52 protein-coding genes, 1 pseudogene and 1 other annotated feature (2 of these 54 only partly in view) are annotated in these 57,671 nt (G+C 39.7%); of the genes and pseudogenes, 26 read left to right on the top strand and 27 right to left on the bottom strand.

The features are described 5' to 3' along the window. A protein-coding gene (gene rhtA / locus ACU696_RS17290; protein ID WP_109910981.1) for a threonine/homoserine exporter RhtA crosses the window boundary here: on the bottom strand, positions 1-306 show its 5' portion. Its footprint begins 582 nt before the window's first position; the window shows 306 of its 888 coding nt (coding positions 1-306); the start codon lies at positions 304-306; its stop codon lies beyond the left edge, outside the window. A gap of 319 nt (positions 307-625) precedes the next feature. Between rhtA and ACU696_RS17285 the strand changes: the two genes are divergently transcribed. From ACU696_RS17285 to ACU696_RS17275, 3 genes are all read left to right on the top strand, one after another. Next, on the top strand, positions 626-1,201 hold the full coding sequence (locus ACU696_RS17285) for an LOG family protein (RefSeq protein ID WP_109910982.1): 576 nt from the start codon (positions 626-628) through the stop codon (positions 1,199-1,201). Between the two features lie 30 nt (positions 1,202-1,231). Continuing rightward, positions 1,232-1,690, top strand: a complete 459-nt coding sequence (locus ACU696_RS17280) for a GNAT family N-acetyltransferase (RefSeq protein WP_004909204.1) — start codon at positions 1,232-1,234, stop codon at positions 1,688-1,690. Positions 1,691-1,925: 235 nt separating this feature from the next. Continuing rightward, complete coding sequence (locus tag ACU696_RS17275; RefSeq protein WP_115167701.1) at positions 1,926-3,524, top strand: ABC-F family ATPase; 1,599 nt, start codon at positions 1,926-1,928, stop codon at positions 3,522-3,524. A gap of 69 nt (positions 3,525-3,593) precedes the next feature. Here the strand turns inward: ACU696_RS17275 and ACU696_RS17270 are convergent, their stop codons facing one another. The 3 genes from ACU696_RS17270 to moeA all read right to left on the bottom strand — a co-directional run bounded on the left by ACU696_RS17270 (position 3,594) and on the right by moeA (position 6,138). After that, complete coding sequence (locus ACU696_RS17270; RefSeq protein ID WP_004909208.1) at positions 3,594-3,929, bottom strand: zinc ribbon domain-containing protein YjdM; 336 nt, start codon at positions 3,927-3,929, stop codon at positions 3,594-3,596. Positions 3,930-4,138: 209 nt separating this feature from the next. Further along, entirely contained in the window at positions 4,139-4,891 is a 753-nt protein-coding gene (moeB, locus tag ACU696_RS17265; RefSeq protein WP_181937022.1) for a molybdopterin-synthase adenylyltransferase MoeB, read from the bottom strand. A 5-nt stretch (positions 4,892-4,896) separates the two neighbouring features. Beyond that, positions 4,897-6,138 carry a molybdopterin molybdotransferase MoeA gene (moeA, locus tag ACU696_RS17260; protein ID WP_110731801.1) on the bottom strand — a complete coding sequence of 414 codons (1,242 nt, stop codon included), beginning with the start codon at positions 6,136-6,138 and terminating at the stop codon, positions 4,897-4,899. Between the two features lie 447 nt (positions 6,139-6,585). Between moeA and folE the strand changes: the two genes are divergently transcribed. Together folE and yeiB are read left to right on the top strand one after the other, a co-directional pair. Beyond that, complete coding sequence (folE, locus tag ACU696_RS17255; protein WP_209101203.1) at positions 6,586-7,245, top strand: GTP cyclohydrolase I FolE; 660 nt, start codon at positions 6,586-6,588, stop codon at positions 7,243-7,245. 3 nt (positions 7,246-7,248) lie between these two features. Further along, on the top strand, positions 7,249-8,394 hold the full coding sequence (gene yeiB, locus ACU696_RS17250) for a DUF418 domain-containing protein YeiB (protein ID WP_109910984.1): 1,146 nt from the start codon (positions 7,249-7,251) through the stop codon (positions 8,392-8,394). A 20-nt stretch (positions 8,395-8,414) separates the two neighbouring features. Here yeiB and sanA read toward each other — a convergent pair whose 3' ends face one another. After that, the gene (gene sanA, locus ACU696_RS17245) at positions 8,415-9,119 is read right to left on the bottom strand and encodes an outer membrane permeability protein SanA (protein WP_109910985.1); all 705 of its coding nucleotides are present in this window, start codon (positions 9,117-9,119) and stop codon (positions 8,415-8,417) included. A gap of 368 nt (positions 9,120-9,487) precedes the next feature. Between sanA and ACU696_RS17240 the strand changes: the two genes are divergently transcribed. The 5 genes from ACU696_RS17240 to ACU696_RS17220 all read left to right on the top strand — a co-directional run bounded on the left by ACU696_RS17240 (position 9,488) and on the right by ACU696_RS17220 (position 14,333). Then, positions 9,488-10,183 carry a sugar-binding protein gene (locus tag ACU696_RS17240; RefSeq protein WP_109910986.1) on the top strand — a complete coding sequence of 232 codons (696 nt, stop codon included), beginning with the start codon at positions 9,488-9,490 and terminating at the stop codon, positions 10,181-10,183. A 168-nt stretch (positions 10,184-10,351) separates the two neighbouring features. After that, positions 10,352-11,272 carry an N-acetylmuramic acid 6-phosphate etherase gene (murQ, locus tag ACU696_RS17235; RefSeq protein ID WP_447343206.1) on the top strand — a complete coding sequence of 307 codons (921 nt, stop codon included), beginning with the start codon at positions 10,352-10,354 and terminating at the stop codon, positions 11,270-11,272. A 56-nt stretch (positions 11,273-11,328) separates the two neighbouring features. Next, the gene (locus ACU696_RS17230; protein ID WP_004909226.1) at positions 11,329-12,690 is read left to right on the top strand and encodes a PTS transporter subunit EIIC; all 1,362 of its coding nucleotides are present in this window, start codon (positions 11,329-11,331) and stop codon (positions 12,688-12,690) included. 15 nt (positions 12,691-12,705) lie between these two features. Beyond that, positions 12,706-13,551 carry a MurR/RpiR family transcriptional regulator gene (locus ACU696_RS17225; RefSeq protein WP_004909230.1) on the top strand — a complete coding sequence of 282 codons (846 nt, stop codon included), beginning with the start codon at positions 12,706-12,708 and terminating at the stop codon, positions 13,549-13,551. Beyond that, a complete protein-coding gene (locus ACU696_RS17220; protein WP_004909234.1) occupies positions 13,551-14,333 on the top strand; it encodes a sulfite exporter TauE/SafE family protein in 783 nt (260 codons plus the stop codon). The genes ACU696_RS17225 and ACU696_RS17220 overlap by 1 nt, the downstream gene beginning before the upstream one ends. Before the next feature lie 64 nt (positions 14,334-14,397). Here ACU696_RS17220 and ACU696_RS17215 read toward each other — a convergent pair whose 3' ends face one another. Then, positions 14,398-15,279 carry a rhomboid family intramembrane serine protease gene (locus tag ACU696_RS17215; RefSeq protein WP_110731802.1) on the bottom strand — a complete coding sequence of 294 codons (882 nt, stop codon included), beginning with the start codon at positions 15,277-15,279 and terminating at the stop codon, positions 14,398-14,400. 282 nt (positions 15,280-15,561) lie between these two features. Next, on the bottom strand, positions 15,562-17,259 hold the full coding sequence (locus ACU696_RS17210) for an NAD-dependent malic enzyme (RefSeq protein WP_109910989.1): 1,698 nt from the start codon (positions 17,257-17,259) through the stop codon (positions 15,562-15,564). 425 nt (positions 17,260-17,684) lie between these two features. Here ACU696_RS17210 and ACU696_RS17205 point away from each other — a divergent pair, with 425 nt between their 5' ends. The 5 genes from ACU696_RS17205 (at position 17,685) to ACU696_RS17185 (ending at position 21,918) form a co-directional block, all read left to right on the top strand. Continuing rightward, positions 17,685-18,308, top strand: a complete 624-nt coding sequence (locus ACU696_RS17205; protein ID WP_004909242.1) for a hypothetical protein — start codon at positions 17,685-17,687, stop codon at positions 18,306-18,308. Between the two features lie 59 nt (positions 18,309-18,367). Next, complete coding sequence (locus ACU696_RS17200; protein ID WP_196723760.1) at positions 18,368-19,066, top strand: hypothetical protein; 699 nt, start codon at positions 18,368-18,370, stop codon at positions 19,064-19,066. Positions 19,067-19,074: 8 nt separating this feature from the next. Next, positions 19,075-20,460 (top strand): serine protease, encoded by a 1,386-nt coding sequence (locus tag ACU696_RS17195; protein WP_109910991.1) that lies wholly within the window; start codon positions 19,075-19,077, stop codon positions 20,458-20,460. A gap of 155 nt (positions 20,461-20,615) precedes the next feature. Beyond that, positions 20,616-21,284, top strand: a complete 669-nt coding sequence (locus ACU696_RS17190) for a hypothetical protein (RefSeq protein WP_109910992.1) — start codon at positions 20,616-20,618, stop codon at positions 21,282-21,284. After that, positions 21,271-21,918, top strand: a complete 648-nt coding sequence (locus ACU696_RS17185; RefSeq protein WP_196723759.1) for a hypothetical protein — start codon at positions 21,271-21,273, stop codon at positions 21,916-21,918. The genes ACU696_RS17190 and ACU696_RS17185 overlap by 14 nt, the downstream gene beginning before the upstream one ends. Before the next feature lie 157 nt (positions 21,919-22,075). Here the strand turns inward: ACU696_RS17185 and cdd are convergent, their stop codons facing one another. The 4 genes from cdd to metG all read right to left on the bottom strand — a co-directional run bounded on the left by cdd (position 22,076) and on the right by metG (position 26,501). Continuing rightward, a complete protein-coding gene (cdd, locus tag ACU696_RS17180) occupies positions 22,076-22,963 on the bottom strand; it encodes a cytidine deaminase (protein WP_110731803.1) in 888 nt (295 codons plus the stop codon). Positions 22,964-23,167: 204 nt separating this feature from the next. Beyond that, the gene (locus ACU696_RS17175) at positions 23,168-23,863 is read right to left on the bottom strand and encodes a CidB/LrgB family autolysis modulator (protein WP_004256514.1); all 696 of its coding nucleotides are present in this window, start codon (positions 23,861-23,863) and stop codon (positions 23,168-23,170) included. Continuing rightward, positions 23,863-24,330 (bottom strand): CidA/LrgA family protein, encoded by a 468-nt coding sequence (locus ACU696_RS17170; RefSeq protein ID WP_198635345.1) that lies wholly within the window; start codon positions 24,328-24,330, stop codon positions 23,863-23,865. Before ACU696_RS17170 ends, ACU696_RS17175 begins: the two co-directional genes overlap by 1 nt. A 143-nt stretch (positions 24,331-24,473) precedes the next feature. Then, positions 24,474-26,501 carry a methionine--tRNA ligase gene (gene metG / locus ACU696_RS17165; protein WP_447343205.1) on the bottom strand — a complete coding sequence of 676 codons (2,028 nt, stop codon included), beginning with the start codon at positions 26,499-26,501 and terminating at the stop codon, positions 24,474-24,476. 262 nt (positions 26,502-26,763) lie between these two features. Here metG and apbC point away from each other — a divergent pair, with 262 nt between their 5' ends. The 6 genes from apbC (at position 26,764) to asmA (ending at position 33,096) form a co-directional block, all read left to right on the top strand. Then, positions 26,764-27,876 carry an iron-sulfur cluster carrier protein ApbC gene (apbC, locus tag ACU696_RS17160; protein WP_004256506.1) on the top strand — a complete coding sequence of 371 codons (1,113 nt, stop codon included), beginning with the start codon at positions 26,764-26,766 and terminating at the stop codon, positions 27,874-27,876. A gap of 207 nt (positions 27,877-28,083) precedes the next feature. Beyond that, positions 28,084-28,644 carry a LemA family protein gene (locus ACU696_RS17155; protein ID WP_004909264.1) on the top strand — a complete coding sequence of 187 codons (561 nt, stop codon included), beginning with the start codon at positions 28,084-28,086 and terminating at the stop codon, positions 28,642-28,644. Positions 28,645-28,730: 86 nt separating this feature from the next. Further along, positions 28,731-29,687: a zinc metalloprotease HtpX gene (gene htpX / locus ACU696_RS17150; RefSeq protein WP_117162169.1), complete on the top strand. Its 957-nt coding sequence runs from the start codon at positions 28,731-28,733 to the stop codon at positions 29,685-29,687. A gap of 178 nt (positions 29,688-29,865) precedes the next feature. Next, positions 29,866-30,510: a uridine kinase gene (gene udk, locus ACU696_RS17145; RefSeq protein ID WP_004256495.1), complete on the top strand. Its 645-nt coding sequence runs from the start codon at positions 29,866-29,868 to the stop codon at positions 30,508-30,510. 38 nt (positions 30,511-30,548) lie between these two features. Beyond that, entirely contained in the window at positions 30,549-31,130 is a 582-nt protein-coding gene (dcd, locus tag ACU696_RS17140) for a dCTP deaminase (RefSeq protein WP_004909269.1), read from the top strand. 127 nt (positions 31,131-31,257) lie between these two features. Then, a complete protein-coding gene (gene asmA, locus ACU696_RS17135) occupies positions 31,258-33,096 on the top strand; it encodes an outer membrane assembly protein AsmA (RefSeq protein ID WP_123382134.1) in 1,839 nt (612 codons plus the stop codon). A gap of 199 nt (positions 33,097-33,295) precedes the next feature. Here the strand turns inward: asmA and ACU696_RS17130 are convergent, their stop codons facing one another. Both ACU696_RS17130 and ACU696_RS17125 read right to left on the bottom strand, forming a co-directional pair. Next, complete coding sequence (locus ACU696_RS17130; RefSeq protein WP_123382133.1) at positions 33,296-33,676, bottom strand: hypothetical protein; 381 nt, start codon at positions 33,674-33,676, stop codon at positions 33,296-33,298. A gap of 182 nt (positions 33,677-33,858) precedes the next feature. Further along, positions 33,859-35,442, bottom strand: a complete 1,584-nt coding sequence (locus tag ACU696_RS17125) for a TerC family protein (protein ID WP_004909274.1) — start codon at positions 35,440-35,442, stop codon at positions 33,859-33,861. A gap of 242 nt (positions 35,443-35,684) precedes the next feature. On the opposite strand from ACU696_RS17125, the gene gndA reads away from it, so the two are divergent. Together gndA and ACU696_RS17115 are read left to right on the top strand one after the other, a co-directional pair. Then, complete coding sequence (gene gndA / locus ACU696_RS17120; protein WP_004909277.1) at positions 35,685-37,091, top strand: NADP-dependent phosphogluconate dehydrogenase; 1,407 nt, start codon at positions 35,685-35,687, stop codon at positions 37,089-37,091. A 136-nt stretch (positions 37,092-37,227) separates the two neighbouring features. Further along, positions 37,228-38,424, top strand: a complete 1,197-nt coding sequence (locus tag ACU696_RS17115; RefSeq protein ID WP_164529063.1) for a multidrug effflux MFS transporter — start codon at positions 37,228-37,230, stop codon at positions 38,422-38,424. 69 nt (positions 38,425-38,493) lie between these two features. Here ACU696_RS17115 and ACU696_RS17110 read toward each other — a convergent pair whose 3' ends face one another. Further along, positions 38,494-41,727, bottom strand: coding sequence for a M66 family metalloprotease (locus ACU696_RS17110; RefSeq protein ID WP_209101206.1), 3,234 nt, complete (start codon positions 41,725-41,727; stop codon positions 38,494-38,496). A gap of 333 nt (positions 41,728-42,060) precedes the next feature. Here ACU696_RS17110 and ACU696_RS17105 point away from each other — a divergent pair, with 333 nt between their 5' ends. After that, on the top strand, positions 42,061-42,702 hold the full coding sequence (locus tag ACU696_RS17105; protein WP_109911002.1) for a CatB-related O-acetyltransferase: 642 nt from the start codon (positions 42,061-42,063) through the stop codon (positions 42,700-42,702). Positions 42,703-42,756: 54 nt separating this feature from the next. Here ACU696_RS17105 and ACU696_RS17100 read toward each other — a convergent pair whose 3' ends face one another. The 9 genes from ACU696_RS17100 to hisG all read right to left on the bottom strand — a co-directional run bounded on the left by ACU696_RS17100 (position 42,757) and on the right by hisG (position 50,570). Beyond that, positions 42,757-43,233 (bottom strand): YbaK/prolyl-tRNA synthetase associated domain-containing protein, encoded by a 477-nt coding sequence (locus ACU696_RS17100; RefSeq protein WP_109911324.1) that lies wholly within the window; start codon positions 43,231-43,233, stop codon positions 42,757-42,759. Positions 43,234-43,493: 260 nt separating this feature from the next. Then, on the bottom strand, positions 43,494-44,105 hold the full coding sequence (gene hisIE / locus ACU696_RS17095; RefSeq protein WP_004909325.1) for a bifunctional phosphoribosyl-AMP cyclohydrolase/phosphoribosyl-ATP diphosphatase HisIE: 612 nt from the start codon (positions 44,103-44,105) through the stop codon (positions 43,494-43,496). Beyond that, positions 44,099-44,875, bottom strand: a complete 777-nt coding sequence (gene hisF / locus ACU696_RS17090; RefSeq protein WP_004909328.1) for an imidazole glycerol phosphate synthase subunit HisF — start codon at positions 44,873-44,875, stop codon at positions 44,099-44,101. The genes hisIE and hisF overlap by 7 nt, the downstream gene beginning before the upstream one ends. Then, positions 44,857-45,594, bottom strand: a complete 738-nt coding sequence (gene hisA, locus ACU696_RS17085; RefSeq protein WP_109911003.1) for a 1-(5-phosphoribosyl)-5-[(5-phosphoribosylamino)methylideneamino]imidazole-4-carboxamide isomerase — start codon at positions 45,592-45,594, stop codon at positions 44,857-44,859. The genes hisF and hisA overlap by 19 nt, the downstream gene beginning before the upstream one ends. Before the next feature lie 5 nt (positions 45,595-45,599). Then, positions 45,600-46,193: an imidazole glycerol phosphate synthase subunit HisH gene (gene hisH, locus ACU696_RS17080; RefSeq protein WP_123382128.1), complete on the bottom strand. Its 594-nt coding sequence runs from the start codon at positions 46,191-46,193 to the stop codon at positions 45,600-45,602. Next, positions 46,193-47,260, bottom strand: coding sequence for a bifunctional histidinol-phosphatase/imidazoleglycerol-phosphate dehydratase HisB (gene hisB, locus ACU696_RS17075; protein WP_004909334.1), 1,068 nt, complete (start codon positions 47,258-47,260; stop codon positions 46,193-46,195). The genes hisH and hisB overlap by 1 nt, the downstream gene beginning before the upstream one ends. 13 nt (positions 47,261-47,273) lie before the next feature. After that, positions 47,274-48,344, bottom strand: coding sequence for a histidinol-phosphate transaminase (hisC, locus tag ACU696_RS17070; protein WP_004909336.1), 1,071 nt, complete (start codon positions 48,342-48,344; stop codon positions 47,274-47,276). A gap of 3 nt (positions 48,345-48,347) precedes the next feature. Beyond that, the gene (gene hisD / locus ACU696_RS17065) at positions 48,348-49,664 is read right to left on the bottom strand and encodes a histidinol dehydrogenase (protein ID WP_109911004.1); all 1,317 of its coding nucleotides are present in this window, start codon (positions 49,662-49,664) and stop codon (positions 48,348-48,350) included. Positions 49,665-49,670: 6 nt separating this feature from the next. After that, entirely contained in the window at positions 49,671-50,570 is a 900-nt protein-coding gene (hisG, locus tag ACU696_RS17060) for an ATP phosphoribosyltransferase (RefSeq protein ID WP_109911005.1), read from the bottom strand. A 53-nt stretch (positions 50,571-50,623) separates the two neighbouring features. Continuing rightward, positions 50,624-50,751 (bottom strand) — a sequence feature (His leader region). A 268-nt stretch (positions 50,752-51,019) separates the two neighbouring features. On the opposite strand from hisG, the gene ACU696_RS17055 reads away from it, so the two are divergent. After that, complete coding sequence (locus tag ACU696_RS17055; protein ID WP_196723750.1) at positions 51,020-51,847, top strand: SDR family oxidoreductase; 828 nt, start codon at positions 51,020-51,022, stop codon at positions 51,845-51,847. On the opposite strand, the gene ACU696_RS17050 is transcribed toward ACU696_RS17055, so the two are convergent. Continuing rightward, positions 51,848-52,471, bottom strand: coding sequence for a glutathione S-transferase family protein (locus tag ACU696_RS17050; protein WP_109911007.1), 624 nt, complete (start codon positions 52,469-52,471; stop codon positions 51,848-51,850). It abuts the gene before it with no gap. 217 nt (positions 52,472-52,688) lie between these two features. Between ACU696_RS17050 and ACU696_RS17045 the strand changes: the two genes are divergently transcribed. Then, positions 52,689-53,894 carry a serine hydrolase gene (locus tag ACU696_RS17045; protein ID WP_109911008.1) on the top strand — a complete coding sequence of 402 codons (1,206 nt, stop codon included), beginning with the start codon at positions 52,689-52,691 and terminating at the stop codon, positions 53,892-53,894. Positions 53,895-53,974: 80 nt separating this feature from the next. Here ACU696_RS17045 and ACU696_RS17040 read toward each other — a convergent pair whose 3' ends face one another. The 3 genes and pseudogenes from ACU696_RS17040 to ybjG all read right to left on the bottom strand — a co-directional run. After that, positions 53,975-55,342, bottom strand: a complete 1,368-nt coding sequence (locus tag ACU696_RS17040) for an L-serine ammonia-lyase (RefSeq protein WP_109911009.1) — start codon at positions 55,340-55,342, stop codon at positions 53,975-53,977. Positions 55,343-55,417: 75 nt separating this feature from the next. After that, positions 55,418-56,733 (bottom strand): annotated as a pseudogene (locus tag ACU696_RS17035) (serine/threonine transporter). Between the two features lie 851 nt (positions 56,734-57,584). After that, positions 57,585-57,671, bottom strand: the final stretch of a protein-coding gene (ybjG, locus tag ACU696_RS17030; protein ID WP_109911010.1) for an undecaprenyl-diphosphate phosphatase. It continues 522 nt past the right edge of the window; only the last 87 of its 609 coding nucleotides appear in the window; the start codon falls outside the window, past its right edge; the stop codon is at positions 57,585-57,587.

The raw sequence follows: 57,671 nt of genomic DNA, 5'->3' as shown, positions 1-57,671 counted from the left end.
AACGGCTATCCCTAATGGAATACGCTCAAGAGAAAGGTAAAATAAATAATTCATGGTTCCTAAGGACAAGCCATAAGTTAACAATGGAACCAGTGAATTTCTTCTGAATTTTAAACGCCAAGGCTTAAAAATAACAAATAATATAATCGTAGCAAGCAATAAACGTAAACCAGTAACACCGGGAGCGCCGATAACGGGAAATAAAGTTTTAGCTAAAGAAGCCCCGCTTTGAATAGAGGTCATTGCAAGCAGTAATAACCCTATAGGTAATAGCGGAAATGCGCTCTTTTTAGTGTCGGCAGACATAAATAAGTAAACCTCGGAAAACGTAACTTAATTGATAATAAATATTTAGAAAATAAGTATTTAGTGATGAAAAATAATTTCTTAAAGATTATCTCATAAAACGGCACGGCTTTATATTTCTTTGTGGTTTAGCTATCGCTCATAAGGGGGGAAATGTGCTCTATTGGCTGTCAATATGTTGGTTTAGGTGAATTGTAGTGCTATAAACATGAATTAGTCTCATTTTATTATGACAGAGGGCGAAGCTTGAGCTTCTGCATTAGGCTCGTATAATTCAATTCTCTAAAAAGTCACAATAAAAATGGAAAATGAGGAACAGATGGGAAAGATTAAAAGTATTGCAGTGTATTGTGGTTCCAGTATGGGAAATAATGAGGTCTATCAGCAAAAAGCCATTGAATTTGCTAAAGAAATGGTTAAGCGTGATATTACATTAGTTTATGGCGGTGCTAGTGTGGGAATTATGGGGACAATTGCTGATACCGTTTTGTCATTAGGGGGAAAAGCGATTGGAGTTATCCCATCATTGCTAGAAGAACGCGAAATTTCTCATAAAAATTTAACCGAGCTATATAAAGTTGAAACGATGCATCAGCGTAAAAGTAAAATGATCGAACTTGCTGATGCCTTTGTCGCTTTACCTGGCGGTTATGGCACACTTGAAGAGTACGCAGAAGTATTTACTTGGAGCCAAATTGGTTTACATGCTAAGCCGTGTGCCTTGTTTAATATTAATAATTATTGGCAGCCATTGATTGATATGACAAATAAAATGGCAGATGAAGGTTTCCTGCATGAAAAATATCGTCATATGGCGATTGTGAATGATTCACCTGCTGAATTATTAGAAAGTTTTGAATCTTATATTGCCCCATCAATTAAAACCTACGACTAGCATCAATACTGAAATAACAGAGAGGAATGCATGATAAGGGAAGCTATCAAAAATGATGTGGACTCTATTCTTTCACTTTACCAAATTTTGTTTTCGGAGATGGCATTACTTGACCCTGAGCGCTTACAACCCGCTGAACAGGCTAAGGAATTTATTGAAAATGCAATTATTGACGATAAATTTTATGTGTTAGTTGCTGAATTCAACGGTGAGATTAAAGGGTTTTGTATTGCACAACAGCAAATCGCTGACCCTTATAGCTGCATTGTTCCTCGAAATTTTGGTTATATTTTTGACCTAGTGGTTGATCCTAATTTCCGTGGTGAAAAAGCAGGGCAAAAATTACTAACTGCGATGAAAGCGTGGGCGAAAAGTCGACAACTGAGCCACTTGGAGCTGTCAGTATTAGCGCAAAATCATAAAGCGATTAAGTTTTATGAACGAGAAGGGCTTACTGAAATCAGTCGTACTATGGGGATCACACTATAGTTTGGCAATATAATCGGTCTTTCCTTTCGTGTTAATCAATTTGCTGAAAACAGCACAAGATCTAAGCGGCGTAATATGGCATAATGCGCCGCTATTTATACCTGCCGTACTCTAATGACCATGCATGGAATGCATTTTACTGCTCAAATGATTATTTTGGGTTATTTTGCACGCCGTAGTCATGGGCCTCTAATCATCGCAGGCTATTTTACACCGTTTAATTTAAGGCATAGCAGTGTTAACAACGAACAATATCACTATGCAGTTTGGCAGTAAGCCACTGTTTGAAAACATTTCAGTTAAATTTGGCACAGGCAACCGTTATGGTTTGATCGGCGCAAATGGCGCGGGTAAATCCACATTTATGAAGATCTTAGGGGGAGATTTAACCCCTACAGCTGGAAATGTGAGCACGACTGATCCAAATGAGCGTATTGGTAAACTTCGCCAAGATCAGTTCGCATTTGAAGAATTTACCGTACTTGATACCGTGATTATGGGTCATAGCGAGCTGTGGGACGTCAAACAAGAGCGCGATAGAATCTACGCCTTACCTGAAATGAGCGAAGAAGACGGCTACCGCGTGGCTGATCTAGAGGTCGCTTATGGTGAAATGGACGGTTATAGCGCGGAAGCTCGTGCCGGTGAATTATTGTTGGGTGTAGGTATTCCTGTTGAACAACACTATGGGCCAATGAGTGAAGTTGCACCAGGCTGGAAACTGCGTGTGCTGTTGGCACAAGCCCTATTTTCTGACCCAGACATCTTATTACTCGATGAGCCGACGAATAACTTGGATATCGATACTATTCGTTGGTTAGAGCAAGTGCTGAACGATCGTAACTGCACGATGATCATTATTTCCCATGATAGGCACTTTTTGAATACCGTATGTACGCACATGGCTGACCTAGATTACGGTGAATTGCGTTTATTCACAGGTAACTATGATGAATATATGATTGCGGCAACCCAAGCGCGTGAGCGCCTATTATCGGATAACGCGAAGAAAAAAGCGCAAATTGCTGAGTTACAGTCTTTCGTTAGCCGCTTTAGCGCGAATGCCTCTAAGTCGAAACAAGCGACTTCTCGTGCACGTCAAATTGATAAAATTCAATTGGATGAGGTGAAAGCGTCTAGCCGTCAAAACCCATTCATTCGTTTTGAACAAGAGAAAAAATTGTTCCGAAATGCACTTGAATTAGAAGCAGTGACCAATGGTTATGATCAAGGGCCATTATTCAAAAACATCAATTTATTACTGGAAGTTGGCGAAAAAATGGCGGTTATTGGTGCTAATGGTATCGGTAAAACGACATTCTTAAAAACGTTGGTGGGCGAGCAGCCTGCAACTAGCGGAATGGTTAAATGGTCAGAAAACAGTAACATTGGTTACTATGCCCAAGACCACGCAGAAGATTTTGAAACAGATTTAACCGTGTTTGACTGGATGAGTCAGTGGAAAAATGAAGGGGATGACGAGCAAGCGGTGCGCAGTATTTTAGGCCGTTTACTGTTTTCTCAAGATGACATTAAAAAGAAAGTTAAAGTGTTATCCGGTGGTGAACAAGGGCGTATGTTATTTGGCAAGTTAATGATGCAACAGCCAAATATTTTGATTATGGATGAACCAACCAACCACTTGGATATGGAATCCATCGAGTCATTAAACTTAGCCCTCGAATTATACAAAGGAACGTTAATTTTCGTTTCCCATGACCGTGAGTTTGTTAGCTCGTTAGCGAGCCGTATTTTAGAAATCAAAGAAGATAAAGTAATTGATTTCAAAGGTAGTTATGATGAATACCTGACAAGCCAAGGTGTAGTGCTTTAAATATCGTTTTGGATTAGAAACAAAAAGCCCTCAGTTTTGATTGAGGGCTTTTTAATGGGCGAAGTAAACTTAGTTTTTCTTCACAAACTCAGATTTCAATTTCATTTGACCGAAACCATCAATCTTACAGTCGATATTGTGGTCGCCCTCGACCAAACGGATACCTTTAACGCGGGTACCGATTTTTAGCATTGAAGAGCTGCCTTTGACTTTGAGATCTTTAATCACGGTGATGGTATCGCCATCAGCTAGCAGGTTGCCATTGGCATCTTTTACAATTAATTCATCAATATCAGCTACAGGCTCGGCATCATTCCATTCATGCGCGCACTCAGGGCAGATATACATATCGTTATCAGTATAGGTGTATTCAGACTGGCATTTCGGGCAAGGAGGGAATTGCATATTCATACTCTCAGTAACTTTATCAAAAGAATAAACAGTGGTGATATTTAAACCATCAAGCACCACAAAAGAGGGATAGTATAAGGTGAAAGGACAATTAAATTATTTTTTCGGATTATTCTTAATTTTAGTGTGATTGAAATAGGAAAAAGGCGAGAAAAGCCTCGCCTGAATGATGAAAAAAGTCAACTTGCTCGAAAATTTAGCCGTTAGCCTTTAGCACAGACTTCACAATGCGGGTCTTTGCTAAGTCTAAATTGGCGGAAATCCATTGTCATTGCATCAAATAGCAATACTTTTCCTGAATTAACCTTCCCATAATTAGCTAATAATTTAATTGCTTCCATCGCCTCTAGCGTACCAATGGTCCCGACTAAAGGGGACATGACCCCAGCTTCAACGCAAGTTAAGTTATTGTCACCAAATAAACGGCTTAAACAGTGATAGCAAGGAGTACTTTCTTCATAAGTGAAAACAGATAATTGTCCTTCCATGCGGATAGCTGCACCTGAAACCAATGGTTTTTTATGCGGTAAACACAACCGGTTGAGCTGTTCACGAATGGCGACGTTATCAGTGCAATCTAAGATCACATCATGATGTGTGATTAATTCATCAAGTTGTGCATCATCTAGCTGTGCATTGACGGTATCAATTTGGATATGTGGGTTAATGGCTGCAAGCTGTGTTTTTGCAGAATCAACTTTTGGCATATCAATGGTCGCATCACGATGCAACACTTGCCGTTGTAAGTTAGATAATGACACGGTGTCGAAATCCACCAATGTCAGGTGACCAACACCTGCTGCGGCAAGGTATTGAGTTGCAGCGCAGCCTAAACCACCAAGGCCAATAACCAGCACTTTGCCAGCTTTAAGTTTTTCCTGCCCATCGAAATCAAACCCACGGAGGATAATTTGGCGGTTGTACCGCAACATTTCCGGATCGCTAAGCTCTTGCACTGTTATTATTCACTTTTTAATAAATAGTTAAACATTTCGACTTCAACCATTTCACCCGCTTCAACACGGCCACGTTCTCTTTCAAGGACAATAAAGCAGTTAGCTAAACTAAATGAACTAAACACGTGTGAGCCTTGGTGACCCGTCGTGGCGACTTGCAATTGTCCTTGTTCATTAGCGCTTAGAATTCCTCGTTGAAAATCTAAACGACCAGGGCTTTTCTTCAACGCGGTGGTAACCGGAACTTTGAAGCGTAGCGGGGCACGCCATTGGCTGTGTCCTGAAAGGCGTGCAATCAGTGGTTGAACCAATTGGTAGAAGGTGAGTGCGGCAGAAACAGGGTTCCCCGGTAGCCCACAAAACCAAGCGTCACTTAACTTACCAAATGCAAAGGGTTTTCCTGGTTTAATGGCTAACTTCCAAAAACCAATCGTGCCTAATTCATCCAAAATTTGTTTGGTATAGTCAGCTTCACCCACGGAAACGCCGCCACTACTGATGACCAAATCAGCGTGTTGGTTAGCTTCGATAAAGGTTTGTTTGAGTTTTTCTGGCGAGTCCGGTATCACACCTAGATCAAGTACTTCGCAGTTAAGTTTTTCAAGCATCAGGCGAACGGTGAAACGGTTAGTATCATAAATTTGCCCATCTGCTAAAGGAAGGCCAACGGCTTGTAGCTCATCGCCCGTTGAAAAAACGGCAACTTTAAGGCGACGATATACGGTGACATCTGCAATCCCCAGTGAAGCAATTAACGGCAGTTGGGCTGTTGTGAGTAACGTTCCTGCTGGGAACACTGCACTGCCTTGGGCAATATCTTCCCCTGCTTTACGAACGTTACTACCTTGTTTAATAGGTTGGGTAAATACAATGCCTTCGTCCGTTTGCTCTGTAGACTCTTGCATCACAACCGTATCCACACCTTGTGGGATTGGGGCGCCCGTCATAATACGCACGCAGCAACCTGCTTTTAATTCGCCTTCCATTGGGTTGCCGGCAAATGATTTACCTGCCACTGGCATTGGTGTTTTCCCATCCCAATCGGCAAAACGTAAGCCATAGCCATCCATAGCAGAATTATCAAATGGTGGGACATTGATAGGGGAAATCAGGTCTGTCGCAATGATGCGCTGTGCAGAGGAGGTCAGTGGAATGATTTCGGTATCTGTGACGGTTTTTGTTTGAGATAGTAATTTTTCCAATGCAACATCTAGAGAAATCAAATCGTTAGTATGACACTGATCCATAAATAATGACCCTCATTATTGTTATCTGCCTTGAGGCTTAAAATGTGTTCGTAATGCATATTATGGCAGAAATCCATTAGTGGGTGAATGAATAGAAATTGATTACAGATAGCTTTTAGTGAGATTTAGTCAATCAGCTGGTATTAGCACAGAGAAAATTATGCACAAAATAACAAAACTGTTGCTGCTATAATCATGTTAAATATTCTAGGCACTTTATATTTATCTTTTAAAATTAATGTATCAATAAAAAATGTGCTATTAATCACCGTATATAAGGTGTAAAACCTTTTAAAGAATAGATTGACAGGGTGAATGAATTGCATGAATAAATGCAAATATTTCACGGTAATTATCCATGTTGTACTGGATTATCTGTACCTGCTGTTTTAGAGTACCGCACACCTGCATTTTATAAAAATAGTTATACCATTTGTGGAGGATCACATGTCATCTCTGAGTAAAGAGGCCGAATTAGTTCATGCCGCACTGGAGGCAAGAGGCTTAGAAACGCCTTTGCGTATCCAGCCAAAATCAGGCTACGAACGCAAGAAACTGATTGAAGGGCACATGACAGAGATCATGACGCTGCTGAATTTGGATTTAACCGATGACAGTTTAGCTGATACCCCTCGTCGCATCGCAAAAATGTATGTTGATGAAATTTTTTCAGGGCTAGATTACGCGAACTTTCCAAAAATCACTCTGATTGAAAATAAAATGAAAGTGGATGAAATGGTCACCGTGCGTGATATTACGCTTACAAGCACCTGTGAACACCACTTTGTTACGATCGATGGAAAAGCAACGGTTGCCTATATTCCAAAAGATAAAGTTATTGGTTTATCGAAAATTAACCGGATTGTGCAATTTTTTTCACAACGCCCACAAGTGCAAGAGCGTTTAACACAGCAAATTTTGGTTGCTTTGCAAACATTACTGGGAACTACGAATGTGGCTGTTTGCATAGATGCAGTGCATTATTGCGTGAAAGCACGTGGTATTCGTGACGCGACAAGTGCAACAACAACAACGTCATTAGGCGGGTTGTTTAAATCAAGCCAAAACACACGGCAAGAATTTTTACGTGCAGTTCGTCATTTATAATTTATGACAACAACGACACCGTCAAGTCGTATTGACGCGCTTGACGCCGTCCGTGGTATAGCGATTTTAGGTATTCTTTTAATGAATATCTTTGCTTTTGCTTTACCACAAGCGGCGTATTTAAACCCTTATTACACCAATACAACACCCGAGTCAGAGGCTTACCTCTGGGGTGTTTTCAATGTCCTTTTTCAAGGTAAAGTTCTCGCTATTTTTTCCATCCTCTTTGGGGCAACTCTCGTGTTGTTGCAGCCTCGTTCTCTTCGTTGGAACCAGTGCCGTTTATTTGTTTTAGCTCTGTTCGGGGTGATTCATGGGGTTGGCTTTTGGGACGGTGATATTCTTTTGGCCTATGCATTAACGGGCTTGTTGGTAACCTATTTGCTTAATCAATATGATGATGGTTTTTTATTGAAAATAGCACTATCACTATATTTGATTGGGTTACTTATCTTGCTCGTGTTGGGAAGTGGTGTAGATCCCTCAGGTTTTTGGCAAACCTCGGATAAGCAATTAGCATTTGAATATACTATACATACCTCTGGGGGAATGGATGGTGTGTATTATCGAGCATCAGAGATGCTCAAGATGGTTGAAATGCTGGTTATCCAATATGGCTGGCAATTATCTGCGTTGATGATTATTGGCGCGTTGTTAATGAAAAATGGTTGGTTACGAGGGCAATTCACCGCTCAACATTATCGCAAAATAGCCTGCATATTTATCTTGCCATCGTTATTGATTCAAATAGTTTCGCTATACATACAAAGCCAATTCAATTGGAGCTATTTTTCAACATCAATCATTGGTTATATTATTAATGAGCTAGTTATTCCATTTCAATCTTTAGGATATATAGCTCTGGTGTATGGCTTTTGGGGGATAGTGGTAAACAACAAAATAATCCATGGGCTGCAATATGTGGGTCGTATGGCGTTGAGTAATTATATTTTGCAAACGCTAATTTGTACCACACTGTTTTACCACTTAGGCTATTTTGGGCAATTTACACGGGTTGAATTACTTGTTTTGGTTCCCGTTATTTGGGGAGCAAATTTATTGTTTTCTTATTATTGGTTAATGTTTTTTAGCCAGGGGCCTCTTGAATGGTGTTGGCGCAAATTGACGGGAAAGTTAATAAGTAGATGAAGGTTCATCTACTTATAGGTCTAATTCAATTTATTGACTTCATCCGGTGAAACAGCCGGATAGCCTTTAATTCCTGCAGGCATTTTAATGGGAGCAGGGATGGATTCTTGCTCACCTAAAAATTTAGGTTCGCGTTTTAAAATATATAAATCCGCCAGAGCACCTAGCCGTGCAAATACTTCACGTACTCTTACTTTATACATTCCAGATGGTGTCGGAACCGCTAAACACTGCGCATCAATACCTTTATGTTTGGCGATAAAAACCGCTCGTTCACAATGAAAACGCTGGGTAATAATGGTAAAGTTATCGGTATCAAACACTTTTTTAGTACGTACCACCGAGTCTAATGTCCTAAAACCTGCAAAATCGAGCACAATTTTAGAGGCTGGAACCCCTTCTTTTATTAAATCTTTACGCATGTTGATTGGCTCATTGTAATTATGTGCGCCATTATCACCACTAAGAAGTAAATACTTAACTTTTCCACTGTGGTATGCCTCAGCTGCGCCTTTAATACGATAGGTATAGTAGAGGTTATTAACGCCAGAGGAATAATATTTGGATGTGCCAAGTACCATCCCGACATCGCGCGCAGGCAATTTTTCTACATCTTCATAGATATAGGGGGCGGTATCCCAGCTTATCCAGCGATCAAGCAACAATATGGTCGTAAATGCGATCCCTGCAAGAATAATAAGACCAAAAAACAGACGTTTCCTCATGTCCTAGCCTTGATAATAAAGAGTCATAATTTAGAAATTGTTAGCCTCAATAGGCCAGTATCTCTAGGCTACTTGACTTAAATTAGTGACGCAAGTCGCGTAACGTAAAATCATGTCAATGTCTACATTACAATCGGGGTTAACTAATATTAAGCCTATTAATTGAATCAAAATTAATCAGACATTGGATGAAAAAGATAAATCACATTCTCATCAAAGAGTGAGCAGCTTCACATCATGATAGTTTTTATAGAATGAAGCTATATATTATGAAATTTTAATTCTATATTTTGAATTGATTGTGAAATATTGTTTCTTTAATGGTTTTTTGTGAATAACAGATTTTTAATCAGGAAGGTGAGGAAAGTATGAAACTAACGACATTATTAGCCACAAGTGCTGTACTTGTTACAGCAAGTGTGGCGGCGAAAGAATACCAAATCAATCATACCGATCAGTTAAAATCACTCAATGATGCGACAAAAAGTACGGAAGTCTGGGAAAAAGCAGAAGTATTAACCGATTTTACTTACCCATGGGAAAAGGAAGCGGCTCCTAAAACAGATTTTCGTGCCCTGTGGAGTGATGACACATTATATTTCCGATTTATTGCAGATGATAAAGATATTCAGCTAGGTGATAACTCAGATAAAGACCAGGCGGTGTTAGATTCTGACCGAGTTGAACTCTTTTTCGCGACTAGTCCTGAATTAAAACCGTATTACACGGCGGAAATGGACCCGAAAGGGCGTACTTTCGATGCAAAAGCTAATTATTATCGTGAAGTTGACCCAAGTTGGAACTGGGAAACATTACAAACGGTGGGTGAAATAACGCCAAATGGTTATGTATTAACAGGAAAAATTGATTTAGATGAATTTACTAAACTCGATTTATGGCAAGATGCGGACAAACAGACACTAATGTGTGCCATTTTGCGCGGAGAGTTTAGTGCAGGTGAGCCAAAGCAAGTGCGTAAATGGATTAGCTGGATCAAACCTGATTCCGTTAAACCTGATTTTCACATCCCATCAGCCTTCGGAACCTGCAAGTTCGTAAAATAGCGCTATCGCCGGTGGCTTTCGTCACCGGTAGCTTTTCAATACAAACGTAATATTGTGAGAAAGATCATAACCTGCAATTAAGTTGGATGAAATCGCAGTGATTTAAATTGAAATAAAAATACATTTAATGTATTTTTTAATGAAATTAAATTTCATGAGGGCGTTTGAATGCCTCTAGCCGAAAATACTCTGAGTGACTGTCTACACAATGAATTCAATCAGGAAACGCAACAGTTTTCACGTTTGGATACACTCTCTATGGTGAAAGTTATTAACCAAGCAGATAGTACGGTTGCAGGTGCTATTCAGGCCGTTCTACCTGCGATTGCTCAAGTGGTTGATGCTGTTGCTGAGTGCTTAAAGCAAGGTGGACGCTTGTTTTACATTGGGGCGGGTACCAGTGGCAGGCTAGCTGTATTAGACAGTGCAGAATGCCCACCAACATTTGGTACTTCGCCTGAAATGGTACAGTCGATTATTGCGGGTGGCCAAGATGCAATGTTAAAAGCGGTTGAAAATATTGAGGATTCAGTGGAATCAGCGATTGATGAGCTTAAAAAGCGCCAGCTTTGCGCAAAAGATGTCGTGGTGGGGATTGCTGCCAGTGGACGTACACCATTTACTTTAGCAGGTATTGAATACGCCAATGAAATCGGTGCGTTAACGGTGGCTATTACCACGCGAGGCTGGGGATTAGTCAGTGATGTCGCAAAAATAGCTATTGCACCCGATGTTGGCCCTGAAGTGTTATCGGGTTCAACTCGCATGAAAAGCGGTACTGCACAAAAAATGATTTTAGGCATGCTAAGTACCTGTGTAATGGGGCGATTAGGTCGTATTCATACTAATTTAATGGTTGATGTCGTTGCCAGTAATATCAAATTACTGCGCCGCGCAGAACGGATTGTTAGTGAAGTCTGCGGTATTGATGAACACACCGCGGCAGGGTTATTGGCACAAGTGGATTATCATCCACGACGCGCAATTTTAATGCATGAGCTACAGATTAATGCACAGCAAGCAACGGATATCGTTCAACAGCATCCAAACACCACCTTGGACAGCATGTTAGCAATCACCGTTAAGTAATGGGATAGCGTGATGAAGAGCGGGTTTACTGGCTCAGTCAACATCAGGGGAATCATATGGCTAATAAGATAGAACATCTGGAAGTACTCGCCAGAGAAATAGAAAAATATGCGGGCGGCTTTGAGAACGTGGCAACATTAACTCACTGTATGACGCGTATCCGTTTAGTTTTAAAAGATAACAGTAAATTCGATGCTGAAGCTTTGAAACAAATTGAGGGTGTAAAAGGCGTTATTTTCAATGGTGAGCAACAACAAGTGATTGTTGGAATGGGAACCGCAGCGAAAGTCTTTTCGGTGATGAACAAACGCATGCAAGGTAGTACCTCTGCAACAACGGAAAGTGCAGCACCAGCAGAGAAAAAAGCATTTTCCATACGACGTATGCTAAATACGTTGGCCGCCATTTTTGTTCCAACCATTCCTGCACTGATTGGTTGTGGTTTGATTATGGGGCTGATCAATATTGTGCGTTTAGTGGCACCAGGCGTTGTTGAACAATTCCCTGAATTATTTAAGTTATTAAAATTGATTGGTAGTGCAGTCTTTGTTTATCTTTCAATTATGATTGGGGTGAATACTGCGAAAGAGCTTGGTGCATCTACCTCAATTGGTGCGGTCATGGCTGGATTACTTTCAATGCCAGGTTTAGCGGATATCACCTTATTTGGCTCGAAGTTAGTCCCGGGTAGTGGGGGAATTTTTGCAGTGCTTATGGTGGTCGTTTTCTCTTCTAAATTTGAAGTGTGGTTTAGAAGTATCATTAAAGAAAGCTTAGACCTCATCGTGACGCCATTTGTGACCATTTTAGTCTCAGCGATGGTGGCAATTGTAGTGTTCCAACCTGCAGGGCATTACTTAAATCAAATTTTAGCGCAAGGTGTTTCTGTCGCTTTATTAAATAGTGGCGGTGGTGCCGTGGCGACTGGCGGTATCTTGGGGGGAAGCTTCTTATTTTTATTACTAACGGGTTTACATCAAGGTTTGATCCCAATTCACGCTGAAATTTTACAAACTTTTGGTCTGAATTACTTGTTCCCAATTTTAGCTATGGGGGGAATGGGGCAAGTGGGTTCGTGTTTCTGGGTTTATTTAAAAACCAAAAACCAACGCTTGAAGAAAACCTTAGTCGGTGCGTTACCTGTGGGTATTTTTGGTGTCGGTGAACCACTTTTATTTGGTGTGTCATTACCATTAGGTAAACCATTCATTGCAGGTTGCATTGGTGGAGCTGCGGGCGGGGCATTAATGGCGTTCTTCCATGTCGGGATCATCATTCCTTTTGGAACAGCAGGGTTATCATTAATTCCATTAGTGGGTGATGGCCAAATATTGGATTTCTTAATTGCTGTTGCAGGTGCATGGATTGTCGGGTTCATTGCCAGTATGATAATAGGCTTCACTGATCCAGAAAAATAATTAGAAGGAAAAGCCATGTCGACACTGACGGTAAAACTGGAAAGCTTGCAGACACGCGGTAAAGGCACAGAACAACGTATTGCCACCTTTTTGCTGGATAACCGCGAAAGTCTTATCGCGATGAATGCAGCGGAGTTGGCGCAGGCGGCTGGGGTAAGTAGTGCATCTGTTATCCGCTTTTCACGTCAAATGGGGTACCGTGGCTATCCTGAATTTAAAGTCGATTATTTGTCGGATGAGAAACAACACAAAGCCGAAAGCCTATACGGTAATCTGAGTCGCCACGATGATACTTCTCAGATTATCGCTAAAACGGGGCACATGTTTATTTCGGCTATTGAAAAATCACTGGATCTGCTTGAACCACCAGTTGTGGATACGATTGCGCAAAAAATGTACCAGGCCAAACGTATTGTGCTGTTTGGTGTCGGGTCTTCAGCTATTGTTGCCAGTGATATTTTCCATAAATTAATTCGCATTAATAAACATGCACTGTTTAGTTATGATTTGCATGTTCAGCTAAGTTACTCGGCAAATTTGGGGCCAGAAGACCTTGCTATTGCGGTAACGGCACGCGGAAATACTCAAGAAATCAATAGCATGCTTCGTTCTGCAAAAGAAACCGGATGCCCGACAGTCGCACTGACGCGTTTTGGCCAAGATGAAGCGATGAAGTTAGCGGACTTCGCCTTGCCTTATTTTTATGATGAGCAACACTCCCAATTAGGCATCATTACCCCCCAAGTGTTACAGATGATTACTTTCGATACATTATTTTTTAAATACCTCACGTTAGCAGATAGTGATGCAAATGAAGCATTACAAAAAGGGCGACGAGCACTGATACAAGGCAAGAGTTAATGATTGTAACGGAGTTAGCGATAGGTGCACTGATTGGGCTGATTATTAGCACAACGGGTGTCGGTGGTGGTGTGATTGTATTACCGATACTGACCTATTTTTTTGGGCTAAATGCATTAGCGGCAGTAGCCACTGCCAATTTTCTTTCGATGTTAATGAAGGTTTCTTCTTCTTATATGCATTTTCGACTAGGCAATATTCCCTTTAAAGGGGCAATGATTGTGTTAGCGATTATGTTACCGAGCACCTTTCTCTCTAGTTTGTTTGTGACATGGCTGGGGGGGTTACCGGGGTATGAAAAACAAGTTGAGTGGGGGATTAATCTCTTAGTGGCTGCTGCCATTATTTTTTCGCTCTATTTATTTATTCAGCGAATGTTTTTTGTTTCGATCATCAAACAAGAAACGGCGAAAGGGGACCAGCTAAAATCCATGGCTGTGCCAGCTATCTTGGCGGGTGTTGTACTTGGTGCAACGGGTGTTGGTGGTGGGGTGGTTGTTCTCCCTATGTTATTGCGCTATATGCAACTAAATATTAAGCAAGCAATTGGCACATCGATTTTTGTAACAACCGTGTTATCCGGTTCCTCTGCTTTAGCTTATGCGCAAGATGGCTATACGGATTTAAAATTGGCGCTGATATTGTGTGCAGGGGCATTGATTGTGATGCCACTGGCTAAATATTTACTGATCCGTTTATCTGAACGCACCTTTCAATACATTACATTGTTATTAATTACCTGTAGTGCAGTAATGATGACAATGAATTTATTCACCTTCTAGGGTCATGAGTCCTATTATTGATGTTGTTAATAATAGGACTGACTCTTCACTAAAAACGGTGCGTTTATCGCTGATTAAGCTCTTTTGTCATTTCTTGGTAAATAAATTGGCGCTCATAGTTTAGGTCTTCGTCTTGTAAGGAAGAAAACTGGCTGAGTGTAATAGTGAGTAAGGCGGCGGCTATAAGTACAATTAAGCCACTAGACAGCAGTTTTGCTCGAGCTGTTGCATGGGGAGCTAGTACAAAAGCGCCACTGATAACCGCACCGAGTATTGCGCCACCAATATGAGCTGCGTTGTCAATACCTGACTGCAAACCATTGATAAGAGTTAACGCAATCATCCCAATAATATTATATAGCGGGCGTTTTAATTGGTTGCGTTCTTCAAGAGAAAGGTTGGGGTGATTAATTCTTTTTAATAAATCAATGACAGAAGCCGCAGCTAACCCCATAATGGCACCAGATGCACCAATGCCAACAGTAATATACACTGTGTTATCAGGTAAATATAAACTGTTCCATGCATTCATTGATGCTCGGCTTGCTGCTTCCTTAATGGCTTCGCTATATTGCCAATAAGCACTAAAAAATGCGGCACCAATACCTGAAAATAGGTATATCGCGAGCATCCTAAATTTTCCATAGGTGCGTTCGCATTCAATCCCAATAACAAACAAGGCCAATGTATTTAAAGCAAGGTGCATACCACCTGAGTGCAATACCATACTGACTGGATAACGCCACCAATCCCCAGTTAATGAAAGTTGGTAAACATTGGCACCAAATAACAATAAGTTATTTTCTTGGGAATCGAGTGGGGCGGCATAATTGAGCTGGTAAAAATAAACAACAATATTCAGCACTGCAATAAAAAGCGTTAGGGCTATTGCCCATAGGGAAAACTTAGGTTTCTGTGGAATAGCAGTATTGAGGTCGCCAGTCATGTAAATGTCCTATTAATCAGTCATGGCCGTTATCTTAAATAAGTGATTTGTTTAGCGCAATTTATCATTATCTGAGAATGCAGATATCATTTTGTAGGGGTCATAAAAAACAAAAAAAGAGCTCTAAAGAGCAGCAAGTCTGATAGGTTTTGAAAATAAATTAGGAAAATCAATTTATTGATTTTCGGCTGATAACACAAAGCGGGAAAAACCACGCTTTTATCCCGCTTTGTCAACAACCTCAGGAGCTCTAAGAGCTCCTTTCAACGTCATTATGACAAATTAAAACGAAGTTCGTTTATAGGTACGGTACTCAGGCTTCCAGAAATTGCGTTCAATAGCTTCATCAAGCGCGCTATCCGAAGTGACCGTTGCCACACCTTGAACTTGTGCTTCTTTTGCCACTTGTTTAGCAATAATGCGTGAAACATCTTGGATATCAGACAGTAAAGGCAATAGCGCACCTTCGCCATTTTTGGCTAGTGGCGAACAGCTGGCGAGAGCACGGCTGGCAGCCATTAACATGCCATCAGTGACACGTTTAGCACCAGAGGCAATCACACCAAGACCAATACCCGGGAAGATATAGGAGTTGTTACATTGTGCAATTGGGAACACTTGGTCTTTGTAAGACACTGGGTTAAATGGACTTCCTGTTGCGACTAAGGCCTTGCCATCAGTCCAATTGATAATGTCTTCAGGGCGAGCTTCAACACGTGATGTTGGGTTAGATAACGGCATCACAATAGGGCGTTCACAGTGCTTATGCATCTCTTTAATGATTTCTTCTGTGAATAACCCAGCTTGGCCAGACACACCAATCAATATGGTTGGTTTGGCATTGCGTACGACATCTAACAGTGAAATTGAGTCACTGTTAACATCCCAGTCGGTTAAATTTCCACTGCTTTGGGTTAATTTGGCTTGGAAATCGAGTAAATTAGGCAGTTTATCGGTTAATAAACCAAAACGATCAACCATATAAATGCGCGAACGCGCTTCTTCGTCGCTTAACCCTTCAGATTTCATTTGAGCGATAATTTGTTCTGCGATACCGCAACCCGCTGAGCCTGCACCTAAGAAAGTCACGCGTTGGTCACTTAGCTTACTGCCTGCGGCATGGCTGGCGGCAATTAAACTACCTAATGCAACTGACGCGGTGCCTTGAATATCATCATTGAAACAGCATAGCTCATCACGGTAACGGGTTAATAAAGGCATCGCATTTTTCTGAGCGAAATCTTCAAATTGTAATAATACATTTGGCCAGCGGCGTTTAACTGCCTGAACAAATTCATCAAGGAACTCGTTGTATTCATCACCCGTAATACGTGGGTGACGCCATCCCATATACAGAGGGTCATTCAGACGCTGTGGGTTGTTGGTTCCTACGTCAATAACAATAGGTAAGGTATAAGCAGGGCTGATACCCCCGCACGCGGTATAGAGAGAGAGTTTCCCAATTGGGATGCCCATACCACCGATACCTTGGTCACCAAGGCCTAAAATACGTTCGCCATCAGTAACAACAATCACTTTCACATTTTGTTTGGTGGCGTTTTGTAGCATGTCGTCGATGTATTCACGATTTGGATAAGAAATAAATAAACCACGTGCACGACGATAAATGTCAGAGAAATGCTCACAAGCTTCACCCACGGTTGGGGTATAGATAATAGGCATTACTTCAGTGAGGTGAGCATCTATAAGGCGATAAAATAAGGTTTCGTTGGTGTCTTGAATATTTCGCAGATAAATGTGTTTATCAATATCTGATTTAAAATCAATTAATTGGCGGTAGGCACGTTCAACTTGTTCTTCGATGGTTTCTACTTGTTCAGGAAGTAAACCATGCAAGTTAAAATTTGCACGCTCTTCTTCGGTGAAGGCGCTTCCTTTATTCAGCAAAGGGAATTCAAGCAAAATTGGGCCAGCGTAGGGTATATAGAGAGGGCGTTTTGTTTCGTACTCATGTTCCATGAAATATCACTCTTCGGACGATTAATCAACAAAGTCAGGGTAGATCCTAAGCTAAACAGCAAATATGTACAGTAAATAATGATAAAAAAGCGTTAAAAAATTTACTGAAAAATATTGTGCATATGATAAGGAGTTTATGCGCGAAAGGGAATGAAAGCCGATAACGGCATACGCATTACGGTAGGTAGATCACGCTTAGGCAAATAATGAATGTCTCATCGTTATTTTTACGTTTTCAAACGTTAGTTTAGCTTTTCTGCGGGTTCAATTTTTTCATGTTTTTTCTTATTTTTAGTCAGTTACAGAGAGAAAAAACGGATTCACTGAAAGTTAAATTATATTTTTAAATATCATATATTGCTGCAAGTTTTAAATTTATATAAGTTGAATTTTATTTTATATTTCATTTTTCACTAAGGAGTTTTATGAATTTAATTAATGGGGTGTTAAGAAATAAGCGTATTTATATATTACTTATTATGGCATTTCTAGGAGGAATGAATCATTCAAGAGCAGACTATAACCCAATCGAAACACTAAGGAATATTGACAGCTATTTCTATGAAAACAAATATGGCTCATCAATTTTTGGTCGAGTTATAACAGATTATTTTTATTTGGTGATGAAAGAAAAAAACAAAACAATTAATAACACATTGATAGACAAAATAAATTATGACCATGCATTAGAAATGCTTCAAGTATTGAAGCGAAAAGCGAAGAAACAGAGTACAGGTGAAAAAGTCTCTCATGATATGACTTATAAAGAAGCAGATGAAATACACTATCTGGTCATGTTACGTAATAAAATACCCGAAGAAGCTTGGGTTTTAGGTGTGGTATTTTCTGTATTAGATGAAAAAGAAAAAGAATTTTATTGGCAAAAAATTATGGCAGCTTCTGGAGACCGTGGCCATGAATTATCGGTAATATACAGCTTGATGAAAGTGATGTTAGAAAAGGAAAAGAAGGCCACTAAAAAACAGAAAATAATTATTAATAAATGGTATGAACGTATGAGTAAAACATTAGCTTCTGCTAAATCATAGTTTTCATTTAAATAAGTTTGAAAACTAAATGTTATATAAGTATTAAGGTGTCAATTATTATGAAATTATATTTTTGTTTAATTCTACCGTTATTATTATTTTCCTGCATTGTAAATGGCGAGAACCGCCCCGGCTTTGTCTGTGGGCAGTTTAATAAGAATATTATAGAAGTTCCTAGCGAGTATGTTTTTCCATTTGCTGAATATGAAGGGTATAGCTATTTTGACCCAAGGTTTATTGAAAATAAAAAAGGGTGTGAGGCTAATTTTAGAGTGCTGCCAATGCGAATGTCTTGGTCTGATTTGAAACCATCTAATGAGGTAAGTAATGATGTTAAAATTATAGAAGTTTATGCTGAACCATTAAAAGGAAACCCTGAAAAATATTTGAGTTATAGAAAACACGTGTATTTAGATATGGGGTACCTCAAAAGAAAGGGGGAGTTATATTATGATGAAGAGTTGGATCTTTATTTTACTGAAGTGACTGTAACAATACGAAGAAGTATTGGTCATAAAGATGATATGTATTTTAATAAAAAAGGATATTATTGGAAGGAAATTAATAATGAAGTAATTTTTTTAATTGAGTGTGAATGGTTACCAATTGATGAGAAGTATCATAAGTGTTTTCAATATTTTTTGATTCCAGAAATAGGAACTAAGGTTAAATTTTATTTTGATGCTAAAGAATTATCTAATAGCAATATAATGAGGGAAAAAATACGCATTTTTTTACTCGACCATGTTAAAAATTAGGAGATAATATGAGAACTCAAGAAATTAGAAAGGGTGATTTAAAGTTAACTCGTAGTGATGTTTCTAATGCAATTAAAATTTTATACGTAACCAAAGAACCAAAGTTGATGTATGAATATTTGGAAAGTAAAGGAGACCGATATGCTAAATTAGCTAATAGTGTGGTTAAAGGTGATTCTCTTTCAGGTGCTTTTGCGCTTAATTATTTAGATGAAGCTATTTTAGAGCATATTGGAGTGCAAGATGAGTTTATAATTGAGCGTATTCGCTATGATATGGCAATAGCTTATGTTCAAACCCTAAAAAATAGATTTGAAGATGGAAAGGATGTAATCTATGGTGATATAAATCACATAGAGGCTAAATTATTTCATAGTAGTGTATTTTCTTATTATAATCTTCCTTCTGATGCATGGACTTTAGAACCTGTATTTTTTGTGTTACCTAGAGAACAAAGAGAGAGTTATTGGCAGAGAGCTTTAAATTCTGTAGGTGATATAGAAAGTGAAATATTATTAAGTATAAATACTAAAGATATAATGTTTAGAGCATTATATGAAGCTCCAGCGCATATGCAGCCTAAAATACATAGTTGGACTAAACGAGTTCTGGATATTGATAATGTAGTAGATGGCGTGGTGGTTACAGCCAAGAAATCTTATCAAAATATTATATCTCATATAGAAGAAGATAATATGGATAGAATAAATACAATTATTTATAATACAGGAAACCCTTTAATTGATAGAGGAACAGAGCGTTTTTCATTTTGGGATTATCCTTCACAACATTTAGAATCATTTCAAGTACAAACAGATTGGCGTGGCCAAACGGAATTTACACATAAAAATCTATTGTCTGAATATTATTTAGAAAGACCTGACTATATATTACCAGAAACAGGCTTATTTGATTCACCATCAGTTAATTATCAACCAGATGTTGCTCATTATGATCGTATGATTGATGATTTAAGGGGAAATATGCCATCAATAAACAACAAGTCAACACCTCCAATTAAGTATCCACACAATATGGTAGATAAATCGATATTGGAAAGCACTTATCCAAAATCCGAACCGAATAGACAATTAGCACCTCGTACAACAAACCTACTTGATAGGTTTAAGGATAATGAAACACCAACAAATTATTATCTAGAACGCCCGAGTGTTGTTCTTCCGGGAACGCCAGGATTTAAAGACTTCCCTACAGATACCATAAGAAATAACCATCATTTTGAAAATATGATTGGCCAGTTAAGAGACAATATGTCATCAATGAACAATTCAATGGACTCATTTGAAGATAAATACTCAATACCCTCAATGCCAAGTATACCTGAATTTAGTTATAGTGGTTATTCTTCTGGAGGATCTTTTAGTTTTAATTAATATTTAAAAAGTCTACTTATAATAAAATAAATTATTTTAGTTATTAGTAAACGAATGGTGATTACTGATGTTTCTTTTTATGTGGGCAATGTGTTTTTTACATAATTTATTTTTAAGATTATTGGTTTCTAACTTTATGAATCACAAGGATGTATATGAATTATAAATTAATAGTTGTGCTTTCAGTTTTTCTTCTCGGTGCTTGCCAAAATCCTCAAGGAAATAATGTAAAATATAATAAAAAAAATACAACTAATTTTTGTGAAAAAAAAGGTGTTAAAACGCCACGTCTTTTCTTTATGCTACAGATGTTATACTTTTCTGAATCTAAGGATTTAATATTTGATAGAAAAAAATTAGTTATTTTCAAGGGGGGAAAAGATAATAACCCAATGTTAGAATTTTTAAAGTATCCAAAAGAAGCATTTATTAAAAAATTAAGCCATGAACAGGCAATGGATTTTTATCGTGAGAATTTAAATGAAATGGGAATGTCTTATCATGCTTGGATTTTAGCAGATGTTTTAGATATTATTAATGAGAGAAACCGAGAGGCACTATGGCAACAGTTCGTTTTTGTGATGAATAACAACGATCCTGCGAAGGAAGCTAAATTATTCATGATGCTTTGGTATGCAATGGTAAGAGAAGCTTCCAAACCACCATCAGACAAGCAAATTAAAAGCAAAAGATGGCTGGAGAAAATGAGGCGGATTACTTTAGTTAAAAATATAGAAAAAGAATTAGACTTTATGTTTGAAGAAATGATTAATAATTCAATGAATTTTAATAAGAATAAAAGGAGTTCTAATGATGGTTTCTAAATTTATTATTTCTAAATTAATTTTTATAATTTTATCATGTTTAATTCTCATAAATAAAGGTTACTCTTTTAATGAAAAATATAACCCTCAAAAGATAAATGATTCAAGTGATAAATATTTCAGTATTTTTATTTATCTAGAAAAAGAGTTTTTAAATAATCATATGAAGGCACGGGGTGAGTCATTCACCAGTGAAAAACGGAGTCGGTATCAAAAAGAAGTCAAATTAGCATATGGACGAATTATGAAAAATCGCAAAGAAAGTGATAACATCCCAATTGGTGATATTACACATCAAGAATTTATTAAAATAAAAAAAGAAGCGATGTTAAATTCAGGGATTCCTTATGAAGGTTGGTTGTTTAAAGATGTATTTGAAGTATTATCTATAGGTAAAAAGAATAAAATTATAGGGAAACTATTAAATAGCTTTTCTAATAAATCACTTAATGGTGAATCAGCGTTATTTGCTAGCATTTGGCTAGACATGAAAGAAGAAGCCGCGCAATCTGTATCGATAAAACAGCAACAAAGCCAAGCTTGGCTAGAAAAAATGCGAAAGATCCCTTTAGTTATTACATTAGAAGACACGATAAATGAAACAGAAAAATTGTTTAATGAATTTACTTACTAGGGCATATATTAATCAAAACTAGTGAGTCCTATTATGGATGGCCACTTTGCAGGTAAATAGTTTTGTGAACAAGATTAAAGTTCTAATAACAACTATACGGTTATTGCTATTTATTCAAGCTCCCAGCAATAACCGTTACTTTTAAATCAATATCAAATTAATCCAAATAAGCTAATTCAATATTTTGGCAACCTAGTGCCTGTAATGTATTTTCGGTCACACACCAATGTTTGATAATCGCATCTTGTTTTTCAACAAACTTAGCTTGGTCGATGGCGTGAATATCTTTACCTGCAAGGTTAATCATAATTAAAGCGGCTTGCAGTGGTGGTAAACTTGGGTTGAATGCGGCATTTTCTGCGTAGCGTCCGGTAAACAGTGAGCCATCTTTTAATTGTAACGCAATTCCTGAATGGGATCGGCTATAAGGTGCATGGGATTGGTTTGCAGCCTCAATTGCTGCACTTAATAACCGGTCACGGCTTTGGTTTTTATAGCCATGGTCAACAGGGTCGAGTAGTAAAGTAGTAATATTGAGGTCAGACGGCCCAAATGAGTCGGGTAAATAGTGGTGTAGTACTGCGGGTGTGCGGCCCGGTAAATTCACCATAATTTTACCGCCTTCACGCAATTCATTCATAAATTGGCGGCAGTGCCCACAAGGTGTGTAATTCACGGTAATTGAGGTAATCTGCGTTTCACCTTTCATCCAAGAGTGTGTCACTGCACACTGTTCTGCATGGATCACTTGCCCCATTGAAACATGGCTAAATTCCATATTGGCGCCGAAATATAAATTACCACTTGCGCCGCAAGCGATTGCACCAACGTGAAAATGGGAGATTGGAGTAATTGCATAAGCCGCAGCGAAAGGCAACAACGCAAAGGCTAATTCAGCGTCGCTTACACCTGCTTCAGCTTTAATCTGTTTGACTTGTTCCGCTGTTAACATACCTCGGAAATCAGAATTATCAATGATTGGTCTAAGTACCGACTGTAACTTTTCTGGAAGTTCGGCCCAAGCGGCCTTAAATCGTGAATGCATGTGTTACCTCCCTAATTAATTATTTTTATTCTATTCAATAATGCGCTCAACAATATGTGACTTAAGTCACCATTTTAAATGAAACATATGAAACAAATTCTTTAATTGAGAGATATATCTCATGTTTTCTCCGTGTGTTAGTGAGTAAGAGGCTAATAAATTCCTCTTACTCATTTGCTTGGATATTGGCTTAGTGAATTAAGCTTAGCTAAAAAGATGTAAAATAACAGGAAAGATAAACGGGGCTATAAGTGAGGTGATAACCCCACAGGTCATCAATGCAAGGGAACTGTAAGCACCTTCAATGTAATTCACTTCGGCACAGCGGGCAGTGCCTAGGGCGTGGGAAGCGGTTCCCATCGCGAGTCCCCTTGATGCGTGGGTTCGTACACGCAGCACATCAAATAAGCTATGGCCAAACATGGCGCCTAAGATCCCAACAAATAACACGCAGGCGGCACTAATCGCAGGGATCCCACCAACCGAATCAGCAACAGCCATCGCGATAGGGGTAGTAACCGATTTAGGCAAAATAGAACCCGCGATATCAGGGGTTGCCCCCAACCATAACGCGATGGCGGCACCGCTAAACATGGCCACTAAACTACCTGCAAAACAAATGCTTAATAAAGATTTCCACTGGGCTCGAATTTGGTGCATTTGTTCGTAAAGTGGAAAAGCGAGCGCGACGACTGCAGGCTGTAGTAAATCATTGAGTATTTTGCTACCTGCAAAATAGTGCTCATAAGAGGTATTCGTGATCACTAGTAGTGCAATCAATACCGCAATAGTAATTAATAGTGGGTTTAAAATCGGTAACTTAAATGTGGTCGACAGCTTACGAGCCAAATAAAACACCACAATGGTCAGCGGCAATGACCACCAAATATGTTCTAACATTATTCATTCCCCTTAGTTTTATCATTATTAATGACCGAAGAAATTGGGTCTTCGGGGGGTAAAGGAACGTCATCAGGTTGAGCCCCAACGACAGGGCGTTCCTTATGAATATAGTTGGAACTGATGGCGACAACGACCATAACGATTAAGGTACTAACCACACAGGAAACGATGATAGGAACCATTTGTTGGCTGAGTAATTCATAGTAATTCATTATGCCAACACCAATAGGAACAAACAGGATGGTCATATTTTTCAACAAAATGCTGCAACCGGGTTGTGCCCACTTCGCGGGGATAATTTGTAACGCAAGCAATATGAATAAAATTAACATGCCGACAATGCTGCCGGGGATGGAGAATGGAAGTAGTGTTGAGATAAGGTTTCCAATAATCAGGCAAAAGTAAAGTATTGCGAAAGCTCGCAAATATTGCCATCCCGTTATCAGTACCTGTTTAAATGACATGAGACTGGTCCTGTAATGTAATATCTATTCATCATACAATTAACTTTATTATTGTGCTACCGATCACAATAAAAAGCCAATAAAAAAGTGGGAAGTATTTAGCTTCCCACTTTTAATGAATAACAGACTAGAGCAAGTATGGGTTATTTAACTTGCATACCGGGTTGTGCACCACTGTCTGGGCTGAGTAAGAAGATATCTTTACCGCCAGGGCCAGCAGCCATTACCATACCTTCAGAAATACCAAAACGCATTTTACGGGGTGCGAGGTTGGCAACCATCACGGTTAAACGGCCTTCTAAAGCTTTAGGGTCTGGGTAAGCGGAGCGAATACCAGAAAATACTTGGCGAGTTTCACCGCCAATATCTAATTGTAATTTCAGTAGCTTGTCTGAGCCTTCAACAAAATCAGCTTGCTTGATTAATGCAATTCGCAGGTCAATTTTCGCAAAGTCATCAAAGGTGATGGTATCTTGAATTGGGTCATCGGCTAGCGGCCCCGTAAGTTGCTGAACGGGTTTGATACTCTCTTTTGAGGCTTCGACCATTGCATCCACTTTTGCCATTTCAATGCGGTTAAACAATGCCTTAAATGGTGCGACGCTGTGGTTCAATAATGGGGTGTTAATCGCATCCCATGATAATTGACTATTTAAGAAAGCTTCAGCACGCTTAGTGAGCCCTGGTAAAACAGGTTTCAGGTAAGTCATCAGAACGCGGAACAAATTGATGCCCATCGAGCAAATATCTTGCAGCTCTTGATCTTTACCTTCTTGTTTTGCCACAACCCAAGGGGCTTTTTCATCAACATAGCGGTTTGCGATATCGGCTAATGCCATGATTTCACGGATCGCTTTGTTATATTCACGGTTGTTATAATCCTCACCGATAACTTTAGCGGCATCAACAAATTGTTGGTATAACTCTGGCTCAGCAAGGTTTGCTGATAATTGACCGCCAAAGCGTTTAGCAATAAAGCCCGCATTACGTGATGCCAAGTTAACCACTTTATTGACGATGTCGCTGTTGACGCGCTGGACGAAATCTTCCAAATTAAAATCGATGTCATCAATACGCGAAGACAGTTTTGCTGCATAGTAATAGCGCAAGCAGTCGGCATCTAGGTGATCTAAGTAAGAGCGGGCAGTAATAAATGTACCGCGCGACTTCGACATTTTTGCCCCATTAACCGTGACATAACCATGAACAAACAGGTTTGTTGGTTTACGATACTGGCTACCTTCTAACATGGCAGGCCAGAACAGGCTGTGGAAATAGACGATATCTTTACCAATGAAATGGTAAAGATCGGTTTTTGAATCTTTATTCCAAAACTCGTCAAAGTCGAGATCACCGCGTTTGTCACACAGGTTTTTAAAGGAGCCCATGTAACCGATAGGGGCATCTAACCAGACATAGAAATATTTACCCGGTGCATCTGGAATTTCAAAACCGAAATAAGGCGCATCACGGGTAATATCCCATTGTTGTAGGCCGGATTCGAACCATTCTTGCATTTTGTTGGCGACTTGTTCTTGTAATGCGCCAGAGCGAGTCCACGCTTGAAGCATGTCGCTAAATGCAGGAAGATCAAAGAAAAAGTGTTCTGAATCACGCATGACAGGTGTAGCGCCAGAAATCACTGAACGTGGGTTAATCAGCTCTGTTGGGCTATAGGTTGCGCTACAGACTTCACAGTTATCACCATATTGGTCTTCGGCTTTACATTTTGGACAAGTGCCTTTAACGAAGCGATCTGGTAAGAACATGCCTTTTTCTGGGTCGAAAAGCTGTGAGATAGTGCGGTTTTTAATAAAACCGTTATTTTTCAGTTTCCCGTAAATTAGCTCTGATAAGACTTTGTTTTCTTCACTGTGTGTGGAGTGATAGTTGTCATAACTAATGGCGAAACCAGCAAAATCGTTCTGATGCTCTTGGTTCACTGCCGCAATCATCTCTTCTGGCGTTACGCCAAGTTGTTGAGCTTTAAGCATGATTGGAGTTCCGTGCGCGTCATCGGCACAGATAAAGTGAACCTCTTTGCCGCGCATTCGCTGATAACGGACCCAAATATCAGCCTGAATATGTTCCAGGATATGACCAAGATGGATTGAACCGTTAGCATAGGGTAACGCACAGGTTACCAGTAATTTATTCGCGACTTGAGACATAGTAACTTTCTTACTTCCATTATTTGAAAAGGGTCTTTGATGTTAACCGATCAAAACCATCGCTGCTAGGGGTATAAAATATTAATTGGCAATTTGTTCGAAAAAGAAATTTTTACCTCTTTGTGGTTTTTACTATGCGGGGTAATCACTATTTTTTGTGTTCTCTGTTATGATTAATCTCAGTCAAAGTATATCTGTTTAATTTTATGTAGCTTATTATTCAGGATGTACCTAGTTCAAAAATATAAATAAAGGAGCCGGGATGAACGATAAATCCCCCGAGCAGAACAAACCAGAACTGCTGACTGAACAAGTCTCCAAAGTTTTGGCTTCATTTACACACCCAACACTGCAACGTAATTTGATTTCTATCAAAGCGTTACATCATTGCGCAATGTTGGACAACGTGCTGCATGTCGAATTAGTTATGCCATTCGTTTGGAAAGGGCCGTTTCAAACTTTAATTAGCGAAAAGACCGCTGAATTGAAGCAACAAACAGGCGCTCATGCTGTTGAATGGAAACTGCGTCATGACATCACGACATTAAAACGTGCAAATGATTTGCCGGGTATTAATGGTGTTCGTAATATCTTAGCCGTCAGTTCGGGTAAAGGTGGCGTTGGTAAATCAAGCACTTCTGTGAACTTAGCGCTCGCTCTGGCACAAGAAGGGGCGAAAGTGGGGATCCTTGATGCGGACATTTACGGCCCATCAATTCCAAATATGTTAGGCACAACATTAGAGCGCCCAACCTCTCCAGATGGTCAGCATATGGCCCCGATTATGGCGTATGGCTTGGCAACAAACTCAATCGGTTACTTAGTGACGGATGACAACGCCATGGTTTGGCGTGGTCCAATGGCAAGCAAAGCATTAATGCAGATGCTGCAAGACACGCTATGGCCGGATTTGGATTACTTAGTTATCGATATGCCACCGGGAACGGGAGATATCCAATTAACACTTTCTCAAAATATCCCTGTCACTGGGGCAGTGGTAGTGACAACACCACAAGATATCGCCTTGGTTGATGCCATGAAAGGTATTGTGATGTTTAAGAAAGTCAATGTCCCAGTACTGGGTGTGGTTGAAAACATGAGCGCACATATTTGCAGCAATTGTGGGCATGTAGAGCCGATTTTTGGTACCGGTGGTGCTGAGAAATTAGCAGAAAAATACCATACTAAATTATTGGGACAGGTTCCTCTGCATATTTCTTTACGTGAAGACCTTGACCGTGGCCAGCCTACTGTTATGCGTGATCCAGAAGGCGAATTTGCCGATATCTACCGCGAAATTGCTTCAGGAATTTCTGCTTTGATGTATTGGGAAGGGGATAAAATCCCAACAGAAATTTCTTTCCGTGCAGTTTAATCGGCCATAGAATAAAAAGGCTATTTAGTTTATGACTAAATAGCCTTATTTATTGTCGACACTTTCCTCTACTAAACGCATTTGTTTTAGCCTTCTATTTTTCTGAATTGTTCGCGGAATATTTCTTTATTGAGTCATGTTCGCGTAGAATAGCCGCATCTGTTATTTAATCAGTTTTCTTTCTACGGGTAATCCGAAAAGGTGACTATGAAATTTTTAATTTTTATTGTTGTCGTGGTGCTGATCGTTATTTATTTTTATAACCGTATCGTTGCGTTGCGAGAAGCTGTTATTTCGAGTGAAACAGAAATTTCAGTTCAATTAGACCGTCGTGGAAAAGTATTTGATAGCTTATTGGCAACAGTTAAAAAATATTTAAGTCATGAAACCGAGGTGTTCAGTAAAATTACTGAACTACGGACACAAGCACAAAATGCGACAGGGGATAAAGCCCGCGAAGCCGAAGATGCATTATCAAAAATGGTGACCAGTGGGGCGATTAATGTCGCAGTTGAAGCTTATCCTGAGCTAAAATCCGATGCAATTATGGCAAATTTACAAGAAGAAATCGTTTCTTCAGAAAATAAATTGTCATTTGCTAAACGTGGTTATAACCGCTCATTAGAAACTTATAATGCGTATATTGCGTCTATGCCTGCGGCACTAATTGTTGGCATTATTCCTAGCTTAAAAATTTCCAAGGAATATTGGCGTCTTGATGAAGAAACCATCAAGACTGAGGAATCACGTCGTATTAATTTTGATTAAAAACCGCTTAACCTTTGAAGTTATCAATCATCGGAATGCCTTATGGTGTTCCGATATTATATGAGTGGTAGATAACAGGTCACATTATGGATTTTAGAAACGTCATTCGTAAAAATAATATTCGCACACGCTTAGTGGTGATGAGCTATATTTTTTTAATGCTAATTATTGGCTTATTGGCGGATATTGCAACACACCCAAATGAGCAATTGGACTTAGTCGATAATGCGATGATGTTTGTGACACTTCATGAATTACCTATCGCCACTTTTATTGTTTTAGGCTTAACCTTTCTTGGGTTGATTTATATTCATTTTAGAGGCCATAAAATGATGTTAGCTGGGATGAATGCCAGAGAAATAACCCAAGAAAATGCGAGTAGCCCCCAAGAAAAACAACTTTTTAATATTATTGAAGAATTAAGTTTAAGTGCTAGTTTAGGTTATATTCCCCGTTTATATATTTTAGAAACGGATGAACCGAATGCTTTTGCGGCAGGGTGGAATAACCGTAATGCGCTTGTGGGGGTAACCAGAGGTTTGTTGCAAACGCTTAATCGGCAAGAAGTTCAAGCCGTTCTCGCTCATGAAGTTGGGCACATTATTCATGGTGATTCAAAATTAACCCTGTATGTGGGGATTTTGGCAAACGTGATTTTAACGGTAACGAATTTATTTAGTCAGATTTTTATCCGAACAGCAGGGCGCAGCCGCAATAATGCCGCTAATAAAGCGCAAATGATCCTATTAGTTCTAAATTTTGTTTTGCCGTGGATAACCCAAATACTCTATTTTTATTTATCTCGCACTCGTGAATATATGGCTGACGCCGCGGCAGTGGATTTGACTGCAGATAACCAAGCCATGATTAGTGCGTTGAAAAAAATCTCCGGTAATCATGAAACCCATGAATATGATAACAGTACCACAGGGCAAGCTTACCGTAAGGCCGCTTATATTTTTAATAAGGGCGATTCAGTGTTTTCAACTCACCCCTCGATTGAAAATCGCATTGCGGTATTAGAAGGAAAAAAACAGTTTTAGTGTATAAATGACATTTTGTACACTCCGATTTACGGCATTTCCTATCTAATGGGTGTTTTTTTAGCGAACTTTGTTGAGGTATGCTGGAACAACACGCCATTACCCCCTATAATTCCGCCAACATAACATTTTTCTGTTGTGTATCTCATTTCTAAATATTTAACCAGGTTATCATTTTATGACTGACATAGCGCATCACTGTACCATTGTAGGTATATCGGGAGCCTCTGCATCTGGCAAAAGCTTAATTGCAAGCACGTTATACCGTGAGTTAAGAGAACAGGTCGGTGATCATAATATCGGTGTTATTCCAGAAGATTGTTATTACAAAGACCAAGCCGATGTCCCAATGGAAGAACGCCTTAAAGTAAATTATGACCATCCTAACTCGATGGACCACAGCTTGCTTTATGAACATCTCAAATCACTGAAAAGTGGCCAAGCAGTAGAAATTCCGCAATACGACTATGTCGCTCATACACGTAAACAAAAAACCATCACGTTCAAACCTAAAAAAGTCATTATCATTGAAGGTATTTTGTTATTAACAGATAAACGCTTACGTGGTGAAATGGATTTTTCTATTTTTGTTGATACACCACTTGATATTTGCTTGATGCGCCGTATTAAACGTGATGTAAATGAAAGGGGCAGAACGCTTGATTCCGTTATTGACCAATATAATAAAACGGTTCGCCCAATGTTTTTGCAATTTATTGAGCCATCAAAGCAATATGCCGATATCATTGTTCCTCGCGGTGGGAAAAACCGTGTAGCGATTGATATCTTGAAAGCGAAAATTGGCGAATTCTGTCAAGATTAAACCGCGCAGAAATTAAAATAATGAAGGGGGAAACAACCATGCGTCTTTGTGACCGCGATATTATTCAATGGATGGATGATGGTAAATTAGTTATTAGCCCACGCCCACCAGTTGAACGAATCAATGGTGCAACTGCAGATGTTCGTTTGGGAAATCAATTCCGCGTTTTTCGAGGACACACTGCTGCATTTATTGACCTTAGTGGCCCTAAAGATGAGGTTAATGCCGCATTAGATCGCGTCATGAGCGATGAAATTGTTCTTGATGAGGATGAGCCATTTTTCCTGCACCCAGGAGAATTAGCACTTGCAGTGACGCTTGAGTCTGTTACGCTCCCTGATAACCTTGTAGGTTGGTTAGACGGGCGCTCTTCATTAGCGAGACTAGGTTTGATGGTACACGTAACCGCACATCGAATTGATCCCGGTTGGCATGGGCAAATCGTGTTAGAATTTTATAATTCAGGTAAATTACCGTTAGCATTGCGTCCCGGCATGGTGATTGGTGCATTAAGCTTTGAGCCGTTATCTGGCAGTGCCGATCGCCCTTATAATAGCCGACAAGATGCTAAATATAAAAACCAACAAGGTGCTGTTGGTAGCCGTATCAGTGAAGACTGATAACCGGTGAACTTTGCGGAAATTGTTGTGTTTAATGGAGATTAAACCGGTAATTTCCGCCCATTTTCAGGGATAGGTGTGAGTTCATTTTTGTGGCGAGCGCAAGCGGAATTTAAGAGAGGGAAGGATGAAACGTTTTTTGACGACACTGATTATTTTACTTGTGGTAATTGTTGCTGGGTTAACAACACTCGTAATGTTAGTGAACCCGAATGATTTCCGTCATTATATTGTTGAACAAGTAGAGAAAAAAAGTGGTTATCAACTTGAATTCAACGGTGATATGCGTTGGCATGTGTGGCCAACCTTAAGCATTATTACTGGGCCTGTTTCTCTTACTGCGCCGAATGCGGCTAAACCCATACTAAGTGCAGATAATATGCGCTTAGATGTTGAATTATGGCCTCTCATTTCCCATAAACTCTCTGTTGAGCAAATTGTTATTGATGGTGCTGTTATCCGCAAGACACCCGATAGCGAAATCCAAACTCACCGTAACGCCCCTGTAGCGCCTGGTGGTGTGCCAACATCAACCTCTGCACAAGAGAAAAGTGACTGGTTATTAGATATAGAAAAAATTAATATTTCTAATAGCTTAGTTATTTGGCAAACTGCTAAAGATGAATTTAATCTGCGCAACATTGATTTATCACTGAAGAAAAGTGATAAAAAACAGGTCGCAGTTAAATTCAGTGGAAATCTAAATAAAAACCAACAAGAGTTTGTATTTAATCTACGCGCAGATATCGATTTATCAGATATTAATCAAAGGATTAGTGGCAAATTAACTCAGTTTGACTATAAATTGAGTGGTGTTGATTTACCTGAAAGTGGAATTGAAGGGCAAATAACAAGTGATTTCCTATATACCAAAGGGAAAGTGGAAAGTGCGAGTTTAAGCAATTTGTTAATAACAGCTAACGAAAGTGGCCTATCAGGTAATGGCAGTATCCAATTAACGAATACCCCAGAAATTAGGGTTAATTTAGTCGCCGAGAAATTAGATTTAGATAATCTATTAGGAACAGCGCCTGCCAGTACCAGTGTAGAATCAGAGACGAATAATAACCGTGTTGGTGTTAAGCCTGTTATTTCTGGTGCAAATCCTCAACAGTATGATTTATCAGGCTTGCAGGCATTTTCCGCCGATATCAATTTAGCCATTAAGCAGTTAATCTATCGTGGAATGACGGTTAGTGATGTAGTTTTTGAGGCACAAAACCAAACACCTCGTTTAACTGTTTCAAAATTACAAGGTAAGGCATTTGGTGGTGATTTTTCAATACCGGTGACATTTAATTACAGTTCAACTCCCGCTTATGTTTCAGCAAAACCAGATTTAAAAAATATCGATTTAACTCCATTATTAAAAGCCTTCAATATGCCACAAAAATTAAGTGGAATAATTTCGTTAAATGCGGCGTTATCGGGTGTGGGTTATGATGACAATGCAGTGAAAAACCAGTGGCAAGGGCCTGTTAATTTTGAGTTAAGAAATGCCAAATTACAGGGATTGAATATTCCGTTATTAATTCAGCAATCGGTTTCCAGAGTAACCAGTAAAATTAATGCGCCCGTGAATACGGGGAACGTCACTGAGGTTGATTCTTTCACTGTGGCAGGTAAATTAAATAAAGGTACGTTGAACATTTCCTCTATGAATGCGATGTCATCCTTAGTTAACATCAGTGGGCAAGGCCGTATGAATATCCCTAATGAAACCATTGATGTCAATTTAGGGGTTAATATTGCCAATGGCTGGGGTGGGGATTCACGTTTAGTTCAACAATTGCAAGCCATGACCATTCCACTGCGAATTTATGGTAATTGGCATAATTTGAAATACCAATTAGATGTCGAAAAATTACTGCGTAATGAGTTACGTACACAAGCTAAAGAAGCGCTTGGTAACTTCTTGAAGAAAGAAGAAAATAAAGGACTCAATGATTTATTGAATGCCCTTTAAGATAACAAAACGCCCTTAAATGGGCGTTTGAGGTTGTTGACAAAGCGGGATAAAAGCGTGGTTTTTCCCGCCTTGTGTTATCAGCCGAAAATCAATTTATTGATTTTCCTAATTTATTTTCAAAATCTATTAGATTTGCTGCCAAACATAATAGGTTTGTCAGCAGTCTGAAGCGCCCTTAAATGGGTGTTTTCTCTTTTTATGAACTTATTTTATTTTTGTAATCAGAAAGATCATTATTTAGTTGAATCATTTTATCCGATAAATTTTGAAAAAATGAAGAGTCATTCGGATTAAATTGCTCAGTGTTAATATCATGTATAGTTGTAATTAATTTGGTGATTTGGGTGCTCAATTTACTTATTTTATTGAAATTATTTGTTTTTTCTGGTGTTTTTTGTAATTTATCACTTTGATTAGTGATTAAATTATTACTGTTCTCTTTAATCAGTACAGGGCAACATTTAACGTTATTATTAATGCTTATTGCTGTAACTGCTATATTTTCTGATTTTTTTTTTGTACTTGTACTAGGCACTTGGATCGTACTGCTATTTGATTGGCTAGTTTTTATTTTCACAATGTGACCTTCGTTTAAATTAGTTGTATTTAATACGCTGAATTATTCAAGCTTTGAATGTATTTTTCTTTTAAAAAACGCCACTATTTTGCGCTTAATCGTCTAAAGGTTGATATCTATAGGTTTTAGGCAAAAAAATACCAGCCATATAGGCTGGTATTTAGTCAAAAAGCACGTGCTAATTAGTCATCTTCAAACTCATAGCCATCCCCCTCAGGGGCTGGTGGAGTGATTAACACTTTATTGACTCGGTGGCTGTTAACCTCAAGAGGTTGGAATATACAACCGTTAATTGTCACTTGTTCACCCACTTCAGGAACACGTTGTAAGTGTTCCATTAAAAGACCCGCAATCGTTTCATACTCACGTTTATCGTCTAATTCCATAGGGATAAACATGATCAGGTCTTCAAGTGGCATAAAGCCGTTGGCAATCCAAGTACCATCATCCAGTTTTTGAATGTCGTGGCGTGAGTCATTTTCTTCATCACCAACCGGCAAGTTACCTGCGATGGTTTCCATTACATCAGTCAATGTCACGATACCTTCGATAGAACCAAACTCATCCACAACAAAGGCAAAGTGAGTATGCGCCTTACGAAACTGCTCTAACGCTTTTAACAGAGACAACCCTTCTGGGAATATCAATGGTTGGGTAATCAATGCACGTAAGTTTAATGGTTGGCCTTTTAATTGCTGTTTAACCAAATCCATTACATGTACTACCCCAACAGGTTCATCGCTGATAGTTTCATCAATGACCACTAAACGCGAGTGTGGGTTTTTCTCCATTAATTGCAGTAAATCTGAAGATGATTTATTAATGTCGAGATAATCCACATCATGGCGTGAAGTCATAATGCTTTCTACGTTACGTTGTGCCATACCGAGCACTCGAGCAATCATTAAACGCTCTTGTGGGTCAAAAACGGATTGATTATCAGCGATAAGATCAGAAGTATGTGGGTCTAATTCTCCACGTTCGTTATTACCGCTAAGAATGCGTAATACCGCCTCTGCTGTACGTTCACGTAGTGGACGTGAGCCTTTAAGGAATTTACGTCGATTAAATTGGGCAAATTGGTTTAGGACTTCAATCATGATAGAGAAGCCAATTGCAGCGTATAAGTAACCTTTCGGTATGGCATAGCCAAACCCTTCGGCAACTAAGCTGAAACCAATCATCAGTAAGAAGCTCAAACACAGTATGACAATGGTTGGGTGCTGGTTAACAAAGCTCGTTAACGGTTTACTTGCCCAAATCATTAATGCCATTGCAATGGTCACAGCTGCAATCATTACACCGATATGGTCAACCATACCGACAGCGGTGATCACGGAGTCTAGTGAGAATACAGCATCAAGAACAATAATTTGTGCAACAACAGCCCAGAAATTAGATGTCTTTCTTTGGGTATTGGTGTGTTCGTCTTTCCCCTCCAACCGCTCGTTTAGCTCCATTGTGGCTTTAAACAAGAGGAATAAACCACCCACCAACATAATTAGGTCTCGAGCACTAAAGGCGTGATCAAAGAGAGTTAATATCGGTTTCGTGAGGGTAATGAGCCATGACAGGCTAAATAGAAGCACAACACGCATAATCAGGGCTAATAAAAGTCCAGTTACACGGGCTCTATCACGCAGCTTTGGCGGGAGCTTATCGGCCAGAATGGCGATGAAGACGAGGTTATCAATACCAAGAACGATTTCTAGAACGATAAGGGTAGCGAGGCCCGCCCAAATCGAAGGATCTGCGATCCATTCCATACAGTTTGTTTTACCTTCTGATATGACGGCTTATACCGACGAGTGAATAATGCGGTTTGTTGAACGAAATATCAATAAAAAATAACGTTAGTTGGACAATTCTTGACAAAAATGGCCTTGTATACGTCATCGATTGCATCAATAACTACCATGCAACACAATCCTAGGTTAATATGTGATCCCGTTAACAGAATGTCAGCACGGTCGAGGCTGACTTGGTCCTAATCAGACAGGAGTTGTTCATGTCAAAGCAGCAGATTGGTGTTGTCGGAATGGCAGTCATGGGGCGTAACCTTGCGCTCAACATTGAAAGCCGTGGTTACTCAGTGTCTATCTTTAATCGTTCTAAAGATAAAACAGATGAAGTGATTGCCGAAAATCCAGGGAAAAAATTAGTTCCCAACTATACAATTGAAGAGTTTGTTGACTCTCTGGAAAAACCTCGCCGCATCTTGTTGATGGTAAAAGCGGGTGAAGCAACGGACAAAACAATTGCCTCGCTGACTCCTCATCTGGACAAAGGGGATATCTTAATTGACGGTGGTAATACCTTATTTACTGACACTATCCGTCGTAATCGTGAATTATCTGAGCAAGGTTTTAATTTCATCGGTACTGGTGTTTCAGGTGGTGAAGAAGGCGCATTAAAAGGTCCTTCAATTATGCCTGGTGGTCAGAAAGAAGCTTATGAGTTAGTTGCACCAATCTTAAAAGAAATTGCAGCACAAGCAGAAGGTGAACCTTGTGTGACCTATATTGGTGCAGATGGTGCGGGCCACTATGTTAAAATGGTTCACAACGGTATTGAATACGGTGATATGCAATTAATCGCAGAAGCCTATTCATTATTAAAAGGTTCATTGAACCTGAGCAACGAAGAATTAGCTGGCATCTTTGCTGAGTGGAACAAAGGTGAACTGAGTAGCTATTTAATTGAAATCACAGCAGATATCTTCAAGAAAAAAGATGAAGATGGTAAATATCTGGTTGACGTGATTCTTGATGAAGCGGCTAATAAAGGTACCGGTAAATGGACTAGCCAGAGTGCGCTGGATTTAGGTATCCCTCTGACGTTAATTACTGAATCTGTATTTGCACGTTATATTTCTTTCTTAAAAGATCAGCGTGTTGCAGCTTCTAAAGTATTAACAGGTCCAGTACTGAAAGCGGTTGAAGGCGATAAAAAAGAGTTTATTGAAAAAGTTCGCCGCGCACTGTATTTAGGTAAAATTGTGTCTTATGCACAAGGCTTCCAACAGCTGAAAGCGGCATCAGAAGAATATAATTGGGATTTAAACTACGGTGAAATCGCAAAAATATTCCGTGCAGGCTGTATCATTCGTGCGCAGTTCCTACAAAAAATCACTGATGCGTATAACCAAGATGCAAAAATTGCCAACTTGTTGTTAGCGCCATACTTTAAACAAATTGCTGACGAATACCAGCAAGCACTGCGTGATGTGGTGTGCTATGGTGTACAAAATGGTATCCCAACACCAACATTCTCAGCTGCTATTTCTTATTATGATAGCTACCGTTCAGCGGTATTGCCTGCAAACTTAATCCAAGCGCAGCGCGACTACTTCGGTGCTCACACTTATAAGCGTACTGATAAAGACGGCGTTTTCCATACTGAATGGATGGAATAATCCGTCATCATTGATTGTTGATGACATGAAAGGCGCTAAGTTTAGCGCCTTTTTTGACTTTTAAGCACCGTAAAATGTTGAATTTATAATTATGAGTATTTTCTAAATTACATTTTATCGAGTCTAGGCATGGTTTATGCGTAATTTTCTTATCTTATTACTTTTATTAGTCTTACTTGGTCCATTAGGGATTGATTTATATTTACCAACAATACCTGATATTGCGAAGGAGTTAGGTAGCAGTGAGTCGGTGATCCAGTCAACGATAGCATTGTTCATTCTTGTTCTGGGGTTAGGGCAATTGATTTCGGGCCCATTAGTCGATAGATATGGGCGAAAACCTGTCGCGATTGCGGGTATGCTGTTGTACATCATTGGTGCAGGTGTTGCTATTGTAGCAACAGCACCTACGGTATTTATTGCATCACGTTTATTGCAAGGTGTTGCGGTTTGTTGTACTTCGGTAGTGGCATTTAGTTGTGTACGTGACCGAATGAATGGTACGGAAGCCGCTCGCGCTTTTGGTTTCTTAAATGGGACATTAAATATTGTTCCAGCATTAGCTCCACTACTCGGAGGTTTGCTGGCAGAGGCATGGGGCTGGCGGGCACCGTTCTGGTTTCTTGCTTTGTATGCGTTGGTTATATTAGTGCTAACTGTTGCTTTTTTACCGGAAACACGGCCAGCTAATTTACCTAAAGCAAAGATTATTCCGCTGAAAACCTATTGGCGAATTTTAGGAAATTATCAATTTATTATTTTTGCCTTAGTGAACGCAGGCACGATGGGTATGGCATTAACTTATGTGTCACTTGCACCAACTGTACTGATGGGGGATGCGCAGTTATCTCCGCTAGCGTTTTCTATTGTATTCGGTATTAATGGTTTTTGGATCATGTTTGCCAGTTATATCGCTAATTACTTTATTCATAAAATAGGGCGACCAACCTGTTTATTAGTGGGTAGTTTAATGATGGCACTTGGTTGCTTAGGATTATTGCTAGGTTTTGTCGTATTGCCGGTAGAAATACAAAGCCATTGGTTAGTCTATATGTTACCTGTCGCCTGTGCTTGTACAGGGCTGGCCTTTATGATGGGAACGGCAACTAGTTATGCTTTAGAACCTTTTGGTCAGGAAGCAGGAACCGCTTCTGCGTTAGTTGGTTTTGTACAAATGGCCGGAGGGGCAGCTCTTGGGCTTTGTGCAATCGGTTTGCCCATTGTCCCAAAATTATCCTTAGCAATAGTGATGTTAGTCGGTTGTCTGTTTGGGCTAATAGCAAGAAAAACGAGTTTATCATTTGCTAGCCATTCACTGACTAAGGCGGGTTAAAAACTATTTTTATTGATACATCAAGATGTCACTGGTTGTTGGATATAACCAGTGACAGGATTGGATTATTTATTCAACAATAGTGCCATTAATCGTAGTGAGAAACCGATTCTCTTTAATTTCAATAGGTCTTGAATGAACCATTTTATTATTAATATACAGCTTAGTCTCAATTGGGATTAAACCGTGTTCAATATTAATATGGAATTTATTCATCATATCTTTATTGCCACGGAAGTTATTAAGCTGATATTGTTTTTTGTTCCCGTCGTTAAAAATCACCTCTAGGTAGGGGGAATCAGTATTAACTCGCGCATCATTTTGATAAACCATGCCATAAGAACCAAATGAAGGGGGATAAATATAGCTATCAATGGTTCCTTCAGGATCATAGAAGCCCATTAAAGTGACAACCTCTACACCCTGTTTTCTGGCTTTTTTATGAATAGCAGATTCTGGTTCCGAAATTCGTTTCCAACTGACCCCATCTGAACGATAGCAAAATAAATCATTTTTGGTGATTGTCTCCACCTTATTATTGACATGTATTTTGCTATTCCATTGTGCATATGACTTTATCTTGATAATGCTATTTTTATTATGCTCGGATGCTGCTGGGAGACTAATATTCGGTGCATAATAGCCATTTCCTTGGCAAAGATAGACTAAGTTACTTTTTTTTAACAGTTCATTTATGCGATCAGTTGTAATATCAGAACCATTTTTTGGGGAAAAATTAATGATATTGAAATTGGAAAGATCTAATTTAGCGTCAACCAATTTTTTTATATTCGGATCCCATTTTTTATATCCCGTCGATGATTCTGAGCTAAAAGTATAATTGCTTTCTAATTTTTTTTGGATAGCAACAAGGGAATTTGGTGTGTATGCGGTATAGGCATTGTATTTGGGATTGTAAGCTTCCCCACCACTCATTGCGTCATGGTTTAATGAACCATCTTGATAGGTATTTGGAATAAAATAGTTATTATAAGGATCCCATAGCCATGTTGAATTCTTTTTATCGGCAGTTGCATGTGTTCCTCCTTCTGTGCCCCCATAGTAATCACTTAGGCCAAAGTTATGGCCAAATTCATGACTAAGCTCATTACTATCGGTTCTATTTAACGTTGCTTTTCCACCGCCGCCTGACCAGCCATGAATAACCCTCCCATTCTCATATACCCCAACAGAATTATAGGCAGTTATTTGGCTCGTAGGATTAAATGACTCAGCATCAGAAGCTGAACTGTTTACACCATAATTTGCTAGATTAATGCCATTGGCATAAAAACGTTTGGTTATCGACTCCCTCATATTGCCGCTATACGCGCCTCCTTTTCCTGTTGCTTTATCGGTGAAAACTTGGCCATTAGGCATCACTACTTTTGTAAGGTGAATTGGCTCATAGCGAGAAACAATAAAATTTTTAACGGGAATAGTTTGGTAATATTGCCGATTAAGCTCGGGTTTTTCTTGGAAAAGAAGTACATCCCTTGGGGGGGTAAGTAGGCCAATATCTAATGTATTGACCAGTAATTCATTTGGGGCGCCAATATCAATATTTGATAGTGTTCCTTTTTGCTCTTTCAAAACAAACTCTAGCTTTATATCAGGGTGAATATACTCTTCAGAAATTGTCGTTGACCATGTATTTTCAATGTATTCCAAATTACTCGTTGAATCGTCATTCTTTGCGATATAAGGTTCGTTATTAAGATAAATAGGGAACCATTTTTTATGTAAATCATAAATAAAAAGAACACTTTCACCCGTTCCTAGTTTTAAACTTTTATTTCCATAATGAATATGGCTATCATAGTAGGCACTAGAGCTGAAAAGGATTTTTTTATTATGAAGGTCATTATCTGCCATAAGTGTAAAGTCACGAGCCCAGTTCCCGTCACTTGTAGCAATTTTTATTGATTCATTGTTTTTTAATAATTCCAATAAGTTTTTTTTATTTTCAGATGATTCATTAATCGACTTGTTATTATCTAAAGTTAAATCATAGTTTTCTGGTTGTGAATAGTCTAGCGGTGGGATCTCTCTGGTGATAGGTATATTTTCCCAATCCCCATTAGTATCACACTTGAATAAATATAAGTCTCCTTTTTTTAATTCAACACATTTATATTTAGTATGAATAAGAGTCGTCTCATCGGATGTTGAGGTAAATAGGATTTGTTTATATACATGATTAATATTACTTTTTAACATTAAACTATTAGTCGTATCATAATCAACCTTGGTTATTTTTATTGTTGAATGTTCATTCAAGATATCATTCATAAAGTTTGCATCAATTTCGCTAACATCGATATCTGGCAGACCTTCAATTTCAGAATCGAAAAATGGAGGCAAATTACGTGCTGAAATATCAGGTGATTTCCAGTATTCGATTAGATTGACATTTTCTTCAGTGAGCCAACGTCCATTATTGTCACAAATAAATTGAATCGTGAGACCTTTTGGTAATGTGACTGTTTCATTTCCATAGCTAATATTAATGTCTTTTTTATGAATGTTTTCTAAAACTATAGTTTTTCCTTTATATCTCATATCATTATTTAGTGTGAATGTTTCCTTCATATATTTATGATTAAATGTTAAGTGTATTATTTTATTTTTTAAAATTAAATAATGTAAAGCTTTTTGGTTGGAAACTATAACATTTAAATGATTTTCATTTTCAATGAAAATATCAAATCTTTTAGGTGGTTTGAAATGGTGAGGCAATAAATTTGTCTCTATGGTACTGTTGTCTACAATCTTAGGTAATTTGGTAGGAGGGCTTAGGTTTTCACTAGTTACCAATTTATTATTTTCATCATAAATATTTAATTTAATGTTTTCATTTTGTTGAATTGATGATTGAGGTTTAAACATGACTAAAGTTTTTCGACCGGATACCAATTTAGGTTGTATATCTCCTTCAATTCGATTCACAGCAGGAATGATTGAGTTTTGAGCGAAATAAACGCTTCCCTTTAATTCACCACTCGTGTCACTAATTTCTTTATGTGTTAAAGGGTTAATAAACTTATTTTTATTAAAGTAAATAGCCTTATCCGGTTTTATTCCATTACTGCTTTTTTCGTCGTTTCTATCTAAGTTAATAAGTGGATTACTTGTTTTATCTGCATGGAGAATCATTTCCAAGTTTGATTCGTTATTTTCATTATTTAATATATGAAATATTTCATAAATGTTATTGACTAAGTTTGTTGAATAATGGGAAGTTAATGAATTATAAGTGTTTTGATTAATAATATTTTGAATTATTGGTTTTTTTACTATCATTTTGTATCTTTCTTCTATTTAACAGTATGCTGAAATTATTTTTATTTAATTTATAATAAAATATATTAATTGTGTGCTTTTTTATTTTAAAGTTAGTCTTAAATACTATTCGGTTGTTTTCTATTATTTGATAATTAATTATATGGAAATTATTTTCTATGATATTATTTGCACAAGTAATTTAAATAATAACAGGTTTGTTAGGATGAATAACATGTTGAATCCATTATTAAAACAACCTCGAGTGGCTAAAGGTGGTGTATTTTGAACGCGAATGCATCACCATAGAATGCGTTCTATGGTAAATATAAACGAATTAAAAGGTTTAGTGCCATGAATCAAAAACATTGGTCAAAATACGAACTACTTCATGAGGTCGTACAAAATCCCAATATCCATATTAAAGGTCAGCATAGTTATTACAGCGACTGTTGGGATAACGGGTTTGAGCAGTCAGTTGTGCGCTATTTACAAGGTGACGAACAAAGCCGAGATTGGCAGCTAGCATGGGATGTTGATCAACTTTATATCGGTGATTATGTCTGTATTGGTAGCGAAGCGGTGATATTAATGGGAGGGAACCATACTCACCGAATGGATTGGTTTTGCTTATATCCTTTTCTTGAATATATTGAAGAAGCTTATGTAGGAAAAGGCGACACAGTGATTGGCGACGGAGCCTGGGTTGGCATGCGTGCCTTTATCATGCCCGGAGTTAAAATAGGTGAAGGAGCTGTAATTGCTGCTAATAGTGTAGTGATCAAAGATGTCGAGCCTTATTCTATTGTTGGGGGGAACCCTGCAAAGCCGATTAACTATCGCTTTTCACACGACGTCATTACTGAACTATTAGCATTGAAAATCTATGATTGGCCGGAGGAAAAATTTACCGCATTAAAGCGGTTTATTTGTGGTTCCGATTTTGTGGCATTAAAAAATGCCAGCCAGAAATATGACCAGCGATTGATTAGCTAGCTTTTCTTATTAAGGTTAAGGGGGATTCTGTGGAATCTCCCTTTTTACATATAACTAATTTTCTTCTGTGCGAATAAATTCAACTAAACTAGGCGCTGCTATTCTTTGATAATCTTCTGTATTTAAAATAATAGAGCGTTCTAATGTACCAGCATTAAAGGCGAGTTCCTCAAAACGTTCAAAAAGTAGCGGGTCAGCAATTAATTTTAAATTGGGATGAAAGCTAAAGGGGGGAATAGCCCCAAATACGCATTGAGTGAGCTCATCGACTTCTTTTGGGCTTGCTAAAGATGCACGAGTCCCGCCAATTGCTGTGGCAATTTTACTCAAATCAGCTTGTTTATCGGCAGGTAAAATTGCCAGTACGTGTTGGCGTATACCATTTCCTTTGACATGGCATACTAATCCTTTTGCCCCTTGCCCAAGTTGCGTGCCACGTATTTTTGCCACTTCTTCTGATTTCCCCGCAGTGGAATGTTCCATCACACGATATTTGGCATTGTTTTTATCAAGTAATTGTGTGAGTTGCATAAAAATAGAATTTTCAGACACTGTTTTTTTCCCTTTAAAACCACATCAATAACAGGGAATGATAACAAGTTTGGAAGTAGATACAACCTTGGGGCCGAAGGCTGCTAAAGCGTTAAAATAGGTGAAATATTAAAAAATAAGTATCAGATGTATTTTGTGTCTGTTATTACTAATATTCTTGGGTATTTATTCAGTCACGAGCAAATTGAACACATCTTGCATCTATGATAAAGCTGCCAGTGAGACTGGCAGCCTGTTGTTTATTGATGACGCTCTTTTAACCGTTTGATTATTGTGCTTAAATCCAGCTCTTGGTCTTGTAGTAAGACTAATAAGTGGTACATCAAATCAGCGGCTTCATTGGTCAATTCTGCGCGGTCATTCACGGTGGCTGCCAATGCAGTTTCAACACCTTCTTCACCGACTTTTTGCGCAATGCGTTTAGTCCCGCTAGCGTATAAACGTGCGGTATAGGAGCTTTCAGGAGAGGCAGTTTTGCGTTCTTTTAGTAACGTTTCTAACTCAAATAAAAAGCCCCAGTCGCTTTGTGCTGGTGCGAAGCAGCTTTGTGTACCGTTATGGCAAGTTGGGCCATCTGGCAGTGCGAGAGCTAGCAGCGTATCACTGTCACAATCTGGGTAAATATCCACTAAATTTAAAAAATTATTAGAGGTTTCGCCTTTCGTCCACAAACGTTGTTTTGTGCGAGAGAAAAAGGTGACTTTACGGCTATCTAAAGTGACTTGTAATGCTTCTGGGTTCATATACCCAAGCATTAGCACATCACCTGAAACAGCGTGTTGCACGATAACAGGCATTAGGTTATCGACTTTTTGCCATGCTAGCTGGCTAGATTGTTCTGTGGTTAACATACTCTAATTTGAACTCCATTTTCGGCTAGGTATTGTTTTAAGTCACCGATATTAATAATTTGTTTATGAAATACAGAAGCGGCTAAAGCACCATCAACGCCTGCGTCAGTGAAGGCATCAAGGAAATGTACTTTTTCGCCTGCACCACCTGAGGCAATCAATGGCACTTGGCATACTTCGCGAACTTTTTTTAGTTGCTGTAGGTCATACCCTTGACGAACACCATCTTGGTTCATCATATTTAACACAATTTCACCCGCGCCACGTTGTTGAACTTCTTTTACCCAATCAAGGGTTTTCCACGTAGTTTGTGTGGTACGTTTTTCATCACCGGTAAATTGGTAAACGAGATATTCACCCGTACTTTCATCGAACCAAGTATCAATACCCACAACGATGCATTGTACGCCAAAACGCTCCGCTAAGCGGCTGATTAATGTAGGGTCGGATAATGCTGGGGAGTTAATGGAAATTTTGTCAGCGCCAAAAGACAGAATTTGTGCAGCATCATCGACACTTTTAATTCCACCTGCAACACAAAAAGGAATATCAATCACTTCAGCGACTTTGGCAACCCAGCTTTTATCTACCACTCGACCATCAGAAGAGGCGGTAATATCATAAAATACCAGTTCGTCTGCACCTTCTTGGGCATAACGCTGTGCTAATGGAACAATATCACCGATAATTTCGTGATTACGAAATTGGACACCTTTAACCACTTGCCCATCACGGACGTCTAAGCAAGGAATTATGCGTTTTGCCAACATTTGATTGCCTCCGCAACGGTGAATTTACCTTCTAATAATGCGCGACCCACAATCACGCCAGCCGCACCAGATGGCGGGATAGCCGCAATATCATCTAAATTGCCAATGCCCCCTGATGCTTGGAAGGCAATGTCGGGGAATTTTTGGCTTACTTCTTGGTATAAATTCACATTAGAACCCGCTAAGGTGCCATCTTTGGAAATATCGGTGCAAAGGACATGTTTTAAGCCATAAGGACGATATATTTCAATGGCTTGTTCTAATGTTAAATTTGAATTTTCTTGCCAGCCGCTAATGGCGATTTCTTTTACGCCTTTGTCATTAATGCGTACATCTAACGCAAGTACAATGGCTTCCCCACCATAGGTTTCAAACCATGTTTTAACCAATTCAGGTTTGGTCACCGCAGTTGAGCCAATGACAACACGAGCCGCTCCGGCTTCCAGTAAGGCCTTAATATCTTCTTCGGTACGAATACCCCCACCAACTTGTACTGGAACATTCACGCCAGCCAATAATTTTTTCAGCAGTGGAATTTGGCGTTTTTGTGGATCTTTGGCGCCCGTTAAATCCACTAAGTGTAGGAGCTTTGCCCCTTCTTTTTCATATTGTTGCAAACGTGGGAGCGGGTCATTGCCATAATCAGTTTGCTTGGCGTAATCCCCTTGGTGCAATCGCACTACGGTGCCATCGATTAAATCTAATGCGGGAATGATCATGGTAATTACATCTCCAAAAAGTTTTGAATCAAGCGTGAACCTGCGGTGCCAGAACGTTCTGGGTGAAATTGGACACCGTAGAAGTTATCGCGATTCACCGCGCTACTAAACGGGTTGCCATACTGAGTTTGTGCGATGGTATTACTGGAAATTGGCATCGAATAACTGTGTACAAAATAGAAATAGGCGTTATCAGGGATATCCCTAAACAAAGGGTTCCCTGCTAGGGCTTTGACTTGGTTCCAGCCGCTATGTGGAACTGGAAGCCCATTGGCATCCATTTTTTGTACAGGGCTATCAATTAACCCCAGTAGTGGCACCGTTGATTGACCTTCTTCACTGAAAGCACCGAGTAATTGCATACCTAAACAGATGCCTAACACGGGTTGAGTCAGTGCTCTAATTAACGGCACTAATTCACGTTCAGTGAGCTTTTCCATGGCCGCGCTAGCCGTACCGACACCCGGTAAAAAGACTTTGTCGGCTTGTAAAATGGTATTGGTATCCCGGCTCACCACAGGGTCATAACCTAGGCGTTTCACCGCATAAGCCACGGAGGCTAAATTTGCACAGCCAGTATCAAGGATGACAACGTTCATCAAAGAACCCCTTTTGAGCTAGGTAACGTATCCCCTTCAACGCGTATTGCTTGGCGCAAGGTACGGCCAAAGACCTTAAATAAACTTTCCGCTTTGTGGTGATCGTTTTTCCCTTTGGTTTTCAGGTGTAATGTACAACCCATAGCATAGGAAAGTGAGCTAAAGAAGTGCTCAATCATTTCAGTGCTTAAGTCACCGACACGTTGGTATTTGAATTCTGCTTTATATTCAAGGTGTGGGCGACCTGAAATATCCAGTGCACAGCGTGCTTGGCATTCGTCCATTGGCAGAACGAAACCAAAACGTGCGATACCGCGTTTATCACCAAGCGCGATTTTCAGTGCTTCACCTAAAGCAAGGCCCGTGTCTTCGACAGTGTGGTGGTCATCAATAAATAAGTCGCCATTGACTTCAATGTTTAACCGGAAACCGCCGTGAGTCGCGATTTGGTCTAACATGTGGTCAAAGAAACCCACACCGGTGCTAATTTTGCTGCCGCCTTCTTGGTCTAGCCACACTTCGACTTGGATATTAGTTTCTTTTGTCACGCGTTTGACTAGCGCATGGCGGTCGCGTTTGGTTAACTGCGTGGTGATAGCTTCCCAGTCTAGTTCCATTGGGTTATAACGTAACCCTTTAATTCCCATATTTTTAGCGAGTTGAATGTCCGTTTCGCGGTCACCAATCACATAGCTATTTTCACTGTCTAGCACGTTGCTATCTAAATAGCGCTCAACCAACTGAAGTTTAGGTTTACGGCAAGCGCAGTTATCTTCAGGCTTATGTGGGCAAATCAGCACGTCATCAAATTTTATGCCTTGTGATTCAAAAACTTGCATCATTAGGTTGTGTGGTGGTTCAAAGTCAGCGGTCGGAAAGCTATCTGTTCCTAAGCCGTCTTGATTGGTTATCATCACTAAGCGATAATTGGCTTTTTGCAGGGCAAGTAAGCTAGGAATGACTGCTTTTTCAAAGGCGAGTTTACTTAAGCTATCAACTTGGAAGTCAGTTGGCGGCTCGGTAATTAATGTTCCATCACGGTCGATAAATAAAATTTTCTGGCTCATGAGTCATTCCTAATTAGCAAAGTGCGGCAATAGCTTCAATAACACGGGTATTTTCAATTTCTGTCCCGACAGTAATACGCAGGCAATTAATGAGACCCGGCTGTTTGCTTTGGTCACGTAAAATAATGCCTTGATCCCACAGGGCTTTAAAGACTTTACTGCCATCGGTGAAACGCACCAAAATATAGTTAGTTTCACTCGGATAAACATGTTCAACCACAGACAAGTCGCGCAGAGCTTCACTGAGTGCAATACGGTTTTCGGTTACCGTTATTACACGGCTTTTCATTGTTTCAATACCTTGTGGTTCAAGGGCTTGAGCGGCAATCATCGCAACAGGGGTTGATAAAGGATAAGGGGCGATAACCTTTAATAGCACCTCAATCACTTCAGGAGAAGCTAAGGTAAAGCCACAGCGTAAACCGGCTAATGCAAAGGCTTTAGATAAGGTTCTTAAAATCACCAAATTGGGGTATTGTGCAAGCCAGCTTGCCACACTGTATTGTGGACAGAACTCAATATAAGCTTCATCGACAACGACTAATGCGCGGCCTGCTGCCATATTTAGCACTTCACGCAAATCTTTATTATCGATGATATTGCCCGTTGGGTTATTTGGGCTGCAAATATAAATCAGTTTGGTATTAGATAAATTTTCACGGATCGCGTTAACGTTTAATGCCCAGTCAGGCAACGCCATGATTTTCTTTTGTTCAACGCCAAAGGTTTCTGCACTGACGCTGTACATGCCATAGGTTGGTGGGCAGAACATCACCGCATCTTTACCCGGCTCACAAAATGCGCGGATCAATAATTCGATAGACTCATCGGCCCCACGGCAAACCAGTACTTGTTCTGGTGTGATTTGCGCATAAGCCGCATAGTTATTGATCACGGCAACCGGTTGGCATTCAGGGTAACGGTTCAGGTTACGTTCACTGAATTGATAATCAGGAGCAATAGGATACTCGTTGGCATTGAGCCAAACATCTCCATTTCCCCCTAAGCGGCGCGCCGACATATAAGGGGTCATGGTTTTAACATTTTCACGTGCAAGACTGGCGGCATTAAATGGTTGGCTCATGACTTACTCCTGATTTTGTTTTTTTAGTTCGTTAACGCGTAAGGTAACGGCATTTTTGTGAGCGGTGAGTTGCTCTGCTTGCGCTAAAGTTTCGATGGTGTTGGCTAAGCCTAATAAGCCTTGCTGCGACAGTTTTTGCACCGTCATTCGCTTCATAAAGTCAGCGAGGCCAAGGCTTGAATAGGTTGCAGTATAGCCGTAAGTCGGTAATACGTGATTGGTGCCTGAAGCGTAGTCTCCTGCAGATTCGGGTGACCAGTCTCCGACAAACACGGAGCCTGCGCTAGTGATAGAATCGACTAGGTCATCGGCATTGCGTGTTTGTAAAATCAAGTGCTCTGGTCCATAGCGATTGCTAATTTCGACGCATTGTTCGATCGAATCAGCAATAATGACACGGCTGGCACTTAGTGCTTCTCTGGCAATTTCGGCACGAGAAAGTTGCGCTAATTGTGTTTCTGTTTCTTCAATCACACGCTGGGCAAAGTTTTCATCGTCAGTTAATAAAATGACTTGTGAATCAGGGCCATGTTCCGCTTGTGATAGTAAATCAGATGCGGTGAACGCTGGATTTGCTCCGCTATCCGCAATCACTAACACTTCAGAAGGCCCCGCAGGCATATCAATGGCGGCTCCATCATGGCTTTGACTCACTTGGCGTTTTGCCTCAGTGACATAGGCATTACCGGGGCCAAATATTTTATCAACCGTAGGAATGCTTTGGGTGCCAAATGCCATTGCTGCAATCGCTTGCGCGCCACCTACTTGGAAAATATCGCTGATGCCGCACAGTTTCGCTGCATACAAAATTTCATCGGCAATAGGTGGGGGAGAACACAAAATGATTTTGCGACAGCCTGCGATATTCGCCGGAGTTCCTAACATCATGACTGTTGATAACAAGGGAGCAGAACCCCCCGGAATATATAAACCGACTGCATCTATTGGGCGTGTGACCTGTTGACATACTACGCCTGCCTGTGTTTCCACTGTAATCGGAGTGGGTTTTTGGGCTTCGTGAAAACGACGAATGTTGCCAATGGCGGTTTTCATTGCTGTTTTGATTTCATCGCCAAGACGAGCCTCTGCCGCGTCAACGGCATTTGCAGGTACTCGCACTGTGTCGATTTCAGTTTTATCGAAACGACGGCTTAGTGCTTGGAGGGCGGTGTCGCCCTCGTTACGGACTTGGTCAATAATTTGGCTCACCGCAGTACTAATGCTGCCAGAGGCCGCAATTGCGGGGCGCATCAGTAAAGCACTTTGTTGCTCTTGATTACAAGCCGACCAGCGAACAGGTTGGTTAAATCCCATTTTCATGGCGGCTTACTCCATCATTTTTTCAATTGGTAATACAAGGATTGAGCTTGCCCCTAATGCCTTGAGTTTTTCCATGGTTTCCCAGAACAAGGTTTCTGAGCTGACCATGTGCATGGCAACGCGGTTGTTGTCACCGGCTAATGGTAAAATAGTTGGGCGTTCAGCACCTGGTAATAAGGCAATGATTTCTTCTAGTGTTTCACTTGGCGCGTGTAACATGATGTATTTAGATTCGCGCGCTTGGATAACACCTTGGATACGGGTCATCATACGGTCGATAAGCTGTTGTTTATCAGCTGACATTTCACCGTCACGTTGAATTAAACATGCTTTCGAACGGTAAATGACTTCCACTTCTTTTAGGCCGTTTGCTTCTAATGTGGCGCCAGTAGAAACAAGGTCACAAATCGCATCCGCAAGCCCAGCTCGCGGGGCAACTTCAACCGAACCATTTAACAGACATGATTTAAACTGAATGCCTTTTTGGTCGAAATAGCGTTTTAACAAGTGTGGATAAGAAGTCGCAACACGTGAACCATTCAGGCATTCTGCACCCGTGTAGTTAAAGTCCAATGGCGCCGCTAATGACAAGCGACAGCCACCAAAATCGAGGCGGCGCAGTGTTTTGTATTGTGGGTTTTCGCCTTGCGCGCGGCGGTTTAATAACTCTTCTTCAAGAACGTTTTCACCAATGATCCCTAAATCAACAACGCCATCCATGACCAGTCCTGGAATATCGTCATCACGAACACGAAGTAAATCAATAGGCATATTTTCTGCATAAGCAATCAAACGTTGTTGTTGTAAGTTGATTTTGATGCCGCAGCGAGCCAGTAGTTCTCTTGATTCTTCACTCAGACGACCTGATTTTTGAATTGCAATACGTAAACGTGATTTATCCAACATGACTTTACCCTTATCCCTTTAAAATTTTTTGTTTAGTAACTCTTTGTTCAAGAATAAAAAAACCCTCGGAAGATTATCTTCCGAGGGTTCTCTCAATTTGCATTTCAGCCACCGGAAGATTCGTTGAACGTCTTCCAGCACACATCGCCCGAAAGACTAGTCAGGATGATGGTGATGATGATGGTTGCGTGAAATACGATTCATAATGTCTTCCGTTCTGTTATTTAAGTGAATGACTAAACATTCATTGTGTTAACTAAATACTCATTGGTATTCAACCTATCCGATTTCCCCCTATGAATGCAACCTTTTTTTAAAAAATAACCAATAATAATTAGTTGATGCGCTTTTATAGTGATTAATCTCTCAGAAATTGTGTTCGGAAGTTTTATGGTTTTCAGCTACTCTGTGATTAATTTCAGTCAGTTGGTCGATTGAGGAGTTATCGAATGAAGAAAATCACCATTATTGGATTAGGGTGGGTAGGGTTGCCCCTTGCCCAAGCTTTATTGTCCCAAGGCATTCATGTGGTTGGAACTAAAACAACACCAGATGGTATTGAAGCCACTCAAGCGGTAGGAATTGAGTGTTATGCATTGAAATTAACCCCTGAACTTGAATGTGATAACGATGATTTAGCGCAATTGATGATGCAAAGCGATGCTATCGTCATCTTGCTTCCCCCTTCTAAAATTAATACCGAATACTATATGGCAGCGATTGAAACACTGGTGAATAGCGCAATAGCATTTCAGGTACCCAAAGTTATTTTCACGTCATCTACTGCGGTTTATGGGGAGCAAAATGGTGAAATGACCGAAGATAGCCCATTGGATGGAGTGACGGATTCAGCTAAAGCTTTAGTGGCGACAGAACAGTGGTTGCATCAATTACCGAACATATCGGTAGATATTCTGCGATTAGCTGGATTAGTCGGGGAAAAACGACATGCAGGGCGTTTTTTAGCAGGTAAAACCGGAGTGAAGGGGGCAAATCAGCCTGTCAATATGGTGCATCAAGACGATGTAATTGACGCCATTTTATTATTGCTCCAGCAGCCACAGGGAGGGCATATTTATAACCTTTGTGCGCCAATTCACCCGACACGAGCTGAATTTTATACTCATGCCGCTCAATCTATTGGTTTAGTTCCACCACAATTTATTGAAGAGGAGAATGCATTAGAGGGGAAAGTCATTAACGGTAATAAAATTTGCCAAGAACTTGAGTTTGAATACCAGTACCCAAACCCAAGTTTGATGAGTATGACCTTGTGATTACTTAATTGGGATCATGACAATTTTTTGGAACGCAGGACGCGTGGTCAGCTGCTGATACCAGCGTTCCAAATTGTTAAATTCAGGGCGTTCAGTCACAATTTCATGCCAAGGGTAAAATAGTGGCGCGATAGCAATGTCTGCGATACCAAATTTATCACCACTGAAATAGGCTTGGTTGGCTAATGTATTATCAGCAATTGTGAGTAATCGATTAATATTGCCATATATAATTTTAGCTTGTTCCGGGTCTCTATCCGCTTCAGGAACACGAACAATTTTGTTCATCATTTGCTTAATGTGGCCGAATAAATTAGCACCACTCCAATCCATCCATTTATCGGCGGCAGCTCTCTCTTGTAAGTCTTGTGCGAGTAATAAGTGAGAATGATCAAATTTTTCCGTAAGGTAACGTAAAATCGTATTTGATTCCCACAGCGCAAAGTCATCATCCTGTAGAGTTGGAATAGTGCTGTTTGGATTCATTTTTATATATTCAGGTGTATCTAGTCCACCAAATGGGCCACCCACATCTTTTTGATTGTAAGCGATATTTAATTCTTCTAAGCACCAAAGTACTTTTTTGACATTGGAAGAGTTGACGCGTCCCCAAACAGTTAACATTGCAGTCTCCTAAATTGATTTTTTGGTATCGGCCATGGTTAAGATAGATTAAATTCACTCTTAGGCAAATGTTTATTTGTTAGCGGTGGCCTCTGTGAAATTAAAGTCTTATATTAGGTCCAGTTATCGAATTTTGTCACGGCGATGGGTTCTCGTTTAGTGACGCTGAGTCAATGACCGTATTTTAAATGTGTAGAATTAAGTGAAGGAATAACCGATGAGTAAGAAAATATTGTCTTTAAAAACCCGCCGAGCAGGTATTGGGTTGAGTCTTTTGGTTGTCGTAAGTACCAGTGCTTATGCGGCGCAGACACCGGTTGCTCCTCAAGTCGATGCAAAAGCATTTGTTCTGATGGATTATAATAGCGGTAAAATTTTAGCTTCTGGGAATCCAGATGAACGCTTAGACCCCGCAAGTTTAACCAAAATTATGACCAGCTATGTGATTGGTCAGGCAGTAAATGCAGGGAAAATTACCCCACAAGACATGGTCACGGTAGGGGAAGATGCATGGGCGACGGGTAATCCTGTTTTGAAAGGCTCTTCTTTGATGTTTTTGAAGCCAAAAGACCGCGTTTCTGTATTAGATTTAAATAAAGGGATTGTGATCCAGTCAGGAAACGATGCCAGTATCGCGCTTGCTGATTATGTTGCTGGTAGCCAAGACTCATTTGTGAGCTTAATGAATCAATACGTGCAAAAGATTGGTTTGAAAAATACTCACTTTAAAACGGTTCATGGTCTCGATTCTGAAGGGCAATACAGCACGGCACGGGATATGGCATTGTTAACCCAAGCGATGATCCGTGATGTACCGGATGAATACGCACTGCACAAGGAAAAGGAATTTACCTTTAATAAAATTCGTCAACCAAACCGTAATCGTTTGTTATGGAACCAAAATTTAAAGGTGGATGGTGTAAAAACTGGGCACACGAGTGGTGCAGGTCATAATCTGGTCGCCTCTGCAACAGAAGGTGATATGCGTTTAATTTCAGTTGTGTTGGGGGCACCAAGTGACCGAGTGCGTTTTTCTGAAAGCGAAAAATTACTGACATGGGGTTTCCGTTTCTTTGAAACTGTCACGCCAATTAAAGCTGATGCCACACTGAAAAAGCAGCGTGTCTGGTTTGGTGATACTTCAGAAGTTGATTTAGGTGTTGCCGATGATGTTTCTATTACTATTCCTAAAGGGCAATTGCAAAACTTAAAAGTGGATATTCAACTCACCAACGATTCACTTGAAGCGCCTCTTGCTAAGAACCAAACAGTGGGAACGATTAACTTTATTCTTAATGATGAAGTTGTCGAACAGCACCCTTTAGTCGCAAAAAATGCGGTTGAAGAAGCGGGGTTCTTTGGGCGTATTTGGGATTATATCATGAAAACCATTAGTGGCTGGTGGAGTGCCATTTTCGGTTAATAATGATTGAGTGAAAATGATGTGAACAAAAAAATGCCTGTTAATACAGGCATTTTTATAGAGATGATAGATAAACAATACTATTCGCAGTGAGCCAATTTAATCGCTAAGCCGCCTTGAGACGTTTCACGATACTTAGCGTTAATATCTTTACCAGTTTCATACATGGTTTCAATGACTTTATCGAGGCAAACACGTGGGTCACTGACGCGACGTAGTGCCATGCGTGCCGCATTCACGGCTTTAACGGAAGCGATGGCGTTACGTTCAATACAAGGTACTTGAACTTGCCCTCCAACAGGGTCACAGGTGAGACCTAAGTTATGCTCCATGGCAATTTCTGCTGCGATACACACTTGCTCAGGGCTACCGCCCATTAATTCGGCGAGTCCCGCGGCGGCCATCGAACAAGCAACACCCACTTCTCCTTGGCAACCCACTTCGGCGCCGGAAATTGACGCATTCATTTTATATAAGGCACCAATGACACCGGAAACTAAAAAATAGCGGGTATAGGAATTTTCATTCACAGGGCGAATAAACTTATCATAATAAGCTAATACCGCAGGAATGATGCCACATGCGCCATTCGTTGGTGCCGTTACAACACGACCACCCGCTGCATTTTCTTCGTTAACGGCAAGCGCATACATATTGATCCAATCTATGACGGCCATTGGGTCCATATTGGTGTTATCCGTTGTCACGAGTTGACGGCGTAATGCGGCTGCTCGGCGCGGTACACGTAATGGTCCGGGTAGTAAACCTTCGGTTGTCACCCCTCGTTCAATACCGGATTTCATGACATCCCAGACGGACGAGAGGTATTGCTGAATTTCTTCTTTACTACGTAATGCTAATTCATTCTGCATCACGAGTGCGGAAAGTGATAAACCTGTGTCTTTACAATGTTTTTGCAGGTCGGCCGCATATTTAAATGGGTAAGGGACTTGCACTGCATTTTCATCAGACTGGCCAAAGTGCTCTTCATCGACGATAAAACCGCCACCGATAGAATAGTAATTTTTGCTGTAAATAACATCATCACCACTGAATGCCGTAATACTCATTCCATTTTCATGGAGTGGTAGGTTGGTAGTATGAAAATTCATGCCACCTTCAGTAGGAAAATCAACTTCATGTTGCCCGTGTGCAAGGGAGAGCCTTTCAGTTTGCTCTACATTACGCATAAAAGCAGGAATAGCGTCAATATCAATGGTGTCTGGTAAGTTACCTGCAAGGCCCATAATAATCGCCATATCCGTTGCATGGCCTTTACCCGTCAAAGAGAGTGAGCCATAGACGTCTACTGAAATTCGTGTCGTGCGAGTGAGTAATTCTTGCTGGATAAGGTCGTCAACAAACTGTTTGCCCGCTTTCATTGGGCCGACAGTATGGGAGCTTGAAGGGCCGATACCAATTTTGAAGATATCAAATACACTAATCATATTCAGTGCTTCCTTTTGTAGAAAGTCATTGAAATTAGGTAGCTTCCATTACTGGTCGCTACCTAGTGGCTTCAATTAGAAGAATAACTTATATGTTGCCGCAGAGATAGCGACCAGACCCATAATTACGATAAATACATTACTGATTTTACCTGAGTATTTACGCATCGCAGGTACTTTGCTAATTGCATACATTGGCATTAAGAACAGTAAGATAGCGATAACTGGGCCACCGAGGCTTTCAATAATATCCAATACACCCGGGTTTAATGTTGCCACTAGCCAAGTGGTGACTAACATGAAAATTGCAGTACCGCGGTTTAACTTGCGAACATCAATGGTTTTACCTTTTGCACGGTAAGCACGTTCAACTAAGCCATTGAAACCTTCACGAGCACCTAAATAGTGGCCGAGGAAAGATTTAATAATTGCGATAAATGCAATGATTGCAGCAGCATATTTGATGAATGGCTGGTCAAAATAGCCAGACAAGTAGTCAAGGATACTAATATTTTGTGCTTTAGCTTGTGCGAGATCCGCTGAAGATAAGGTAAATACACAGCTGATCACGAAGAACATAACGGTCAGCACCATCAAAATGTGCGCGGAGGCAAGGATCCGTGAGCATTTTTGTTCAGCGGCATCACCGTATTCTTCACGTTTTGCCACAGAGAAAGCAGAAATAATTGGTGAGTGGTTAAATGCGAATACCATCACAGGGATTGTCAGCCAAATGGTGACCCAAATACTTTGCCACCCGTATTTTTTGTTGCCTCAGTGATACCTTCCCAAGTTAAGGTATTTAGTACATCACCAGACCAATGTGGGATCATATACAGTGAGAATGCAACCAGTACGGCGATAAATGGAAACACTAACATACTCATGACTTTGACGATGTATTTTTCACCAAATGCCACAATCGCCATGACTCCGCCGACAAGAATTAAGGCAAGTAACCAGCGTGGTGGTGCCCCAACGCCCAATAATTCGGTTAAGAATTTATTGACGTTATTGGTGATGGAAACACCATAAACAAGAAGAATAGGGTAAATAGCAAAGAAGTAGAGTAGGGTGATCCAGTTACCTGCTGTGCGACCAAAGTGTTCCTCGACGACTTCAGTAATATCACCGTCAGGTTTTGAACCAGAGAGAACGAAGCGTGTTAACCCACGGTGAGCAAAAAATGTCATTGGGAAGGCTAATACCAGCATCAGTAAAACAGGTAATAAACCACTCATACCTGCGTTGATTGGCAAAAACAGCACCCCAGCACCGATAGCTGTACCATATAAACCCAGCATCCATACTGTGTCAGTTTTGCGCCAAGCATTACTCGTTACTGTTTGCGAGGCTGTTTTGTCGATGGAACCAACTTTTGTTGCATCCATAATAGTCTCCGAAAATATAAGTCAAAAAAATCATTTAGCGTAACGGCAATTGCGTTACGAACTTTTAATCTTTAGGTACGAACAATTACTCAATAACAATTGTTTTCTTTTGCGTAACAATCTGATTGGAAATAAAACTAAAATTTACGGTAAATTGATTTTCAATCAGTTTTGTATTTTTATCATTTAATTTTAACAGTGGATTTTGAGTGTGTGAATTTATATTTTACCAGAATAAAATGCCGTGATCATTATCTCAAAAGAGAAATATCCCCCAAAATTGCGCAAAATAATCATATTTTATAAAATTGTTAAATAAATTTGTGTTAAGTTTATTTTTGTTAGCAATTAAATACTGAGTAAATAAGTTTTGCTTTGCTGAAATATGAGCAGAATAATATTCTGTTAGAAAAATATTATTATATTAATGATCGAAATATAGCTGGCTAAAATATCATCTATATCAATGTGAATATTGAACTGTACTGTAATGGTAGTACGATTTTTTAGGCTGTGTATTTTTGTATTTATATGAAAAACAACGGGATATTTTTTATTTGCTGATTGGTTTATTGCGTGATTAATTAGTTTAAAAACTGGAGAGAATAGAACTATACATTAATTATTTTACGTTTTTCTCAGACCTATTTTTGTCACTTTTTTCGCAACGAAAAAAATAATTGAAAAAGGTAACGAAATATTTGTTAATTAATTGTTTTAATAATTTTATTGATAACTTCAAAAAAGTTTTAATGATGAAAGTGAAAATAAACAGAAACTTTGATTTAGCGCAATTTTTATAATGCGAAGAATACTGGCATTAATTAATGCCAGTATTTGAATATACGTTGTTATGGCTGAAACCAGCCTTTACGAATAAGAGGAGCAAAAATAAAGCTATATAGTTGCGTGATAGGTAATTGAATTTTATTCGCACC

This window comes from Providencia sp. PROV_01 (assembly GCF_053098325.1).
Note: the sequence above shows the minus strand (reverse complement) of the source record. Positions and strands in the feature narration are given on the sequence as shown.

Excerpts from the sequence above, each read along its gene's own strand:
- ACU696_RS17240 (WP_109910986.1), top strand. The coding sequence starts at position 9,488 with ATGAAACTAACGACATTATTAGCCACAAGTGCTGTACTTGTTACAGCA.
- ACU696_RS17230 (WP_004909226.1), top strand. The coding sequence starts at position 11,329 with ATGGCTAATAAGATAGAACATCTGGAAGTACTCGCCAGAGAAATAGAA.
- ACU696_RS17155 (WP_004909264.1), top strand. The coding sequence starts at position 28,084 with ATGAAATTTTTAATTTTTATTGTTGTCGTGGTGCTGATCGTTATTTAT.
- apbC (WP_004256506.1), top strand. The coding sequence starts at position 26,764 with ATGAACGATAAATCCCCCGAGCAGAACAAACCAGAACTGCTGACTGAA.
- hisC (WP_004909336.1), bottom strand. The coding sequence starts at position 48,344 with ATGAGCCAACCATTTAATGCCGCCAGTCTTGCACGTGAAAATGTTAAA.
- hisH (WP_123382128.1), bottom strand. The coding sequence starts at position 46,193 with ATGAACGTTGTCATCCTTGATACTGGCTGTGCAAATTTAGCCTCCGTG.
- ACU696_RS17125 (WP_004909274.1), bottom strand. The coding sequence starts at position 35,442 with ATGGAATGGATCGCAGATCCTTCGATTTGGGCGGGCCTCGCTACCCTT.
- ACU696_RS17050 (WP_109911007.1), bottom strand. The coding sequence starts at position 52,471 with ATGTTAACTGTTTGGGGACGCGTCAACTCTTCCAATGTCAAAAAAGTA.
- ACU696_RS17200 (WP_196723760.1), top strand. The coding sequence starts at position 18,368 with ATGAAATTATATTTTTGTTTAATTCTACCGTTATTATTATTTTCCTGC.
- metG (WP_447343205.1), bottom strand. The coding sequence starts at position 26,501 with ATGTCTCAAGTCGCGAATAAATTACTGGTAACCTGTGCGTTACCCTAT.
- hisD (WP_109911004.1), bottom strand. The coding sequence starts at position 49,664 with ATGAAAATGGGATTTAACCAACCTGTTCGCTGGTCGGCTTGTAATCAA.
- ACU696_RS17170 (WP_198635345.1), bottom strand. The coding sequence starts at position 24,330 with ATGTCATTTAAACAGGTACTGATAACGGGATGGCAATATTTGCGAGCT.
- hisB (WP_004909334.1), bottom strand. The coding sequence starts at position 47,260 with ATGAGCCAGAAAATTTTATTTATCGACCGTGATGGAACATTAATTACC.
- udk (WP_004256495.1), top strand. The coding sequence starts at position 29,866 with ATGACTGACATAGCGCATCACTGTACCATTGTAGGTATATCGGGAGCC.
- ACU696_RS17225 (WP_004909230.1), top strand. The coding sequence starts at position 12,706 with ATGTCGACACTGACGGTAAAACTGGAAAGCTTGCAGACACGCGGTAAA.
- ACU696_RS17270 (WP_004909208.1), bottom strand. The coding sequence starts at position 3,929 with ATGCAATTCCCTCCTTGCCCGAAATGCCAGTCTGAATACACCTATACT.
- hisA (WP_109911003.1), bottom strand. The coding sequence starts at position 45,594 with ATGATCATTCCCGCATTAGATTTAATCGATGGCACCGTAGTGCGATTG.
- yeiB (WP_109910984.1), top strand. The coding sequence starts at position 7,249 with ATGACAACAACGACACCGTCAAGTCGTATTGACGCGCTTGACGCCGTC.
- ACU696_RS17195 (WP_109910991.1), top strand. The coding sequence starts at position 19,075 with ATGAGAACTCAAGAAATTAGAAAGGGTGATTTAAAGTTAACTCGTAGT.
- gndA (WP_004909277.1), top strand. The coding sequence starts at position 35,685 with ATGTCAAAGCAGCAGATTGGTGTTGTCGGAATGGCAGTCATGGGGCGT.
- folE (WP_209101203.1), top strand. The coding sequence starts at position 6,586 with ATGTCATCTCTGAGTAAAGAGGCCGAATTAGTTCATGCCGCACTGGAG.
- ACU696_RS17040 (WP_109911009.1), bottom strand. The coding sequence starts at position 55,342 with ATGATTAGTGTATTTGATATCTTCAAAATTGGTATCGGCCCTTCAAGC.
- ACU696_RS17220 (WP_004909234.1), top strand. The coding sequence starts at position 13,551 with ATGATTGTAACGGAGTTAGCGATAGGTGCACTGATTGGGCTGATTATT.
- moeA (WP_110731801.1), bottom strand. The coding sequence starts at position 6,138 with ATGGATCAGTGTCATACTAACGATTTGATTTCTCTAGATGTTGCATTG.
- ACU696_RS17055 (WP_196723750.1), top strand. The coding sequence starts at position 51,020 with ATGAAGAAAATCACCATTATTGGATTAGGGTGGGTAGGGTTGCCCCTT.
- hisIE (WP_004909325.1), bottom strand. The coding sequence starts at position 44,105 with ATGTTAACCACAGAACAATCTAGCCAGCTAGCATGGCAAAAAGTCGAT.
- ACU696_RS17175 (WP_004256514.1), bottom strand. The coding sequence starts at position 23,863 with ATGTTAGAACATATTTGGTGGTCATTGCCGCTGACCATTGTGGTGTTT.
- hisG (WP_109911005.1), bottom strand. The coding sequence starts at position 50,570 with ATGTTGGATAAATCACGTTTACGTATTGCAATTCAAAAATCAGGTCGT.
- ACU696_RS17115 (WP_164529063.1), top strand. The coding sequence starts at position 37,228 with ATGCGTAATTTTCTTATCTTATTACTTTTATTAGTCTTACTTGGTCCA.
- hisF (WP_004909328.1), bottom strand. The coding sequence starts at position 44,875 with ATGTTGGCAAAACGCATAATTCCTTGCTTAGACGTCCGTGATGGGCAA.
- ACU696_RS17285 (WP_109910982.1), top strand. The coding sequence starts at position 626 with ATGGGAAAGATTAAAAGTATTGCAGTGTATTGTGGTTCCAGTATGGGA.
- asmA (WP_123382134.1), top strand. The coding sequence starts at position 31,258 with ATGAAACGTTTTTTGACGACACTGATTATTTTACTTGTGGTAATTGTT.
- ACU696_RS17215 (WP_110731802.1), bottom strand. The coding sequence starts at position 15,279 with ATGACTGGCGACCTCAATACTGCTATTCCACAGAAACCTAAGTTTTCC.
- cdd (WP_110731803.1), bottom strand. The coding sequence starts at position 22,963 with ATGCATTCACGATTTAAGGCCGCTTGGGCCGAACTTCCAGAAAAGTTA.
- ACU696_RS17185 (WP_196723759.1), top strand. The coding sequence starts at position 21,271 with ATGATGGTTTCTAAATTTATTATTTCTAAATTAATTTTTATAATTTTA.
- ACU696_RS17280 (WP_004909204.1), top strand. The coding sequence starts at position 1,232 with ATGATAAGGGAAGCTATCAAAAATGATGTGGACTCTATTCTTTCACTT.
- ACU696_RS17190 (WP_109910992.1), top strand. The coding sequence starts at position 20,616 with ATGAATTATAAATTAATAGTTGTGCTTTCAGTTTTTCTTCTCGGTGCT.
- ACU696_RS17045 (WP_109911008.1), top strand. The coding sequence starts at position 52,689 with ATGAGTAAGAAAATATTGTCTTTAAAAACCCGCCGAGCAGGTATTGGG.
- ACU696_RS17110 (WP_209101206.1), bottom strand. The coding sequence starts at position 41,727 with ATGATAGTAAAAAAACCAATAATTCAAAATATTATTAATCAAAACACT.
- ACU696_RS17210 (WP_109910989.1), bottom strand. The coding sequence starts at position 17,259 with ATGGAACATGAGTACGAAACAAAACGCCCTCTCTATATACCCTACGCT.
- dcd (WP_004909269.1), top strand. The coding sequence starts at position 30,549 with ATGCGTCTTTGTGACCGCGATATTATTCAATGGATGGATGATGGTAAA.
- ACU696_RS17105 (WP_109911002.1), top strand. The coding sequence starts at position 42,061 with ATGAATCAAAAACATTGGTCAAAATACGAACTACTTCATGAGGTCGTA.
- murQ (WP_447343206.1), top strand. The coding sequence starts at position 10,352 with ATGCCTCTAGCCGAAAATACTCTGAGTGACTGTCTACACAATGAATTC.
- sanA (WP_109910985.1), bottom strand. The coding sequence starts at position 9,119 with ATGAGGAAACGTCTGTTTTTTGGTCTTATTATTCTTGCAGGGATCGCA.
- ACU696_RS17100 (WP_109911324.1), bottom strand. The coding sequence starts at position 43,233 with ATGCAACTCACACAATTACTTGATAAAAACAATGCCAAATATCGTGTG.
- htpX (WP_117162169.1), top strand. The coding sequence starts at position 28,731 with ATGGATTTTAGAAACGTCATTCGTAAAAATAATATTCGCACACGCTTA.
- ACU696_RS17205 (WP_004909242.1), top strand. The coding sequence starts at position 17,685 with ATGAATTTAATTAATGGGGTGTTAAGAAATAAGCGTATTTATATATTA.